We start from the raw sequence: 55,533 nt of genomic DNA, 5'->3' as shown, positions 1-55,533 counted from the left end.
GAAATGAAAAAATACTTTTAAAGAAAGATTTGATTGAACGATATAAAAAATCTATAAGACAAAAACCAACTATTTCAAGTACACTAAAAAGCGATTTCTATGCATTTACCAAAACTCTAGGTAAACTTCACCTAGCTGATGATCTTGATGATATGCTAGATGACATTAAATGGGAAAAAATTACTGAGATTTGCAATATTCTTCGCAAGATTGAGACAAGTAATGAAAAAAAAATTCGATGGGCATTATTGTTTCTACTTTCTAAAGAAAATGAAATTCTTATTGATGCTCTAAAACTATTACTTGTAAACTTCAAAATACCAAATATTGAAAGACTATTAGAAAAAATAATCAAAACCGAGGTAAATTCTGGACTAGATGTAAAATTTGAAGGTAAAAAACTTGTTATGGGTACTGAACAAAGACTTGCAGAACATTACATTGCAGATGCAATAGAGGAAAAATCTAGAAGATCCCCTGGTGAAATTGAAAAAGAAGTTTTGGAATTACTTGACGAGGGTTCATACTCTAATCAAGAGATTTCTCAAATTATTGATGTTGATGAGGCTGTAGTTTCAAGAGTAATGACAAAATTAAGAAATCAAAATAAACTGGTATTATCGAGTTTTGGAAACAAAGGATTTCGATACTATACTACAAATTGTCAAAATTGTCCCTTTGGAAAGACTCTGTCTTCGTGTAGAAAAGATGCAATATCAGATATTGTAAACACATTCAAAGATGCACATGGCGTAGATCTGACTTCTCAAGACTTTGAAGGAATTGAATCCAATCAAGCTTTACTAAATATTAAAAGGACTGTTATAATGTCTAAAAAATTCACAATGACAAAACTAGAATCAAACATGTATGAAAATTTTGAAAAATTATTCCAAACAGTGGTAAAAAATTCTATAGAGATTAAACATGATAAGCATACAAAATCACGAGAGATTGTAATATCCCCTAACATGTCAAAGTTACCAAAAATCTTCCAAATTGGATTAAAGATAGGTATACAATATGAAATTCAATTAATGAAAAACTTGGTAAACGAAACTAAAAAAGACCAATCTTTTGACATTCTATCAAAAATGATCAAAGACAGTAACAAAATTTTACAATCTATTGGAAACTGAAATCAGAATTTTGTATAATCGCTGATTGGTGATATTAAGACTGGATTGTATGTAGAAATTTGTTATTGTATTAACTTGCAACAACTTTTTTCTGTGCCCATACCTGTTCATTGATAACATGGCATTTACAATCCGCGGATTTTCCTTTACAGTTTTTTTGATGTAGTGGTTTGTTACATTTATGACAGTTTGGATCTCTCCAGCTTGCTTGATTTCCACAACTAGTGCATCTCATTATTTGTTAGACCTTGAACAAATAGTTGTAAACAAAATATTAAACAAAATGATAATTGACTTAAACTATCAGGAAATCAACTGGTTACCATAGTTTAGTTTATACTCATTTTTCTTGTGGTTAAAATTATTTTAGAATAATGATTTTTTTTGACAAGCATGCCTGATGAATCATGTAGATATTGTGGAAATTTGTCCAAACTATGATATCCAAGATTCCACATCTCATTTAGCATCCAGAATGATTTGTGAATTTCTTGCTTCTTCAAAAATACAACATAATATTCCGCCCATTTAATAATAAAAATAAAAAAAATCTTATGTTTTAATTAGTTAAAAAAATCATTATTATTTTTTCTTTTTATCCAAATATTGTCACTTCCGCCATCTGTTTTATCTAATATGATAAAACATGATTAGATTATGATCTAGAATGGATTTTCAATAACTAGTTGTTCTTACATGGTTTAAAAATCAATTACTTTTCTTTGCATGAAGATATATCATTTTCAAGTATGTTTATTACAAAAATTTCTGGTGATTTTTTATGGATTTAGATAAAGTTAGAACAGTAGATACTGATGATGATTATTATGATGATGATTTTGGTGACGATGATGATTATGACTATTCTGATTAGTAATGATTAGAGAATTCTTTGGTTTTATCTGGGATTTAATTACAGGTAACTAACAATTAAATAATTTTTACAAATCAAACTTTTCAAACTTGTATTAAAACCATCAGTACGATTTGATCTAGGAATTTCTACGAATTACTCTTAAACGATTTTTAGATTTTGTGTTCAATGACTAAACTACTGTATGCCTCAATAATTGCGTCTGTAATTATAATGTCTGTTTTTAGTACCAACGCCTTTGCAGAATCAGATTTTAAAAAAATAGAAGGTAAGGAAATACTAAACAATCCAATTTCACAAGATATTCTTGCAAAAATTGAACTCTCAAAAAAACAGTTCCTACAAGCAAAAGAGATTGAAAAGACTAGTAATGCAAAACAACAATTCATTGATAAACAACGAGCCATGGCACAAGATTCCCTAAACCAAGAACTACAAAGAATGGAAAAATCACATGAAGAATTCACGCCTAGAAATGCATTTGCAAAATACGTTTCAAATCTTAACGCAACAAACACAGAGATATTCTGGGATCAGTTTGATTACCTTCATGCAAAAATCTCTCTAGCAAGAGACGCAAGGGATTCTGTCCTCAAACAGGGTGGAACATTCTCTGATGCCATGCAACAATATGTGCTATATGCAAAGATGCCAAAAATTGAAATGCAAAATATTGTGCGAGAACTCAACATAAAACACAATCTTGCACAAGAAGACATTCAAGCAAATTTTGACATTAACGGGAAATTATCTAGATACGAAAACGATATTGAAGCCCCATGTTATGGATGTACTGAGAAAATCTCCAAAGTCAAACTTGATTCAAGTCAATCTGTTCCTATAACAAGAGTTGTACTTGAGCCAAAGTCTACACAGATAACTGATCTTAAAGACTCTCTTTCAGACCTCCAAAACCAATTCTTAAAGTCAAAGAATATCATTGAACAGAAAAAAATGGTATTTGAGATGAATGAAATTATTAAACGCATTCAAGAACTCAAATAACTTTTTTATTTTTTTATTTTATGGCATGCCACAAACAATAAGGTATAGTCAAATAATTTTCTCACATTGAGATATCATGCAAACTGTTGTCCAGCGCAAAACCAGATCAAGACATTCACAAACTCTAACTAGAAGAGAGATCGTCCACTCTCTTCTAGCTAGAGAACAAAAGAATTTTGATGAGGCATTTAGATTCTCAAGTATTACTAATAATTCTTTGAGAAATTTTACTTATCAAATTAAGAGGAGGTGTATTTGATAATAATGAAAACAATATTGGCAATATCTACCATGACAATCTTGGCAATGGGAATGATTGCTCCTGCATTACAAGATTCATATGCATTTCCAACTAAAGCAGACTATTCAGATAAACTCAAGGCAAAGTCCTATGGATTAAAAACACAAGACAAAATGTCATCCCAAAATTCAAAATCCATCAATCATGGTGAGTTTGGATCTATAAAAAAAGAAGAAGTAAAGACATACAAGAAGATTGTTGCAGAATACAATGCAAAACAAATTCTTAAAAATATCTACAAACTAGGATAATTTTTTCTTCTAGCTTGTGCTTATTTTTACTAAGTTTACTTGCTGAGTAAACCTAACTTTCAATTTATTTAGTAAATTACTCTGTATAGAAAATTAATCCGCTTGTCTGAAAAATCATACCAATGATTATTTCATTATGAAATTATATAACGACTCATGCCATTAAGGTATGTTATAGTTTTTGCAATTATTGGAGTAATTCTGCTCCCAGTAATGGAGAATTCTTTTGCAGAAGAAACAATCAAAATAAGTATTCCAAAAAATACGTCTGTTCCAGGATGTGAGATTAAATCACTATGTTACATTCCAGATCCAATATCTGTTAATGTAGGTGATGTGATTCAATGGACAAACCGTGACTCTGTCTCTCATACTGTTTCAAGTGGTTCCCCAAAAACTGGAGCAGATGGAATGCTCTATAGCGGTTTAATGCAACCTGACAAAGTGTTTGCTTTTAGTTTTGATGAATCAGGCTCATTTCCATACTTTTGTACAATTCATCCTTGGATGGAAGGATTGATAATTGTAAATCCTCCTCTTCTCAAATCTGTTAAATCTACTGACATAACAGAGATGAGACTTTCCAAATCAGGTTCTATCATAGTTACCATTCAAACAGATATACCAAAAGCTAGAGTAGCACTTCCCATAGATCTGACTTTTACTGATGAAAACTCTATTCTATTATCTCACATTAATTATGATATTAGAGTCATTCAAGACAATGAAGATGTGTTGTTAATAGAAAATGCTCACTCTGTTGATGGTGCTGTAGAATTACCAGCAAAAATACTGGAATCTGACAACCCTGTTGAAATTATTGTCGGACTAAGAGGAATTTATCTTGCTTCACAACCTGTAAAACCTGTTTACGAAACAATAGAAATTTTAATTTCAGATGAAATGCTTGTTACAAAAGGAGTATCTCCTAAAGCACAAACTCAACGTGGTGTCCATTCACAAGATGTTACATGTCGCCAAGGCTTTGAACTAATCAAGAAAAATTCTGATAGTTCGCCTGCATGTGTGAGTTCTGAATCTATGGAAAAACTACTTGCAAGGGGTTGGGGAAGTCCTTTCAAAATGAAATAGCCTAAATTTCAATTTAATTAGAAATTTTTTACCACTTAGATTTCTTTAATTTCTGTAATTGTTCCTAACACAGAATCCATCTGAATTATGGCTTTTTTCTCTTCCCAACCTAGTGCAACATACCAATCACCTGCATCATCGTGGTATTTTGTCTCTAGTGTTTTGATATCTTCAGGTTTGGCATTGTATTTTTTTGCAATACCTGAAACTGCAAGTGCTATTGCGTCTTTTTCCTTTTCTAGACGTCTCTTCATTAATCCTATTCCTGGACTCATATATCTTCTCTACATTGATTCATCTAATATAGTTAATTCACAAAATTACTCATAATGTTGAATATTTCTAATTGATAGTTTTACAATATTTCAAATAACCCAATTATGTATAGAAATAAAATGAAATTAATCACAAGACTTTCAAATTCAACACTTGCAAAATCTACCACACTTGTTTCATTTGTATCAATTTTAGCAGTAATTGGACCAATCATTGTAGTCTCAGCAGGATTTTGGGATGCAATATCTCACCTACAAAAAGAACCAGAGTTTTTCTGGAGTCCATCTCACATGGTAGTATATTTTGGAGTATCACTAACTAGCTGTGCTGCAATCATGGGTTGCATGCTAATATTTAGAAAATCAATTCACGGTTCTCTAAAAACTGGAGTCAAACTAGTCATTGCTGGTTCTATAATTCAAATCATCTCTGGTTTTGGAGATTCAATATCCCATGATGTTTTTGGCCTTGATGGATTGATCTCATGGTCTCATCAGCCCTTAGAATTTGGATTGGTACTTGCATCATTAGGAGCAGTTTTGATATTAAAGAATAGAGAACACACAAAACTCAAAACATTTCTACCTTTTTCAATTATGGCATTTTTGTTTTTTGCAACTTGGTTAATTTTTAATCTGGTTTTAGTTTTCGGACACACAATCCAATGTATTCAAATCTATGAAATATTTTCTTCAGGCTGTTCTATATTGTAATTTCTTATCTTCATATATGATATAATCATCAATGCAACTGCTCCTACCAATATCATAATACCTGGAGGAAACATTTTTTGAGAATTTGTATTGCCAAATTCTACCTGTAAATTAATTATCTTCCCTGAAATGTTTGTAATTTTTACTGTGTGTAATCCGTTTTCACTAAAATCAAAATACCCAACTGACATTTTCGTCTTAACTTTTTGTTCTTGTATTACATTCTGGTTCACATCTATTATCTGCACAAACACTTCTTCTCCTGAAAATTCTGGCATGTACAACTTGTAATATCCAATACCTGTACCTGAGAAATCTGATTCAACTTCAAAAGAACTTGATTGCTCTAATAGAACTGAATCATGTATTTTTTCAGTCTCATTAAATATAATTGACACCCAAATCATTCCTATGATTATCAATGCTAATGAAATCTTAAATGGTGATATCTTCATTTCATCATGCAGAGTGATTATTTACTTTATAAGATAATCTAAAGGGCTCGGAGGGCTTCGATCCCTCGACCTAGCGGTTCGAAGCCGCTCGCACTATCCAGACTGTGCAACGAGTCCAGAATTGAAATATTGTTATGATTCTATAAACCCTACACCTAAGTTAAACAATTATTCATGAATCAATATTCTAAACCAAATCTAATTTTGTTATAAAATCTATGATGGTTATTTCAAAATAACCTGAATGCTATTTAACAAAGTCTGTATGATTGAACATTGTATAACTTCAAGTTCAGATTTTATTCAAATCACTGTACTACATCTCTATTTATTCAAAAAAGAATTCTGTCAAGTTGATGGCTAATGACTTCAATAATACAAGATCTAAATCGATTAAAAGTGAAAGTGATTAAATGAAACAGACAAAATGTGTTTGGCAGTTCCATGATAAAAGTGATGCACTCAAAGAAGTGTTTGATTATTTTAGATTTTGTACTAATGAAATGATTCGTGTATCAGAACAAAAAAATCTAACATCTAGGGGTGCAATGCATAAAGAATTTTACAAAAACCTAAGAGAAGATTTTATTGCAAAATACATACAATCTTCCACATCAGTAGCAAAAGCAAGATTGAAATTATATCGTACAACAAAAAAGAAAAAACCTGATGCAAAAATTCCATATGTTAAAAGAAATATGATCACTCTTGATAATCAATCATTTAAAATTCAGGATGAAATATTACGAATTCCAATCAAACCACATGAATACATTTTCATAAAATTACATTCTTATGTAATAAAAAAACTTGAAGATACCAAAGTTGGTTCCATCACATTAACTCCAGAGAAACTAATAATCAGTTACTCAAAAGAGGTATTTCAAATCAATCCTAAACATCATGTTGGAATTGATAGAAATTTTGATAATGCTACTTCTTTTGATACTACAGGAAAATTTATGGTGTACAATCTTAAAAAAACAAATCAGATCAAAGCAACATACAAAGTAGTAAAATCAAAATTCAAAAGAAATGATGCTAGAATTAGAAAGAAACTATACTCAAAATATGGTAAAAAAGAGAAAAACAGAGTACATCAATTGATTCATGAAGTATCTAAAAAAATAGTATCACAGAATCAAGGGATTGTTTTAGAAGATCTAAAAGGAATTAGAAAATTATATAGAAAAGGAAATGGTCAAGGTAAAAAAACTCGTGGCAAAATGAACTCCTGGAGTTTCTACGAGTTACAAAGACAAATAGAATACAAGGCATTATGGTCTGGATTACCAGTTCAATATGTCAAAGCAAATGGTACATCATCAAAGTGTTCGGAATGTGGGTCAAAACTAGTGCCCGAAGAGAATCGAATGATGATATGTAATAGTTGCAAAACAATTGTTGATAGAGATATCAACGCTTCAAGAAATATCTTGAATAGAGGTATGAGGTTCGTGCCACACGCAGTACAAAGTGAAGTGATGAAGCAGTTCAAAGATACAGAGCAGATTGTACCGAGTCTAATAGATGGTTTAAAATAAACCATCAATCTGACAGAACCCTGTCTAGATACTTTGAAAGTTTCAAAAAAAGTAATTGGTGTTGAATACGCAATTAGAGATATTGTTCTAGCTGCAAGAAAAGTTGAACAAAAAGGAATGAAAGTTGATTATCTTAACATAGGTGATCCTGTGCAATTTGGTTTTCAACCACCTGATAATGTCAAACAAGCTTTGATTGATGCAATCAACAAAGGTGAAAATTTCTATTCATCATCTGAAGGTATTTTGGAATTAAGGCAAGAAATTGCAAAGAAAGAAAATCTCAAGGGACTCTCAATTGGAGCTGATGACATTCTAATCACAAATGGTGTGTCTGAAGGACTAGACATGGTAATATCATCTATTGTAGAAGAAGGTGACGAAGTACTTTTACCTGGACCGTACTATCCACCATATGCTTCATACGTTAGATTGCATGGCGGCATTCCTGTAGAATTTGCAGTTGATTTGAATAATTCTACTCCTGACATTGATGATATTAAATCTAAAATTACTCCAAAGACTGTCGCTATTTGTCTAATCAGTCCAAATAACCCAACTGGAGTTGTGTTTAATGAAAAAGCACTCAAAGAACTAGTAAACATTGCAAATCAGCACAATCTCTACATCATATGTGATGAAATCTATGATCAAATTATTTTTGATGAAAAATTTGTAGGAATTGGTAAAGTTACAGGTGACTCGCCAGTTATAGTTCTAAATGGATTCTCCAAAGTCCATCTAATGTCTGGCTGGAGAATTGGTTACATTGCGTTTAATCAATCATCAAAACTTGATGCATTACGTGAACATCTTCCAAAATTGGCTAGAGTAAGAATTGCTACTAGTCTTCCTGTACAACATGCAGCTCTGGAATCTTTACGTGGTCCACAAGATTACATTGGCAAGTTTGTATCTGAAATAAAAAAACACAGAGACTTGGTTGTTAAACGACTCAATGAAATGCCTGGTCTTTCTTGTCCAAATCCAAAAGGTGCATTTTATGCATTTCCAAAAATTGAAGACAAAAAATTTGGAACTGATAAAGAATTTGTAACAAAATTACTTGAAACAAAAGGTGTACTTACTGTTCATGGTTCTGGATTTGGTGAGCAATATGGTAGTGGACATTTCAGACTAGTCTATCTTCCTAAGCTAGATGTGTTGGATTCTGCAATGAACAAGATTGAAGAATTTGTCAGTAATTCCAAACTGTAAATTTTTCAGGAACAATCTCTATTATACAGTCAGTATCGTCTAGTAATTCTTTTGCAGATTTATTCTCTAGCGTGTTAAAATATCTGGAGAGAATTTTTTTTGCAATTGTTTTTACTTTGGTATGCTCTAAAATTAGATTGGCGTTACCTTGTGTCATGACTCCGTAAATGTTTGGTGCATTAATTCCTACATCAACACAGCAAGAAACTCGTTTGTTTTTCTTTACATTTTTTGCCTTTTGTGTTTTGGTGTTTGTTCCAATGTAGAATTTTTTAGCACTATACATATACCACACAGGCACGATATGCGGAGTTTTGTTTTTATCAATTGTTGATAATCGTAATATTTTTTGTGCCTTTAGAAATTCATCTCGTTTGTTCATACTTTCTAAATCCTAACACTATCATAAAAATCCCAAAGCCTAGCATTGCAACTGAAACTTTCTCATTTGTAAATTCTGCATTAAACAAAAACTCTTCAACAAAATCAATTCCCCATATGAGTAATTGTTGAATGAGAACTATTCCGCCCATCACACAAAAAAGTACACCAATTGCAGTAAACCAATTTTTACCACGTCTATAGTACTCGTGACTCATGATAAATTATAAAATAAACTTAGATAATTTTGATACCTGGATTCTTTATCTTGTTTCGTATCATGGCATTAAGCAATAATGGTGTTGACATTTCTGCAAGATATGATAATTCTATTGGTCCCAAGTAGATTGATCTTAGTCCCTTTATCTCATCAATCAAGCGATTAACTGCTTGTACTGATTCATCATCATCTCCACAAACAAATATGTCATAATCTAATTCCAGTGTAGGATTGACTAGCTTTTTTTCAGATATTACATGAAATGCTGAAACAAGTTTTGATTTATTTTTCATATGTTTTAAAACAAGTTTGTATGAAAATGGTTTATTTTCTTTAATTGCAACACATTCGAACCCTACATCCGTTTTAGTCATTGGAACAATTGGAGATACGACCACACAAGTGTCTTTGACTTGCGATAATATTCCAGAACACACTGAATCAATATTTTCATATGGGATTGACAAAATCAAGATATCACTTTCTTTTGCAACTGAGACATTATCATTTCCTGAAATTGAACCTTTGATTTCTCCAAACGCTTCTTTTGCAAGATTGGTATATTCTACTGCTGCTTCTGATGCTCTTGCAGCGTCTCTGGATCCAATAATGATATCATTGTTTTGTGACCATCTAAGTGCAAATCCTTTTCCCATTCCACCAGTTCCACCAATAATGCCAACTTTCATGATGTCTCTCTGATAATGTTATTATTATCTCTATTTAAAAAGCGATTAAATTGGGACAGATAATTTTTCTCAGACACGGTCAGGCAAAAAATAATGTTGAACGAGTTTTAGCTGGGCGAACATCAGGTATACCATTAACTGAAATTGGTATTCAACAAGCACAACATACTGCTGAATTACTTGAACACATGAATGTCTCTGCAATTTATTCTAGTCCAATTCAAAGAGCAAAACATACTGCAGAAATTGTTGGAGAACATAATTCCATTGATGTCAAAATTGATGATCGTTTAATTGAACTTGATATGGGAAAATTTACTGGAGTTCCATATGATGAAATTTTTACCAATCATGGTAATGTCTTTATGAAATTCTACAATGGTGAATTAGAAATTGCGCATAATGGTGTAGAAACTTTTTCTGAAGTTAAAAAACGAGTATTGGGAATCGTTGATCATATCATTGAGAATCATCCTGATGAAAATGTTGTACTGGTAACTCATATGGATCCAATCAAAGCAATGCTTTCAACTATAGTTGATCTTTCTCCTACCAATCTCTTTGAGCTAATTATTGCAAATGCATCGCTGAATATCTTTAGAGAAAAAGAACGCAAATTTTCTCTTTCAGGACTTAATGTAATGCATCCATCCCGTTTCGATCAGGGCTGGTAGATAATAATCTTGAAAACCCTTAAATAGAAATTATAGACCACGTCATTCAATCGCTAATGAAGAAATTGGTCGGATTATTCTTAGTATTGGCAGTTACTGTATTGATTCCAGCTATAGACTTAGCATTTGCTGCTGGTGATGAACCTGGAGAGTATCTTGATCGTAGAGTGGTTATTTGGAATTTATTTTATAGATTGATGACTGTTGGATTTACTGTTGGAGCAGTAGTTTCTGGAACTATTATTTGGCAATGCTGGAGATTTAGAGAATCTCATCCTAAAGCAAAACCAACTCCATATGAGGGCACGGACTGGTAAAAATGAGTGGGCACTCTAACTGGCCTGAATGGGTTTACATTGGTGTTGTAGTTGCATTGATGGTTTGGGTAGGTGCAGAAGCATGGGAAGCAGAAAGGCTTGTTGAACATGTTCCAGCAGGTGCGGAAACAATCAAAGTAACTGGCCAACAATGGTTCTGGTCTTTTGAACATGAAGACGGTACAAAAGAAATTGGCGAACTACATGTTGAAGTCGGCAAGGCTTACAAGTTTGAGATAATGTCAAAAGATGTTAATCATTCTTTTAACATTCATGATTATGTTGTATTAATGGATGCAATACCTGGTAGAGTTAACACAGTGTGGTTTGCTCCAACTGAAGCTGGAACTCATGATATTCAATGCAGAGAATATTGCGGATTAATTCACTATAACATGCGTGGAACATTGATTGTGGAGGATCCATCATCTTGATAACGCTTTTATCACAACTTTCAATTGTTTTCAGTGAGGAGATTAACTAATGGTTCTAGAATTACAAAAACCACGTCCAATTTGGCAAATTATGTTCTCAACACATCATACTGATGTAGGTTTATTGTATCTAATTTCATCACTAGCATTTTTGTTCTTGGGTGGAACCTTGGCTCTTGCAATCAGAGCAGAGCTGTTCTTACCAGGTGCACAAATTATTGGCGATGCGATGACCTTTAACAGAATATTCACTGTTCACGGTACAACGTTAATCTTTTTGTTTATCATTCCATTTGCATCTGCAGTTGGTAACTATTACGTTCCAATCATGGTAAGATACAAGGATATGGCATATCCAAAACTTAATGCAATAGCATTCTGGATGATTCCACCTGCAGGAGCACTAATTTGGTTAGGCTTTGCAGATTTTACTTGGTATGCAACACCACCATACTCTATTATCAGTGCACCAGGTCCTGCAGCAGACATGTGGATTTTTGGACTGAAAATTTTGGGTATATCATCAGTGTTAGGCGCAATCAACTTTGTCGTTACCATTCTCAAATGCAAACATCCTGACATGTCAATTGGACAAGTTCCATTATTAGCATGGTCTTTTCTCTCATCATCTTTGATTATTCTTGTTGCAATTCCAACATTTGCCGCAGCACTCTTGATGTTACTCACTGACAGACTAGGTGTAAGTGGATTTTTCAATCCAGCAATGGGTGGAGATCCAATTGCATATGCACACTTGTTTTGGTTTACATTCCATCCTGAAGTGTATGTACTAGTAATTCCTGCCATCGGCATGATGTATGAAATTATTCCAAGATTCTCAAGAAAACCAATTTACAGCTACAACTCTGGAGTCTTTGCATTTGTGTTATTATCGATTGTAGGTTTCTCATCATGGGCTCACCACATGTATGCAACTGGAATGTCATTTACTGAGAAAACAGTATTCATGGTTGGAACTCTTGCAGCAGTACCAGCATCTGCAATGCACGTATTCAACTTTATTGCAACAATGTGGAATGGTAGAATCAAATTTGCAACCCCTATGATGTGGTCTGTTGGAGGAATTGCCTTGTTCTTCTCTGCAGGTGCAGGCGGTGTAGCAAATGCTGCAATGCCATTAGACTTTACAACACACGACACTTATTGGGTGGTAGGCCACTTTCATCTCTTCGTGATGGGTACAATTGCATTTGGATCAATTGGATTCCTCTACTACATGTTCCCATATGTTACAGGCAGAATGTACAATGAGACGATGGGCAAGATTCACTTTGTAATGTCATTTATTGGAACCGTTCTAGTATTCTTTACACAACACTTACTTGGTTTGTATGGTATGCCAAGAAGAATTTTCGATTACCCACCAATCCCTGAATGGATTGCTATGAACCAAATCGCAACAGTTGGTGCAATGATTATTGGTGTTAGCATGGCAATATTCTTGGCAAACATGATTTACAGTTCAGGAAAAGGAAAACTTGCAAATACTAATGATCCATTCGGTCTTGGTGGCAAGTACTACTACCCATTTGAGGCAAAGAACCCATCACACTAGGAGATATATGAAATGAGTCACGATAATTCCCAAGTTTACAGAACAACTCCAGCTAGAACTGGAAAGATGATGATCATCATGTTGGGTATCTGCATAGTTGGAGGAGTGATCTTCTTTTCAATGTGGGACTATTGGATTTCAGAACCTGCCCCAGTTGTGGCAATGATGGCAGGTGGTGATGATCATGGTGCAGCAGCTGTACACACTGGCGCTACTATCACATCTATTCTTTCATTTATCGAATCACCTGACTTTAGGACTTTGGCATTTAATGCACTGCCAGGGGAACCCGATAACAATCCAACAATCAATATGCAAGTTGGAGACAAAGTTGTCTTTGATGTAGTTAACAACGGAAAATCATTTCATTCCTTTGGTGTAACAGCTGATGATGAAGGATTTGGAGGAATTATTCCCGGCAGTGAAGTTGCAACTGCATCAAATCCACTAAAACCAGGTCAAAGTGGATCATCAGAATTTATTGCAGGTGAAGAAGGAATTTATTACTATATCTGTACTGTTCCAGGTCACAGAGAACAAGGAATGGTTGGTACAATTGTTGTAGGTGATGTTGCAGCACCAGAACCAGTTGTTGAAGCAGCACCAGAACCAGTTGTTGAAGCAGCACCAGAACCAGTTGTTGAAGCAGCACCAGAACCAGTTGAATTTAACGGTGTAATTTCACTTCCAGAAGGATCTGGCGTACCTGGATGTGAGGAAACACATTCATGCTATATTCCATTTAGCGTCTCAGTTTCTGTAGGTGAAGAAATTACTTGGTCAAATGATGACTCTGCAGCTCATACTGTAACAAGTGGATTGCCAGGAGCTCCTGATGGAATCTTTGATAGTAGTTTGTTTATGGCAGGTGGTACTTTCTCTGTAACTCTTGATGAACCTGGTGAATATCCATATTATTGCATGGTTCATCCTTGGATGACTGGTATCATTATAGTAAACTAGAATCGAGAAGTTTTGGCAATTCAATATCTTGCATTAACATCGTTGATTGTTCTGTATTCTCTAATGTTTATTGGAGGATATATTTCAGCTGCTGGACTTGGATTAACTTGTCCTGAGTGGCCATTATGTCCAAATGGTGTAATGCCTTCTGAAGAATATTTTATTGAATGGACTCATAGATTAATTGCAGCAACAACTGGAGTGTTAATAATTGCAACAATGGTTGCCAGTCTAATTAACAAAAATGCTGATTTAAAAATAAAAATTACAAGTTCAATTGCATCTGCATTAGTAGTTACACAAATTACACTTGGCGCACTAGTAATTGATACAAAACTTCATGCAGTACTAGTTGCAATTCACTTGGGAATTGGAATATTGTTATTTGCTATGGTGTTATTGACTGTATTATTTGCATTTAGAATTTCAAAATCTTCTAAACCAATAACTACTTAGATTTTTTAGAAATTCTAGGTACATAGATGTACAACATGACACCTAAAAATACAAAAGCACCTGTTGTAATTGCACCAATGAATACCACTCCAAATGGACTTTGTGTTCCCATGTTAAACGTATAAGTTAGAATTCCATCGGTACCTGGCATGTCATACAAATCAATCTTTACAATATGATTTCCTGTATTTCTCCAAACATAATCAAAATCCCAGTGTCCGCTCTCTACAGATGTGGGAATAATTGCATCTACTTGCTGATCATTATAATACACTCTGATCCCCATAGTGAATCTATCTACTTCTAGATACTCCTCATCAGTGACTCTTAACAAAAATTGGGACGGTTCATCAATTTGTGGAAATTCCGGCGTTGTGGCTACTTGAACTCTATATCCTCCGTAAACTTGCTCAGCAGAATTGAACATAGAATGCGCATATGCTGAATCAAATCCTGAATAAAATGAAAGAACAAAAATGAAGATCAGGAAAAATGATCGCATCTTCATCAAAATATAATTAAGATTCGATGAATATATTGTAAGTTAATTTTATGAGGAAAATCTTCAAAACCTTTAAATCCTTATTGGCAAGAAACTCAATCGTTGACCCTCGTTACAAAATCAATCGATATCAAAACACCTGTAGAGAATGTTTTTACCTACTTTGCAAGACCCGAACACGTTTCTGACCAAATCAAAAACGATACAGTAGGCATGACAGTTGTTCCTATGGATATTAAAGAAGGAATGGGTGTTGGTACAACCTTTAGAATTATCGGTGACTTTAGCGGTAAACGTTTAGAATGGGATTGTGAGACAACTGAATTCATTAAAAATGAGAAGATCAGCGCAAAACAGATTGAAGGTCCATTCAAAAAATGGCAAATCACAAATGAATTCAAAGCACTAGGTAATAACCTCACTAGAGTAACAATGTCAGTAGACTATGAAATGCCATTTGGTCCACTAGGTGCAATCTTGGACAAAGCAAAGTTTGCAAAGTCTGCTGAGAAAGGAATGGAAACTGCTCTATACAACGTTAGAGGATTACTTGAAGGAAATGGTTCAATTCCAGTATACATCACACTAGATGCATACCAAAAACTTTTAGCCGAAAAGAAAAAGATGAATGACGTTCCAGTTTCAACTGCACTTACTGCAATTATTGAAAAGTACAATGAAATTGAAGCTAAAGCACAAAACTAAATTTTCATTTATTTTAAAATCTCAAGATTAATAATAACTCTAGGCTTATCCTGTGTGGTGGGTCTATGGCGCAGCCAGGTAGCGCACCGGACTCTTAATCCGGTTGTCGTGGGTCCGAATCCCACTAGACCCGCTTCTTTAGTAGATCTTTCACATGTGTAAGAGAAGTAAAAAATATCAATCCTATCTGACAAATTTTTGATAAATAATCTAATACTATACGTTGATCTCAGAATATTTTTTTGCTAAAGCAAGTAATTCATCAACACCTAATGGTTTTGAAATTACTTTGATCAATCCATGTTTAATAGCCTCAATATTTTTTGGCTCAAACTCTGAGAATCCTGTAACAATTACAACGTTTGCATCTTTATCTATCCCTTTGATTTGTTTGAATGCTTGATAGCCATCAAGTATAGGCATATCTCCATCCATGATTACCAAAGATGGATTGCATTCTATAAATTTCTCAATTCCTTCTTTACCATTTAGTGCAGTTTGAACATCAAATTCGTGTAATTCTAAAATTTCTTTATAGATTCCAATTAAATCTACATCATCTTCTACTACTAGTACTGTTTTACCCATGCCCAGTGTATTATGCTCATACTTTACTATTAAAGTCTCCGTAAGTTCTAATTATTACAGATGATCAATTAATTATTAATTTTGTCAATGCTTTTTAAGATAAAATGCAGTTATCATTACCTGAAAACGTATATCTGTCAAAACTTATGAAATTAAGAGGATCAAAACATGGCTGAACCTAACTTGATTAATCAACAACTACAAGACAATAAACGCATTTTGATTATTCTCATTGGAGTTTTAATTGGATTTACTGTACTTTACCAACTAAGACCATTTCTTGATGATGAGCAGTTCATGTGGATATCAATTCCTACATACGTAATTGTTCCTGGTGTCTTAACTGCATATGCTGCCATTCTCACAATAAAATTGCGCAAACAAAAACACTTCCAAGCAAAAGCATTTTTTCTTTTTTCCATTGGTGCAGCGTTTTGGTTTATAGCTGAGCAAATTTGGCAAATGTATGATCATATCTGGGAAGGTGAACCATTTCCATCAGAAGCTGACATTTTCTATATGGGTGCATCTCCACTCATGATTGCATTTCTGTTAATTTCACTTCAACCAGTCCTCAAATCAATTAATAAAAAAGTCTGGTTGTTTGCAATCGGCTTATCGTTTTCATTTTTGATACCATCTATTTTAGCAGCATACGATGACATGGAAGGTGAAGAGGCATTTGCAACATCAATTGCTGTTGCATATCCTATATTGGCATCAATTCAAGTTGTTCCTGCTATAGTTGGAATATTATATCTCACAAAAAGAGCTGCGACTTTTTCTTGGATGTTAATTTTATTTGGATTTATTATTTACAATATTTCAGACACGTTTTTCTTATTTGTAGAATTAGATAGCTCGTACTATGATGGACATCCAGTTGACTTGCTGTATGTCTATGGCTATGTCCTGCTAATCTTTGCTTTTCATCTTCGTTTGAATATTGCAAACATACCATCTCCTGAAAATAAGGCAATGTTCTTCTCTGAACGCGTACAATTTGAGACTATTAGTAAATTTGGAATTCCACTCACATTGGCAATTGTATGTATGGTCATTTTGATCTCATTAGTTGATGCTGTATTTGTGGAAGAAGATGAAAATTTGTCTGCTCAAAGTCTTATGCTGGGAGTTGTTGCCATGATGGCAGTTTTTGCAGCTATTGTAATTACAATCAACAAGAATCTTTCACGTCTTGTTAAAGTGAGAACTGATGAACTAATTGAACAAAGAGACAATCTTGAAAGCCTTGTCGAAGAAAAAACTCAAGCAATCCTAAAATCTGAAAGACTTTCTGCAATCGGGGAATTATCAGGACGTCTTGCACACGACTTGAGAAATCCATTATCTGTGATGAAAATGTCTATAGATTTAATCAAACAAACTCCTCAAGAAACAAAACTTTCTGATTCTAATGTGGTTAAACGTATAGATTTGATTGAAAAGAGCATTGATAGAATTTCTCATCAAATTGATGATGTATTAGATTATGTGAGAAACTCTCCACTGAACTTAACAAATGTCTCACTCAAAGAACTAGTTCAAAGTTCAATAGGTAAAATAAGCATTCCAGACGATGTTAAAATCACTGTTTCTGAACAAGATGTCACAGTTGACTGTGACGCAATCAAACTTGATGCTGTATTTATCAATCTAATCATAAATTCAATTCAAGCAATGCACAAGGGAGGGAAAATTGAAATCAAAATATCTGAAAAAGACAACTTGGTAATCATACAATTCATTGATTCTGGAGAAGGAATTTCAGAGGAAAACATGACTAAAATATTCGAGCCTCTTTTTACTACTAAACAAAAGGGTACTGGTTTGGGTTTAGCAAGCTGTAAAAACATTGTCGAACAACATCAAGGAGAAATTAATGTAACTAACAATCCGACAACATTTACAATAATTTTGCCTAAAATACTATCTATTGAAAGTAAACTTCGATCAAAATAAAATTATACTTTTTTTAATAATGTAAATCTCGGTTTATCTGGCTCTATGTCCTCATGCATATTGACATTACTTACAAATCTAACATTATAGTTTTGCCATCTATTTTGCATGTTACGAAATTTTTGGTTTTTATCTATTTGTTTTTCTGTCTCTTCAAACTTTTCACAATTCATAATGTATTTTCCAGCAACTCTATACATCTCTGAAATTCCTTTTTCTAACGTTATGTCGTCTAGATAATTCATTAATCCATGTGTAAATACAAAATCTATTGAAGAATCCCCAAACGGCAATTCCGTAATTGATGCTTTTTTGAAATTTACTACAGATAGTTTCTTTTTTGCAATATCTAAAGCATGACCATTAAGATCAACGCCATAAATCTGAAATGATTCTGAAAACATTCTCAAATCAATTCCTGTCCCACAACCAATCTCTAGAACACTTGTACAACGCAACGAAGTAGCTAAATCTTTTGTAAAATTTGCAAATTCCTCATTGTATTTTTCTTCATTTTCATCTGCATATTTATCCCAAAATTCCTCATTGTAATTCATAGAATTTTTCACTCAAAAGCTGTATTTGATATTAATTGTTTAATGCTGACATTTGCATGGAATGAGTTTTGTATCAAAAGTGCAGTCATGTGGTCCGTCTGATTTTCCCTGCGTGGGAATCTCTTTCATACAATCATCATGGCGTCCTTTTCTGCAAAACCAGCAAATCTCTTGTGTGTCTCCAGTAGAGCATGAGTCCATAATTTCTAGTCCTTTTTGTGGGTAAAAAACTTCTTGTAATCTAGATAAATGTCAACCATGGCAAAAATCTTTCATCTTTGCCCATGACCACATCATTAAATGATTTTTGTAGTGTTTTTGTAATATTTCCCATATTGCCGTTTCCAATCTTTACTTTATCTACATAAGATACTGATTTTACTTCTGCTGCAGTACCTGTCATGAAAATCTCATCAGCTGTATAGAGATCATCTCGCTCTAGATCTCGCTCAATCACAACTCCACCATTTTCTTCAATGATTTGAATAACACTATCTCTAGTGATCCCTTCTAAACCCCCTGCTGAAAGCGGAGGAGTTTGAATTACATCGTCTTTAACAATAAAGATATTTTCTGCACTGCCTTCTGCAATTTTACCATGTAAGTTTAACATTATTGCCTCATCGTATCCATTATCTAATGCCTCCATTCTTGCAAGTGCTGCATTTGCATAGTTTGATGCAGCTTTTGCTTGCATTGGTTGTGATCTTGAATCAATTTTAATCCAACTTGACACTTTACATTTAGCTCCTGAAAACTTACCAGCTTTTGATTCTCCCATCTTCCATTCCCAACATGCTATTGAAACATCTACATTATTTCCAGTTGGAGTTAATCCCATTGTTCCGTAACCATAATACGCCAATGGTCTGATGTATGCTTCTTTTAGTCCACTAGTTTTTACAGTCTTTGTAATTGCTTCTGAAATTGCTTGTTTTGAGAATTGCATCTTCATTGAATATAGTTTTGCAGATTTGAAAAATCTATCAACATGTTCTGGCAATCTAAAAATTGCTGAACCATTTGGTGTGTTATAACATCTGATCCCTTCAAAAATTGATGTCGAATAATGTAATGCATGAGTAAGTACATGAACCTTGGCGTCTTTGAATGGCACCAATTTTCCATTCATCCATATTTTACCAACCTCTTGCATAGGAGACGAAAAAAACTATGCTAATTTAAAGAATTATCTTTTACGCTCAGTTTGGCATCTGAAACTACATATCTGATTAATCACAAGTTCTTGTATGCAATGGATTTTGGGTTTTATAGGAATTGCCTTTTTAGTAATAGGTTTGGTTGGTCAGGCATTTGAAATGAGAAAGATTCGTCTTCACACATTCAAAGATGAGGAATTAGGCTCAGTCAATATTTTCATGAACAAGAACAACTTCAAATGGTATGCAATTATTGGAATTGGCATTGTTTGCTGGTATGCCGCTGAGCGTATCTAAGATCTCTATATAGATCATATCTAAATACTAGAAATTCCAATGTATATTATCGCGTGTTTTGGGTAACGCCGGACTAAATCTAGATAATGGTCCAAGAACAAACCCATGTTGGCGATTTACAGGTGAAAGCCCGTAACGCCATTTTTACACTAAATAAAATTAATCTTTGAAATCTCTTGATGTATTGCTTTGATAGCTTTTCTAATGTTGTCTTGAGTGTCTTCTATTACAATAATTATTCGTGATGTTTCTTCTTGTGCATCCATGTTTAAGATATTTAATCCTGATTCGCCAATCTTTGCACTCGTTCTTGATGCAACTTGTTGAACCCTCCACATTTCATCTCCAATTAATGTGATGACTCCTCTGTTGTATGTAATTGTGGCAAGTGCATCAAATCCTAACAGGTATTTTTCATTTCTTTTTACATATTCTCCATCCAAGAATAAAATTCTGGAAAACTCTATTCCATCTTTTGTAAATGGTGATAAGATTACAAATTCACTGTAATGCTTGTCTTTTTCCAAAGATGTTAGCAATCTCTGAATAGCATTTGTTTCAGTTCTAAAAATAGCACAGTTTTCTTTTCCTGTAACTATCTTTATTGGATGTCCTTTTTGTTCCTCTAGCATTCTCTTTATTGTAGTTATTTTTTCTGGATTTTGCATGTTTGTAATTGTAATTGGTATGTCCACTCCATTTTCTACAATCTCTTTAATTGCAATTGGATCTAGGATCTTCATTCCAAACATTCCAGCTAGCCTTGCTTCATTGTATGATAACTGAACTATTTCTCTCAAGTCTGACTCTATAATTTTGGGATCTGCTGAAACTACTGCACTGTCTTTTTCAAAGTCTATACTAGTTTCATATTTTTTATGAAACAATATTCCAAGGTCTGCAGCTGTTCTATCTGAGCCTCCGCGCTCGTACGTGGTAGTTACACCATCTACTGTTTTTCCAATAAATCCACCAATTGTAACTATGTCATTATTTTCAACTAATTCTGCAGTCTTGTCCATCTTTCCTCTGGATTCAATTGCCAAGAAATTTGTAAACTCGATATTGTTATCAGTGATGATTGGCCAATTCTCAAATCCTATTGCGTCTGCCTTCATACCATTGCTTCTTAGGATATGATTCATTACATGTGACATCAAAACTTCTCCTGAGAATGCCAATGCTTGCGATCTTGTCTCATCTGCAAATTCTTTTTTCTTAAATGCTTCGTCTAATGCTTTTTGAGCTATTTGAAGATGGGAATTGATGACCTTTTCACAATTTTCCTTGTTTTTAGAATCTACCAACTCTAGAATTTTTTGATATGTTGACTTTACAATATCTAGTGATGGTTTTATTCCATTTATTGCATTGTTTCCTTGTTCTAAAACAACATCTGTTAGCGAACGCTTTTTTCCATTAACATTTGTTAATGGTGCTGAAAAAACTGCAATCACTTTGGAATCCTTTTTTAAATCTGTAATTCGTTTAATAATTTTAGAAATGGTCTCGCCATCTGAACCTATTGCACTGCCGCCAAATTTAGCAACTACTAGTTTAGTCATAGTACCTTAACAAAACCAAATGGCCTTCTATTAAGCATTTGATTAATGATTCATGAATTTTTTTATAATGTCTGATGCAATCTTGGCACCATCTGTGTTTTCTGGAGTTCTTTTCTCTTCTAGTTTTTTTACAATTAGTTTATCTAGTTTATTAATATCCTCAAACACAAATCCTTGTTCTTTTGCATTATCTTCTTGCTCAAAGTGACCTTTAATTGGTATGAATATTGCAGGAGTTCCATAAGCATTAGCCTCATCTATGGTTGATTTTCCTGCCAAAGAAATTACCAAATCTGCTGCAAAAATTATTTCATGCAAATTATCAACAAAACCTAAATTTCTAACATTTTCAAATTTTCTATCTACTGCTGGGCCTACTACTAGAACTGTTTCTACATCTTGATTCATTTTTGAAATAACTTCCAGTGCCTTTTCAATTAAAAATATACCTGCACTTGTTCCTCCTATGGAAATAACTATGGTTTTTCTCTCAAATGAAAATCTCTTACGTAGTTCTTCTCTTGTAAATGTTGTTTGTCTTACTATTGGATCAATTCTTTTAATATTCCCTGTATCATCTCCGTTTTTAGGAAAAATCACGATATCACATTTTTGTATGATCTCTTGCATTGATTTATTCATCTTTTTTTCAATAAATGATGCCAGTCCCTTTGTAAAACGAGTCTCAAACACATCTGTAATTAGCACAGTTGGAATCTTCATGCTTTGTGCAACAGTTAGTGACGCAAAGTCTTCATCACTAATTACTAATACTGGATTGTCTTTTTGAATAATTTTCTCTGAGATGTTTTTACAATCTTTATAGTATTGATAATAACTCCACAACCACTTTGCTGGATTCTTTAATGTACCATTTTCAATAATAAAAGATGGAGGATTATATACATCTTGAACTTTGAAATTTATTTTTTTAAGAATTTGTGCAGCACCACTTCCAGTTACAAAATTTGTTGAAATATCTTCAAAATAATTTGCAATTGCAATATCTCTAGTCACATGACCTAATCCGATAGGACTGGAAAAAAAATTAAAAACATCCATGATTTTCTTTGTTTTCTATCAAATTTCTAGATTCTCTCTTGTCTCAAAGTTTAAATGGTTTTTAACAAGGTAGATTTCTGGGCTCATGGTCCAGATCGGTTATGACGTCGCCCTTACACGGCGAAAATCCAGGGTTCAAATCCCTGTGGGCCCATATGAATTTTTTATGTTCTTGTTTTTGGTTCAAGATCATCAAATTGAATCAAAACTCTTCACTTTATCTCAAACCATACATAATAGACATTTTTTGGAATTTCTTGTAGGTTATTTCATTTTTTATGTTGAATACATTCGATTCCCTTAAATTTGATATTTACATTATAATTTCATGAACAAAATACTAATTCCAACTTTACTATTATCTATGATAGCAGTTGTAATGGTTTTTGGTTCTGTAACTTCAGCTTTTGCAGACTCTGATGGCGAAGCAAAGTCACACAAAAGACATTGGGTTATGCCAATTGGGGATTCCGTAGGAACAATAGAGATTTCTGAAGATACCCATATTGATGATGTCAAAGATAAAGCCATATCACAAGAACAAGCAACTCAGGGATATGATGTTGACAAAGCTAAATTAAAAAAAGCAATTAATAATTCTGGCCAATATTTCCTTGTATGGAAACTAGTTGACTATACAGAATCTAACACAAAGATATACTATGTTCTTGATGCAGGAACAGGCGAACAACTAACTGAACCAATCACTAAAGAGAAAGGTTCATGCGGTGACAAAAAATCCTATAGTGAAAAAAACGCATAAGCAAATTTTTAATTAAAAATGACTAAGTTAAATTATCTATTTTATGCAGCAGCTGCAACCACTGCATTTGCAGGAATAATTCATGTTGTTTTAGGAATTTCCTCAAATAATCTCAATAATCAAATATTGTTTGTTGTAGGCGGTGCAGTGCAGATTTTCTGGGTTATACCAATGGTTAGAAAATGGGGAAATGTTTGGTATGGAATAGGACTTGGTGGAACAGTTGTCTTTATTGCAATATGGATGATTACTAGAATTCCAGATAATTTCATTACTGGAAGAGGAGGAAGGATAAGTGATAATGGAATTTTAACTGAAGTATTTCAGATTGCTTTTGTTGGAATTGTAATTGCTATTCTTATTTTGGTAAATAGAAAAACTCATTGATTGAGTTAAACATTATAACCTACAAAATCAAATAGTTGTTATGAATTTTCAACTGTTCTTTTTTGTATTAATTGCTACTTTATCGCTTGGAATGTCTGAGGTATTTTCAGAAGAATTAAACATAACTGAATGGGATATTCCAACTTCAAATTCTTCTCCTCATGATATAGTTGTAGGAAAGGATGGGATTGTCTGGTTTACTGAGATTGCTACAAATAAAATTGGCAAGTTTGATCCAGTAACTGAGACTTTTTCTGAATATCAAATTCCAACTAATTCATCACGTCCACATGGATTAGTAGTAGATGATGTAGGAAATGTGTGGTTTACAGAGGTAGGAGCAGGTAAAATTGGCAAGTTTGATCCAAAAACAGAGAGTTTTGAAGAATTTGAAACTCCAACCCTCAACTCTGGACCTCATACTCCTATCTTTGCAGATTCAATAACACTGTGGTTTACAGAACAACGTGCGTCACAAATTGGAAAGCTTGATGTCAATACAGGAACGATGCAAGAGTTTCCAACAATAACTCCATCTGCAAATCCTTATGGAATAATTACAGATAATAGTGGTAATGCTTGGTTTGCCGAACTACGTGGACATCATATTGGTAAAGTTGATGCAAAGACAGGTAAGGTTTCAGAATATGCACCACCTACTGAAAACAGTGGTCCAAGACGAATTGCAATAGATAGCAATGGAATTTTATGGTTTACACAGTATAATGCAGGAAATATTGCAAAGTTTGATCCTATTACAGAGCAAATGACCGAATATAATACAAGCTCTGAATCCTCAGGACCATATGCGATATGGGTAGATCCGTTTGACAATGTCTGGTTTAGCATGACAGACATTTATCGAATAGGAAAGTTTGATCAAAATACTCAAACATTACATGAATATGATCTTCCCACTCCACAAACTCACATCAAATTCATACACTCTGATAATGATGGAAATATTTGGTTTCCCAATTATAACAACAACAAAATTGGCGTAATCCTTGCTAGTCAAACTGCAATGAAGAGTATTGCATATTTTCCTCCACCACTAAAACAGATTCGTGATGGAGTTCCACCAACAAGTGTAACATGTACCGAAGGATTGGAACTAGTATTGAAACTCTCAAACGGTAATCCTGCATGCATAAAACCTACATCTGTTGAAAAACTTATCGAACGTGGATGGGCGATTCATGTTTTGCCAGATTATGAAAAAAGTGAAAACAACAACTCTGAGATATTTACAATGGGAGACTATGATGTCATAACAGAAAATGTAAATTATTTTGAAAATTCTCAAGGATATATAGCAAAACCTGTTCTAGATGGAGACTATCCAAGTATAATTATGATTCATGAATTTTGGGGCCTAAATGACAACATAAAACAAATGGCTGAAAAATTAGCATCGCATGGTTATGTTGTTTTTGCAGTTGATCTGTATGATGGTAATGTAGGTAAAACTGCCGATGAAGCACGACAACTAAGAAGTTCATTTGAACAATCTCAATGGACTGATAACATGAATACAGCAGTGACATATTTGGAAGAAAATTATTCTTCATTAAGCATTGGCTCAATTGGATGGTGTTTTGGAGGTGGCCAATCACTACATTTGGCACTAAATAATCAAGACATGGATGCTACAGTAATCTATTATGGTCAGTTAATAACAGACACTGAAGAATTATCAAAAATCAATTGGCCCATACTTGGAATATTTGCAGGACTTGATACTGGAATTACACCAGAAACTGTCAAAGAATTTGAAACATCTTTGAATGAAATCGGTGTGGAAAATGATATTACAATATACCCTGATGTGAATCATGCATTTGCAAATCCTTCTGGTGACCGATATGCACCAGATGAAGCAATGAATGCATGGCAAAAAACTATCGAGTTTTTTGAAATGAATCTAAAATAACATAATTACTTTCTAGACTCTAGTTGTTTAATTGTGAATCCTTTCCATACTAGAATCTGTTTTCTTTTTTTCAAAAAATATCTATTTTGCGTCTATTTCTATCCCCGAAACGGCGGTAGAATCCATGTGGCCAAGTATTGTTCCTAGAAACGGTTCAATCTTGTATGACTTTAGTTATACAAAATTTAGATGAATGAGACTAGGCGATAATATTTTTTACAACTTCTTTCTGTAAATACTGTGCATTGTAATGGGATGTGTAAAAAATACACTGTCAAGTGTAACAGTCTTGAAGGAGGAAGATATGAACAAGGTCAAAAACGATGTCCAGAATGTGAAATTTTTATTGAATGGGAAGGTTTGTGGTGTCCATGTTGTGGACGTTTGTTAAGATCAAAACCTCGGGCTAAAAAATTAAAACGCAAATTATCTTTGAGTCGTGTTAGATAGGAAAATTGGAATTTAAGACCAGCAACGATTAGTTACCTGGTGAGAATTCCAATTGTATTGTATTTTTCAAAATAGTATTTAGGGGATACTGATGATTTGTATGAATGATTTGTTCATTAATGTTTTAAGTAAATTTTGTAATTACAAATCATGTCAACAATAATTCAATACAAATATGATAAAAACACTGATCAATCATTTTCTCTAGAACCTAAAGTCAAAAATCCCTCTTCAACTTATGTTTCTGCATTGGATATGGTTGGATTGACATGGATCTTTCAAGATGATGAATTGTTTTAGGTATTGTTTATTTTATAATTTGTATTAGATGGAAATTTTACATTATGCCTATATGCATAAATTTCATTCCCAAAATGATAGATTAATCCATGTGGTTATTCCCTATTGATCAAAACGATACATTTCTTATAGAATGGAATGTACGCTATTCTAATGGTAAATGTAACTATTCGAGAAGCATTTGATAATGATATTCCTATGATTCTTGGATTACTATATGATCTTGGGCGCCCAAAACCACAAACAAATTCTGATGCTGACATCTTTAGAAAACTAGTAAAAAAATACGTTAAAGATTCAGACAAAACAATCTTTGTTGCAGAAATAGATGACACAAAAATTCTTGGCATGGTTAGTGTGATGTTTTTACCACGACTTAATCATCACACTTTGGAAATGTATATTCCAGAACTATCTGTTCTTGAATTATATCAAAATCAAGGAATAGGAAAAAAACTCATCACTTTTTGTATTGCTTTTGCCAAAGAGAACAAATGCCATAGAATTAGATTAGAATCTGGAAATCAACGAATAGCCTCTCATAAATTCTACAAGCATTTGGGATTTGAACAAACTGCTTACTCATTTTCAAAGAATTTAGTTTAAACCAAAAAAATATTTTTAACACAATTAACTAAATGAAATTAGTCAGTCTCTATTATCCTATTTTACAACAACTTTTACTTTGTAAACCTCTTGTAATCCACCAAATGGAGAAAACCAAAACTCCTACTGAAATAAATTTCAATTCCAATCCTTGCATGGGGAACAATGACAACCCTCCAACTGCACCCAAAATCACTGCTAATGGTGCAGTACATGCTGGACATCCTGGAGTAAATGCCGCAAATGCTCCGCCTAATACTGTTGACGAATTTGACTTTACAGAATTCATCATCTTCATTCGTTTCATCTTAAATGCTATCATGGCAAAATTTATTCCTGCCAGTGCTGATATTGTTATTGTTAATCCAACTGATGTGATGATATAATATGGCATTATCTCCATTGTAGTACTTAGGTGTACAGGAAACATTGACATTGTCAAAAAATAATAGATTATTCCCAATCCAACACCGCTAATTATTGCAATAGATGCATATCTTTTTGTTGTTAGTACATTTGAAATTAATTGTAACTTACTTGCCAACTGGTTCCGTTTACACTTTATCATATTTTAACTATCTTTGATCAACTAAAGGTTATTAGCCATAAATGACTCATCACAATCATGACAGAGTTTTCATCTGAAGAAAAAACTATTCTTGTTCAATATGGGATAAAAAAATATGAAAACGAAGCAACTGTAACTGAAAAACTAAAGGCCATCTTATCTGAGAAGGATATTCAGAGAAATATTGATACTCTAATTGGAACTCAACGTGTTAGACGCATTGGACCTGAAATTCTTCAAAACAACGAGAGCCATACTGAACTGCCAGATCTACCAGATAATCTAAAATCTATAATTGATACTCTTTGAATAATTCTTAAATTACTCCTCTTTCTTAATTTTGATGTGAACCCGGTTCTTTTGTTTTCAAGTATTTTGACTTTGACTGTCCTCTTATCGTTTTCTACTGGATCTGTATTTGCATATACTCATTCTGATCAAGTAATGATTGATCGTCCTACACATTCACCACACACTGAAACAATTCCACTAAATGGAAAAATCGCACTTGAAAAAACAACTGTATTTTTCCATTCATCTGCAGATAATAAATTACCATGGGCATATGTTGAAGGTAACATTGCAAATCATGTTGAAGGCTATCCAGTAATAATTCAAATTTTCAAAGATAACGGTGCAGTTCATTTTGCTCAGACAAACGTAGAATCAGATGGTGACTATGAATACAAATTCCGAGTTTTAAATTCACACAACGGTATAATCACTAAAATCTTTGAGGGAGATTATTCTGTTAAAATTTTCAAAGTTGTTTATGTGACTAGCACAAATCTAATTTAGAATCCTCGTAATCCCTGTGGGCGTACAATTTCTGGATGCTGTTTCATCCATGATACCTTCTCTAACATCTCTTGTTTGTCTTGAGGAAAAGTACCTTTCACTGTATATGCATTAGATCCGTGATTTACTCTAAACACAATCTCTTCTTTAGTATTAATCTGATTAATCAAATCGTATAGCTCTTCTAGTGATTCATCATCATTAATTCTAGTAAATTCTCCTTCATACTTGTCGATAAATTCCTGTTTGATTCCATTTTCCAAATAGAGAGTTAAAGCACCAACATAATGAGGTGAACAAGCACTAATCACTTCAGCAGTTCCTTTGATGTGGTCTTTAGAATATTTCTTTCCACCCAATCCCAAAATTACCATGCATGACATTACGTATCCGGCCTCTTTTGCTTTGTTGACTGATTTGATGATTGTTTTTGCAACTGCACCCTTTGTTACTTTTTTTAAAACAATGTCTGAACCACTCTCAATTCCCAAATAAAACATGTTCAGACCTGCCTCATTCATCTTTTTTAGTTCCTCTGATGTTTTCTTTAGAATATTCATAGGCATCGCATAACATGAAACTCTTTCAATGTTTGCAAATTTTTCTCTAATGTATTTTACAATTTTTATCATATACTCTGAATCAAGATTTAATGCATCTCCGTCTGCAAGAAACACTCTTTTTGTATCGGGCAAATAGTTTGCCATCATGTCAATTTCTACTTTGATATCCTCCCATGGTCTTTCAGAATATTCTTTTGATCTATACATATCACAAAAAGAACATTCGTTAAATGAGCAACCTAAAGTAACTTGAAAGATTAATGACCTAGCTTCTGATGGTGGTCTGTATAATGGTGCATCATAGTTTAACATCATTTCTTAGTTCATTGAAATTTGTCTGATTATGTTTTTTATACTTTCTACTATGACTATGTCTCAAAATACCTTTTAGTGGTAAAATAGATGAAAATTGTATAACTTATGGCCAATGATCCTTATGCAAAGAGATTGCTTTGGTTTGTATTTGCGGGTTCACGTGGTGGGTTAAATCGCCTAAAAATTATTTCAAAATTAAAAGAAAGACCGTTTAACACTAATCAATTGGCAAACGAATTAGGTCTTGATTACAAGGCTATACAGCATCACATTAGAGTACTTGAAAAAAATAACATGATAAGCAAAGTTGGAGAAAAATATGCCGTATCCTATTTTATCTCTACTTTCCTTGAAGTCAATATGGAGACATTTGAAGAAATTGAAGGGAAACTGGATAAAAGTAAATAAAAGCTTCAGAGGTGCATTACACTAAATGGAATCAACTTCTCTAGTTTTATCTATTGTATCTATTGCAAATATGGGAATACTCGGAATTCTAATATGCATGTTTGCAAAGATGTATGGAAAAACTCGAGCACAGCTTCCATTAGGCATGATAGTAGTTGCAGCAATGCTCTTCTTGCACAATGTGATTGGCGCATTAGCATATTTTTCCATGGAAGAAATTTTCTCTCATGAAATATTTCCATACATGTTAGGAGTAGGTATTGCAGAACTTGCAGGATTGATAATCTTTTTGAAAATTACTTTGGACTAATCTTAGTTTATTTGTAACAAACAACCATCAAAGATGTGTTGCAAGAATATCTAAAACTAAACAAAAATGTTCTTGTAGCATTTGCAGCATCTATAACTCTCTCTGCAGTAATTGCTCAAATTCTCTCTGATCAAGCACACTATCTTAATACAACATATACTTCAATTGCAGACTATGTGATTTATTTTTCAGTATTTAGTAGTCTATTTTATTTTGATAACAGAAAGAAATATCGTTTAGCTTCTGGAAAAACAGATACCGCAAAACTAAAGTCTGATCTAAAAAAACTAATTATGTCATTAGGTATTGCCGAAATAGTTTACACTGTTCTTAGATGGGTATTACAATACTATTTTCTAACAATAAACTATGATCCGTATCTGGCATCAATTGTATCACAAGGGATATCTACAATTATTTACATGATAGTGCTAAATCTAAGTGTAAAAATAACAAGGTTGTACAAAGATGGGAATTAGTGTTTATGTTGATGGTTCTGGTGGAACTGATAGCGGTTATGGCTATTTTGTAAAAGAAACTGGTGAATCATTTTATGAAAAAAAACCAGAAATTACTAACAATCAGGCTGAATACTTGGCAATCATCTCTGCATTAAACAAGTTTGTTGACTCAGATCAAGAAATTATAATTTACAGTGATTCAAAAAATACTGTAAACCAACTAAATCATGAATTTGCAATAAACAATGAGCATCTAAGAGCATTAGCACAAGAAGCTTGGGGTATTATTGCAAAATTTTCTAATCTCTCTATAGTATGGATTCCTAGAAAAGAGAATTTGGCAGGCAAAATGCTAGGAAGCTAAAACCAAGAGATCAGAAATTTCCAAGAATAACTTATTATACAAAAATCTCAGATTCAACTTAACATGGCAGAGTCTGTGATTTTATCTCCTAAATCAATTGCAGTTATCGGAGCATCTGACAAAAGAGGAAGTGTTGGTGCTACCATTACATCAAATATCATGAATGGTTTCAAAGGAATAGTTTATCCAATTAGTCCTTCAAGGGATACAGTATTTTACAAAAAAGCATACAAGTCTGTTTTAGATGTTCCAAAACCAATTGATCTTGCAGTAATTGTAATTAAAAATACATTGGTTGCAGATGTGTTAGAAGAATGTGGAAAGAAAAAAATTAAAGGAGTTATCATCATCACTGCTGGTTTCAAAGAAGTTGATGAAGAAGGAGCTAGACGCGAACAACAAGTAAAAGATATAGCTAAAAAATACAAAATCCACATCATTGGACCAAATTGCCTTGGTGTCATGAATCTTGATCCAAAGACAATGATGAACTCTACTTTTCTTAAAGTCACACCAAAGTCTGGAAAAATTGCACTAGTATCACAAAGTGGTGCAATATGTGCAGCACTAGTTGAAGATGCCAGTGCTCAAGGAATTGGCTTCTCTGCAGTTGTGAGTCTTGGAAACAAAGCTGTAATGAGTGAAGTTGATATTCTCAAAATTCTTGCAAATCACAAACAAACTGAAGTCATTGTAATGTATCTTGAAGACATGGGTGATGGTCAGGAATTCCTCAAAGTTTGTAAAAATATTACCAAAAATCTCAAAAAACCTGTTCTTGTTCTCAAGTCAGGTCGAAGTCCAGAGGGTGCAAAAGCAGCAATGTCTCATACTGGAGCCTTGATGGGCTCAGATGAAATCTATGATGCTTTGCTCAAACAATCCGGTGCAATTAGAGTTGATACCATGGAGGAACTATTTGATTATGCTACTGCATTTTCAAAACAACCATTACCATCAGCAGGTGATCTTGTAATTGTTTCAAATGCAGGTGGTCCTGCAATCATATCTACTGATGCATGCTCCAAGATGAAAATAAAAATGGCAGACATTACTAGTGTCAGAAAGAAAATTGATGCCGTAATTCCACCTTGGGGTAGCTCTAGAAATCCAGTTGATATTGTAGGCGATGCTGATTTTAATCGATTTCACAATGTGCTAGATCGAGTTTTGGCACATCCTAAAGTCGGCTCTGTAATCTCAATGTGTACACCATCTGGAACTTTGGATTATGATAAACTAGCTGAAGTCATAGTTGCAATGTCAAAGAAATACAAAAAAACAATGCTTGCTAGTTTGATGGGATTAGATGAGGGAATAACTAACAGAGAAATTCTAGCTGAAGGAAATGTTCCTTACTATAACTATGCAGAAGGTGCAATCAGAACTTTATCTGCCATGATTAGATTTTCAAACTGGATAAAATCTCCAAATGGCAAAGTTACAAAATTCACAGTAAACAAAGCAAAAGCAAAAGCAATCTTTGACAAGGTAAAAAAAGAAAAGAGACCAAATCTTTTGGAAGAAGAAGGACAAGAAGTTCTCAAAGCATATGGTTTACCTTTACCTCAAAGTGCACTAGCTAAAAATGAAACAGAAGCAGTGAAAATTGCAAAGAAGATTGGCTATCCTGTTGTAATGAAGATTGCATCTCCACAAATTATTCACAAGTCTGATGCAGGTGGTGTTAAAGTAAACTTGACAAATGATTCTGAAATCAAAGATGCATACAAAACAATTATTCAAAATGCCAAAAAATACAACAGCAAAGCTGAGATCAAGGGAGTATTGATTGTAGAGATGGTCAAAGGTGGTAAAGAACTAATCATAGGCTCAAAACTTGAACCTGGATTTGGTCCAGTAATTATGCTAGGAATGGGAGGAATCTATGTCGAAGTTCTCAAAGATGTTACATTCAAGCTAGCACCTGTAACTGACATGGAAGCAGATGACATGATTGCATCAATTAAGACTCAAAAATTACTTCAAGGAGTTAGAGGTGAAAAACCATCAGACATTGCAAAACTATCTGAATGCATTCAGAGATTGTCTCAACTAGTTTCTGACTTTACAGAGATCAAAGAATTAGACATGAATCCTGTACTTGTAATGGAAAAAGGAAAAGGATGTCGTATTCTAGATGTACGAATAGGTCTCTGATCGCAATCTATTCCTAAAATTCATCTTTCACAAATCTAGAATATTTATACAACTAAATGAATAATGTTGCATGGCTAATGTCTTAAAGACAATTAGAACTGGTAATGATTACATCGAAAGTCTTAGAGGACGTGATCTCAAAATTTACCTCTTTGGTGAACTAATACAAGAACCCGTAGATCATCCAATGATTAGACCCTCAATTAATGCAGTTGCAGAGACATATGATCTTGCTGTACGTGAAGAAGAACTAGCTTCGGCTGATTCGTCACTTACTGGATTGAAAGTTAATCGATTTTTACATATTGCAGAAAGTGCACAAGATTTAGTTTTACAAAATAAAATGCAGAGAAAACTAGGACAAAACACTGGAACATGTTTCCAGAGATGTGTCGGAATGGATGCATTAAATGCATTACACTCTACCACATTTGAGATTGATGAGAAACATGGGACTGAATATCATAAACGATTCTTAGAATTTGTAAAGATGATGCAAAAAGAAAATCTTGTAATTGGTGGTGCCATGACTGATCCTAAGGGAGACAGAAGCAAGGGACCTGCAGAACAAGATGATCCTGATTTGTTTACAAGAATTGTAAAAACAGATGATAAAGGAGTCTATGTTTCAGGTGCTAAAGCACACCAAACCGGATGTATCAACTCACACTGGATAATTTTGATGCCAACAGTTAGACTAACTGAAAATGATAAAAAGTGGGCAATCGTTGGTGCAGTTCCAGCAGATGTAAAAGGAATTACTTACATTTACGGCAGACAGTCTTGTGACACTAGAAGTATGGAAGAAGGTGACATTGATGATGGCAATGCAAAGTTTGGTGGACAAGAAGCTTTGATGATTTTAGACAATGTGTTTATCCCATGGGACAAGGTTTTCATGAACGGAGAATATGAATTTGCATCAATGCTCATAGAGCGTTTTACTTGTTATCATAGACGTAGTTACGTATGCAAAACAGGATTAGGTGATGTACTAATTGGAGCAGCAGCAACAATTGCTGATTACAACGGAGTTCCAAATGTATCTCATATTAAAGACAAAATTATTGAGATGACACATCTTAACGAAACAATTTTTGCTGCGGGAATCGCATCATCTCACCAAGGGCACAAGATGAAATCAGGTGTTTATCTAAATGAAGACATGCTTGCCCAGGTTTGCAAACATAACGTTACACGATTCCCATATGAGATTAGCCGACTAGCGCAAGATATTGCAGGTGGACTAGTAGTAACGTTGCCTTCTGAGAAAGACTTTAGACATCCTGTTGCAGGACCGCTACTCAAAAAATATCTTGTAGGAAGAAAGGGTGCTGATGTTGAAAACAGAATGAGAATTCTTCGATTAATTGAAAACATGACACTTGGCAGAAATGCAGTAGGATATCTTACAGAATCAATGCACGGTGCAGGCTCACCACAAGCACAAAGAATTCAGATGCAAAGACAAATGCAAATAGGTTACAAAAAGAACTTGGCCAAAAACTTGGCAGGAATCACCAATGATGTGGAAGAACCAAAAGAACAATCTGACTACTTTAATCGAGTATTCAAAACTAAAGACTCTGTTCTTTAAACTTGGGAATTATTCTTAATTCTTTTATTTTTTATTTGATAGATTACACTAGCTGGTGCCACAACATACATTCCCAAATTCATCAAGATAACTCCAATTCCATATGACACTACTTCAGAGTCACTATCTGCATATGACATGATGGATAGTGATGATAATAGCGGTGTGATTGCAATCTTTACAATCTCTTTGAATATTGGATTGTCTCTTTCCATATCTGCTACATATGGCGAGAATGAATAGTAGAATTGGTTAAATCCACTCATAAATGATACACCAGAATCAGTACTCATCAGTTGATTGTCCCTTATTTCTCTGAGCATTTGGACCTGTGGTGCCATCTCTGTTCCATAAGTTGCTGTTGCAATGAGGCATCCTCCTTCTTCTGAATCGTTCATCTCTACTTTCTCAGTTACTTGGGTGTTAATGTCCATTTCATTTGGTTCTGATTCTAACTCTACATCTAATTTTGTTTCATTTGATTTTGTTAATTCTTTTTGTTGTTGAGCAATCTCTTGAGGAATTTCTTTAATGTTAACAGATTTTGTATCGACTATTCCTTTTTTTGCTTCTTCTAAACTTTCTTGAATTTCTAAATGGTAATACATTCTACTTTGCTCAATTAGTTTTTGATATCTATCTGAACCCAAATAAAGCCACAAATCATCATTGTATAGATTTCCACACAATCTTGATTCGATTGAATGTTTGTGGTGTTTAAAAAAATCATTTCCAATAAACGTATACAATTGATAATTTTCTTCACACCACTCTATCCCATTTAATGTCAAGCCTGAAGTATCTCTAAACGGAGTTTGTGCGTATGCAAAACTGACTAGAAACAATAATGAAAAAACAAGTAAAAATTTCAATCAGGCATTTTATTTTGTGCTACTTGATAAATGATTCTACTCTTGAAACTAATAATTTCTCAGGATCCTTTTTTAGTAAATTTCACATAATTATACCACCAAGCAAACAGGACGATCTATTGCCTTGTTATTTGGATATGTGAACCTGTTTGCCTGAATATTTGTAAATACATTACTCTTTTTCTTTTTTCTTTGGGTTTTCATCTGATTCTGTTTTATTGTCTTCTATGGCATCTTCAATATCTTCAAACTTATTTTCTATCTCTTTTGATTTTGTCTTATCTTTTATCTCATCTGTATCATCTAATTCATCATCTTCTGTTTTTTCAGTATGCTCTGAATATTCTGAATCCTTTTGAATTTTGTTGATATTTGAAAATTCTTTAACAACATCAGGATCTTCTAAATCTTCAGCAAGTTCTTTCTCGTTTTTCTTCTTTATCATCTGCTTTGCAACCATGACTCCAATCACAACTGCAATTATGATGTAGTTGATTGGCGGTTTTAGTAGCTGTGTTATGTATCCTACTTGTGGAAGCGTATATGCTACTTTTCCAATATATTCTTCTTTTGTAATTGGAAAGTCTGTTCCTGGGATTGATGCAGGATTTGCATCGCCTTTTGTTCTAATTGTTTTAGGATCGTCTTCTAGTATTGATGCAACCCTGTGTACAATTACTCTATTATGATCAGATGGTCGGTTAAACACAATGATGTCTCCTACTTCAATATCCTCAAAAGGCTCGTGCCCTTGAACAATTAAAACGTCATATACTTCTAGAACTGGAATCATGCTTCCACTTGCAACAACATAAAATGGATTTTGTGTTCCAAACGCTACTTGAAGACCTATCCAGATAACTAAAACACCGACACCTACAATTATGATGTCTTTGATTATTCCTTTTGATATAGATTTTTTTGCCAATTACATTTTCGCCTATAGTATCATTGATTAAATTTAACTATCAAATCTTAGTTCCACATTCTTCACAGAACTTGGAACCTGTTTTGTTTACAAATCCACAACTGGAGCATTTTCCTGGTTGTGCTGTCTCTGGTTTTCCTAAAAGAATTGCGTCTCCTATTTTTTTAATATTACTCCATGGTATACTGCCTTCCGTACCATCGTTTTTGGTAATTACTAAGACCATAGATTGTGTTGAATCAATTCCTACTTGTTTTGCAGTTCCAATCTTGTTTGCATTCTCATCAAATACTGTCCTTCCTTCAATTGATGCAACTGAAGTTGCTGGTCCTGGCTGTGTAGTCACTTGTGGATCTTGTTGTACAGGTTCTGTTCTTTGTGGTGCAGACTGTGTAACTTGCGGTGAACTCATTTGAGATTCTAATGGTTTTGCAACTCCGACTTCTCCTGCTTCATTTTGCTTTTTGAACTCTCTATACTCTGCAATTGAAGAATTACATGAATTGCAAATGTATTGACCTTTTTCTGCTAGTATTAGATTCTCTGCAACTTCTTCATTTGGATTTTCAAATTCAATTTTTGGAGGACCTTCAAATTCTTTTTCACAAGTATTGCAAAAATGTTTAGTAATTTTTTGAGCATCTAATCTTCCGATTGGTGCTAAAAACAGATCAGGACCGCCTAAATTCCCCTTCATCTGTTGCTCATCAGTCACTGTAGCCATAACATAGCCACCAGATCCTCTTAATTTTTTAAGTCTAAGTTCTGAACTCATATCTAAATTTTGTCAAAACGTCATTTAAGTATATATCAAAATTAATTTTACAACAAAAAATACGGTGCTAATTCTGGTGAACATTTTTAGGTACGTTGTATGAAATGATGTTAGAATGGGTATTACACAAATTTCAGATGCAAAATCATGGGAAGTCGATGTGATAAACTCTGACATTCCTGTTTTTGTAGACTTTTGGGCTGAATGGTGCGGTCCATGTAGAATGGTAGGTCCAGTGGTTGAAGAACTGGCATCTGACTATGCTGGTAAAGTAAAATTTGTCAAGGTTAATGTTGATGAAGCCAACGAGTTGGCATCAAAATACAATGTATTTAGTATTCCAACCTTGATCCTTCTTAACAAAGGTGAAATTGTTAGCCAACAAGTAGGTGCAGCTTCTAAAGAATCATACAAAAATATGATTGATAGAGCACTAGGGTAAACATCAAACTCGTTTTTCTTCTTTTTTGATCCATAATATTGTACAATTTTTGCAGTATATGTTATATTAATAAAAATTATTGAACACACTGATACTAGGAATTTTTAAATTTCAATTCCATCAATTTAATTTTTACTGTTTTTTAGATTTTTTGAATTTCTGAAATATCTTAAAACCTGTTTTAGATATTTTAATTTGTTTTACTAATTTCAATGAGATCTTCATAGCTTTGAATCCCACAAATACAGGCATCAATACAAGTAGGGTTATCTCAAGCCAATATTTTCTTACAAATTTTCTTGGATTTTTAATCTCAATATATGCTACAACCAATTCCAGAATCAAAAGGATGACAATAATCCAAAAAATAATGTCAATTATGACCTTTATTTCTTCTGTAATTGGGAATAACGGTTCAGAAATTCCTAATGCAGTATGCTCAATATTGATTAATCCAAAAAAGAATATCAGAATTAATGCAAATGTAGAAAAGCTTAATCCTTTCTTGAATGCTGGCGATAAAATGAAACTAGACAAAATACAACAAAATTAACACAATGCTCTTTTTTTAGGTTCCTGAATAATTCTGGTTTATTTACTGGAATAATTTATGAATGCAGTGGAATTAATTTTTAACTTTTTACTTGTTGGAGCTGGTCTTGCAATGCTTTATTTCGGTGCAGAATGGCTAATCAGAGGTTCAATATCAATATCAAATAAGTTCGGTGTAAGTCAACTAGTAATTGGTTTAACTGTTGTAGCATTTGGAACATCTGCGCCAGAACTTGCTGTGAGTGTTTCTTCTGCAATACAAGGTCTATCTGATGTAGCTTTAGGAAACGTGGTTGGCAGTAACATTGTAAACATTGGTGCAATTCTTGGTATTTCTGCGATAATTAGCCCCATTGTTGTTTCAAAGTCAACAATAAAAAAGGAAATTCCAATCATGGTTGGGGTTTCCTTTCTTTTACTTGCAATAATACTAGATGGTAAGATTGATTTTGTTGATGGGGCATTACTGGTTATTGGAATTATAGTTTTTACTGGGTATAGTTATCATAGTTCAAAAAAAGATACTGATATTGAAACGATTCAAACTTCTCAAATATTACATAAAAACATCATTTCTAAGTCCATCGTCTTTATTGCAGCCGGATTATCCCTCTTAACTATAGGATCTTTTCTTACTGTAGATAATGCAGTAATCATAGGAAATAATTTTGGAATATCTGAATTGTTCATGGGATTAACTGTAGTTGCAATAGGTACTTCACTTCCAGAATTAATCACATCAATAGTTGCTGCCAAAAAAGGACATACTGATCTTAGTGTAGGAAACATTGTTGGAAGTAACATCTTCAATATTATGGCAATACTAGGAATCTCTTCTTTGATTTCAGGTATCACTGTTAGTGAACAAGTCCTAATTGATGTTGGAATCATGTTAGCATTTAGTTTGGTATTGATCCCAATCATGCGTAGTGGTTTTACCATTTCAAGAAAGGAAGGAATGTTACTCATTGCAGGCTATGTTGGCTATGTCATATTTTTACTCTACAGACAATAATAGAAAAATTGAAAATACTGATCATTTTAAGAACGGTCTTAACATTTAACCTGAATTAAAATGGATTGAGAATTAGTTTTACCTAAGAATTTTTGTGCATGAAAAATCAATAAAAGCAAAGCATCATCAACAAAATGATCCTAAAGTAATTAATATTCCAAAAATCAAGTGTGGTTATGTCATTTGGTGAAGTAGATACACTCAACATGCTCTTTGACAAACTGCAAAGTTTGTTTGATGAATCTCAAGGATACTATGAATCATTTCTAGATACTAACAACATGTACAAGAAAGGTTTACTCAGTGACAAAGAATTCTTTGAAAAACTAGGTGATTATACTGTAGCATATTCTGCCTTAGAGTTTCTAGCTATCAAAGTAATATTTGAATTAAAAAAATCAGTCAAAAGCGGTTCTGGAAATACACAATCACCTGGTTTGATGCCAGGGATGGGAAATCCTGGAATGATGGCAGGCGGAATGGGTGCACCACCAAGATCTGGTACTGCACAAAATCCAGTAGGTGGAGGACCACCTGGAATTGTTTCTGCAAAAGAAGCATTTGGAGATGTTGGAACCTTACCGTCACCTGATCCATCTTTGATGCCAAGACGAACTGTACAACAAAGTGGAAATGGATGTTCTTCATGTGGAGTAGAACTTAGACCAAATGCAAAGTTTTGTACAAAGTGTGGCTCTAAAGCATAAAATAATAATTAAAAAATAATTTTTCTTACTGTGTTGTACCGCATTCGGGACAGAATTTTGCAGTAGCTGAAATACTTGCACCACATTCAGAACAAAAGTTTCCATCCACTCTTTGTTCTTTGTATGCATTTCCAATATTTGCTGAGCTTTTTACTGCACCCGATGGTTCGTATTTATCATCATCGATCAAAACAGGTTCAAAATCTTGCTCTGTCAAGAATGTCATCATTCTTGGAATTCCATTCCCCTCATTTTTTGGATCTGGAACTGAATCTCCTAACCAAAATGCAAATCTCATTAGAGTTAACTCTGGAGTGGAGAATGCTAGAGTATGCTTTGACATGTAATCTTGTGCAGCTTTTTTTCCGTCAAAGACTTCCATGTTAATTGTATTTTTTATTTATGTATAATAGTTTCTGGAATCACTTTTTTGGTGTCTTGTAGGCACAAAACTAAATTCAATACTTTTACTCTTTTGTATTCCTGACACTCAAATAATTGGTATCTGAATATGAATTTCTGAACCTTTGCTACTTCCATTTGATTCTGCCCAAATTTTTCCATTATGATTTTCTATGATGATCTTAGATAGTGACAAACCTATGCCTGATCCTCCATGTTCTCTAGTTGATGTGGTATCTACTTGGTAATACTTTACAAAAATTTTATCTATGTTTTCTTTTGAAATACCTATCCCATTATCTTTGATAACAATATGAGCAGTGTTTTTAATTCTGTTTGTAATGATGTCTATTTTACCTTCTTGTGTTGGACAAAAATCAATTGCGTTACTCAGTATGTTTATCATTACTTGATTTATTCTTCCTTTATCGCAATTACACCTTAGATTTTTTTCAAGTGATTCTGCAATTGTAATGTTCTTCTTATTAAACTCATCTTGTAATTGTTCTATACTCTCCTTGACAATTAGTGATATGTCATTTATTTCCATGTTAAATTTCAATTGCTTCATCTCTATTCTGTTGATATCTAGAATGTCTGTGACTATGTTTTGCATTTTTAGACAGCTATTTTTTATCCTCAATAATCGTTCCATTTGATTTTCATTCAAGGATCCAAAGTTTTTTGATAAAAGTAAATCCACATATCCGATTATTGGAACAAGTGGTGTTTTTAGCTCATGTGTGATCATAGCTGAAAAATCCTTCTTCATGTTGTCTATTTTGTTTATCTCTGACACCATCATCTTAAAATCCTGTATCAATTCCTTGATTTCATCTGGTCCCTTTACTGTAATGTTTACATCAAAATCTCCTTTGGCAATTTGTTTTGCTGATCTTCTTAAATCGTTGATTGGCGTTGCTAGTCTTTTTGAAAAGAATATTCCTAGAAAAATAGATAAAGCTACTAAAATTGGAAAAATAATCTCTAATACTATCGTACCTTCTTTTGTCACTCTATCTATGTTTGAAGACAATAACAATGATGTGCTCTCTAATGATTTGATATCGTTATCATACTCTAAATTATTGTTCTCTGCGTGATGTTTTAAAGACTCTGTGTATAGTAATTTTTGTTCAGTATACGCATCACTTTCCAAAATTGATATGGCTTGCTCATATAGTCCCTCATCTGTAAGCCTTATCGCATCATTTTCCATGTTGACAAGTTGAATGTTTATTTTGTCTAATTCAGAAAAAATACTGTTATTTGCATTACTGTATGGCTCTTTGATTAATTTATCTAAAATTGGTTCAGTCTGAAGATACCTTGTTTTCCATTTCTCATCCTGAGTAAAAACATAATTCCTTGCTGATTGTGTCAAAATTTCATCATAATATATTATCAATCTATCACTTTCTAAAATGGATGCTTTTGTTTTAAAATCTTCAATTGATTCTGGAACTGCGGTTTTAAGTGAATCTATAATTGTAATAAACTGGTATAGCGAAACTATTCCAATAACCCCAGATATTGCAGTGATTATGAGAAATCCTATAATGAGACTGTGTGAAAATTGCATATATTATTAATTTCATATTCATTGATGACACTATCAATGTAAAATTATGATTTAATTGGTGAATGATAGTGTACTTCTAAAATCATGTATGTGTACAAACAATTATGATATTGTTATAACCACATTTTTTTAGATTTTATATTGTCTGACATATTTTTCAAAATATTTCACAAAAATTATGTCCGAAAACAGAAAAATGGACCGGGAGGGAATTGAACCCTCGACATCCTCGTTGCGAACGAGGCATTATACCACTAAACCACCGGCCCGTAAACTACCTCTTTGCGTTGTTCTTTTATTCATTTTCTCAAAAACTGCCTAAATTCTATCTTCATTATGGAACTACGCTTTAGGTAGTTCTATAGTGAAAGTTGTTGGGTTATTTGTAACAGAAATTTTCCCATTATGTTGTTCGATAATATTTTTACAAATACCTAATCCTAAACCTGTACCTGTTGGTTTTGATGTAAATAATGGTTCAAATACGTGAGGCAAAATATCTCTTGGAATTCCAGAGCCTGAATCAGTAACAGAAATTTTTACCCCAGTATTTGTTTCATCTATTTTAACTGATATTTCTCCATTGTTCTCCATAGCGTACAATGCATTAGTGAATAAATTTACAAAAATTGATTGTAATTTCATATTGTCACATTCTATCACAACATCATTTTGTGGTAGTTTTATTGTTACAGTTTCAGGAAAACTAATACTGGAAACAGATTGATTAAGAATCTGCAACACTGATGATTTAGATACATTCAATTCTTTTGTTCGTGCATATTCTAATACATCATCTATAATATGCGTTATATTTTTGATAGATTTTTTCATTCTATCAAGTACTGTTTGTGTAAATTCATTTTTCTCAACATATTTTACTTCTAACATGTCAAGACTAGATTTGATTACTGTAAGAGGATTTTTCAAGTCGTGAGCTAGTCTTGATGCCATCTGACCGATTGTATAGAGTTTTTCCAATCTTTGTATCTGTCTATTCTCTCGTTTCAGCGTTTGAAATATTGTATAAATTGTTACAACATACACTATTGCATTAATTATAGGTAAAATCAATCCCAAGTTCTCTTTTTGTTTTATTGTTTCATTGGATTTGATTGTGAGTTTTTCTGTTAATGTTTGAGACGCATCAAATAATTCAGCTTCGACTTGTTCTAGTTTGATGATGTATTCACTGGTCATCTTCACACCTGGTTCTTTTAGATTATTAGTAAGAGTTTGTAATTCTAAAAATTTTTTTTCAACAACTAATAAATCTGGCATATCTCTTTCTGGGACTGGTTTTATAGAATCATCTAAAAAAATTCCACCGTATTTTAAAAGTAGAATGTTTTGAGAATATTCATCAAAAATCCTATCAATCTGAATTTTAGATGTGATACCTGCATTATATCTGTCAATTTCATGGAATGTTAGTGCAGCATACATTTCATTTTTACCTGCAATGTTTACATGATTTGTAGAATTTGCTTCTTGAACTTCTATTATGTATAGCGACCCGAAACTAACAGAAATAGTGACAATTTGAGCTACTACTAATAGAGCGATAATCTGTGTTGATCTCACAACAATAATCGATTCTTAACATGCTTTAATCTTATTATTCCAATAACATTTCATTCAAACATGATTATCTTAACGCATAATAGCCTGCAGCGCATAAACTTTCCAGATGACATATGATACTGTAATTGTTGATTCACATGTTATCCTTCCTCAAGGAATGGTGGATAAGAATATCTTAATTGATGAAGGAAAAATTGTAGGATTTACAAATGATACTCCTGCGTGTGACAATAAAATTAATGGCAACGGACTAGTCTCAATACCTGGACCAATTGACACTCATGTTCACTATGGTGTTTATTCTCCAATTAACCAAGCAGCAAAAACTGAATCACATGCTGCAGCAATTGGTGGAATAACTACAATGATGAGAATGCTTCGATTAGGTAATCCATTTTCACAATCATTACAATCTCAACTTGATGCTGCATCTCACAATCATTATATCGATTATACAATACATGCTTCTATTTTTACTCAACAACAAATCAACGAGATGAATTTTTGTATTGAAAAAGGCATCACATCTTTTAAAATTTACATGAATCTTGGGGGAGAAGTCGGTCATGTGTATATGGACATGCCACCTGACTCTACAAGTCTTGTTGCAGCACAAGTAAATGTAACTGATGAGCTAGTCAAACAAACTGTAAAGGCAGCAGCTGAACTTGGTTGTCCTGTTCTAGTTCATGCTGAAGATTATGAATCATGTGGATGTGGAATTAAAACCGCAAAAGAAAAAAATCAAGATGGATTATCTGCATGGTCTTTTAGCCGTTCTCCTGAATTTGAAGCTAAAGCAATTAAAACTGTTTCAAAGTTTGGACGAGATTATGACTGTGTGATTTATTTTGTCCACATTGGCTCTGCCAGAGCACTAGAACAAATTGAAGAAGAGAAAAAACTTGGAACAAAAATTTTTGTCGAGACATGTCCTCACTACCTTACACTCTCTTATGAAAAGCAATCAGGATATCTTGCAAAGGTAATGCCTCCAATTAGAACAGAAGATGATCAAAAGGTAGTTTGGAATGCATTATCTAACAACCATATTGATACAATAGGGACGGATCATGTTGCAAATCAGCTCAAACTAAAGCTTGGCGGTGATAATGTTTGGAGCGCTCTAGCCGGATTTCCAGGCATTGGAACTGTGATTCCTATTCTGCTCAATGATGGAGTTAAGAAAAATAGAATTACTTTGGAGCAGTTTGTTCGATTTACTAGTCAAAATGCTGCTCAAATCTTTGGAATGTATCCACAAAAAGGAACTCTTGAGAAAAATTCTGATGCAGACATTACAATGTTGGATTTGAAAAAAGAGAAAAAAGTCACATCTGATCTGTTTGGAGGATTCTCTGACTATATTGTATACGAGGGAAGAAATCTTACAGGATGGCCTGTTAAAACAATTGTCAGAGGCGAGATTGTTGCTGATAACTTTGAAGTGATTGGAAAACTAGGACATGGCAAACTAGTAGATAGAAAAATTAACCTGTTTTCAAAATAAACTGATTCTTAGATTGGCAAATTTGATTATTTGCGATTACTTTTTATGAGAAAAATATCAAATTGTATTATTGAATTTTCATTTCATGTTTCTATTTATGATGGTTATTACAATTACTTTGAGTCCCACATTTACTAACTCATTTGCTCAAGAGATGACTCCACTTCAACAATGGAAGAAATTTGCTGATCCTGATATGTTAACTTGCAAATCTGGACATTTATTATTACAAAAAAGCAATGGTAACCCTGCATGTGTAATGCCAACTACATATTTGAAATTAGTTGAGAGAGGATATGCCCCTCATAATCAATCAATCATGGACAAAAATCCAGAGATGATGAACAGTCTGATGAATAGCATGGTAACAAATGAGAATCTAATGTATCACTGGCATGAAATGATGCAAAAAAATCCTATAATTATGAAGAGTACAATTAATGATTGGGTTTCTCAAATGAAAAAAAACCCTGAATTATTAAAAAATATGTTAGCTCCAATGACTAGTGATCCTCAATTACGTGAGAAAATGATTCATACAATGAAGAATCATCCTAACATGGAAACTCATCTGAAAATGAATTCACAATGGATGGATTCTATTCATCAACCAATGAATGTAAGCATGAATCATGACTCATCAACATGTGATAGTAAAAATGATTCAATGGATAATCACACTAGCTCAATGAGTTGTGGAATGGATCATGATAACTCAAGCATGGGCCATGATAAAGGTATGAGCCACGGTGACTCTGAGATGGGATGTCCAATGTGTGAGAAAATGCAAGAAAAAATGAGATTGGATAACTGCCCATGGTGTCCTAATTACACTTCACACTCAATGAACTCTCATACTATGTCTAGTTCTGATAAAATGATGGACATGATTCATTATGTGTGGATAAATTCCAAGATGGCTAAAGACATGCATACAATGATGATGGAGGATCCTTCTCACATAGCTATAATGTCTCATCAAATGATGGAACCTATGCTTAATGGAGTAATGGATGATGCTGATTTGAGAGATCAAATGATCGAATTGCTGTTACAGCATAAAGATTTCATGAACTCCATTAGACATGATAATCCTGATGCAGGACACTAATCTAAAGAATATCGAATTTACCCTTGTCTTTGGCTTTGTAAATTACATCAGGCTTTCTCAAGAATATTCCTGACTCTAAAACACCGGCTGTCTGTTTAATTTTTTGACTAAGTGTTTTTGGATCTTTTATTATTCCAAAATCACAATCCAAAATTATGTTTCCATTTTCTGTAAAGAATGGATATCCTCTATCTAGTGTTCGTATGTGTACTTTACCACCTAACTTTTTAATTGAATTAGTAGCTGAACTTCTTGCTAGTGGATGAACTTCTACTGGCACGGTTCTTGTGAAATTTTTTACAAATTTTGTCTTGTCTGCCATCACAACAACTTTCTTTGCAAGACTAAATAGAATATTCTCTCGTAATAATGCGCCACCACCACCTTTGATTACAAATTTTTGTGAATCAACCTGGTCTGCACCATCAAATACCACATCAATGTATTCTACTTGATCAGCATTCACTAGTGGAATTCCTCCTTTCTCTGCAATTAATTTAATTTGTAATGATGTTGGAATGCCTTGAATGTTATAGTTTTTTAGTTTGATTAATTTTGAAAGTGATTTTACAAGTTCTGTTGCAGCTCGTCCACTGCCTAACCCTATAATGTAATTGTCTTTAACAAACTTTAATGCATCATTTGACAATGCCTTTATGGCATCATCATACGTCAATTATTCTACCTCTGCTTGATCAAGCTTTGATAGAACTCGCATGATGTCGCCTTTGATTTTATCTAAATCATCTGCATCTTCATCAAAGTCATCATCTAATGTAGTTAGTTTTTGTACTGTTGGTTCTGGAAGTGCTTTGTGCTCTGTAATTTTTGTAACTTCTTTGTTTATGTCTGGTTTAGTCTCAAATGTAATCTCTGGTTTTTGTGTAACTGATTGAATGATCTCAATTTTGTCCTCCACTTTTGGTTTTGGTTGTATGATTTCTTGCACAATTTCCTCTTTTGGTTTGATTAACTCTGTTTGAACTACTCTTGGTTGTGGCATTGGTTTTATGACTTGTTTTGCTGCTTCAAACATTGGGAACTTTGGTTCTGTTTTTGAAATGTTTGTTAATGTCGTTATCTCAAATGACTGTCTTGATTTTGTAGGAACTTCAATTGATTCTACTTTGTTTTCTTTTGGTTTAGAAAAGTCAAATATGTTTGAGGTTTTTTGTTTTGACTCTTGCTCTACTTTTTGTTCTTTTACTGGTGTTTCAACTTTAGTAATTATCTTTGATGATAATTCGTATAATCTATCATCTAGTTTTGATAATTTCTGATCCATCAATGTAATCAAACCATCACCAATTGGACCCAGGTCTGGGTGATGACTTGCTTGCTCTAATTTTTCCAGTCTAGCTAAAATAACTCCCAACTGATGTTGGTATTTTAGCAATAACTTGTCTTTTTGAATTTTAGAAAATTCTGAGTCTGTTTGGTATAATCTTGAAATAGTTTTAGTTAGAATGTCTTTTTCAATTTTCAATGAATTGATTTGATTTTTGATGTGTGAGCTGGCACCAAGGCTGAGTAATTGATTTTTGTCTCTAGGCATTTTTCGTACAGCAGCTGCTGTAGCAACACCTGCTAATGAACTAAGAATAAGAACAATTTCTTGCATCTATGTATACCATTTAATCCAGGAATACTTTCTGCGTTTAGCCTCTGGAAATCCACAACTTGCACATTGGTGGTGACGTTTGTGAAGTGAGTTTTTACCACATCGTCTACATCTAATGTGAACTTTCTTCTTTGTAAAACCACCCATAGAAGTTGTGCCTCGAGTCATTACAAATCACCTAATGTGCTGGTGGAGGAGATATCATTACGACATTGTCTCCTCTGACTACGATGCTTCCAAGGCTCTTAGAATCGCCTTCAGATGGGATTTCCTCTGAAGAATCGAGTAGCAGGTTCATGTGTTGGTCAAAACCAAGAAGAGTACCTCTAATGGTCTTGTTTCCTTTGAGTTTTATCAATACTACTTGATTGATACTCTCATCCAATACTTTTACTGCCATATCAACGGACATCTATTTCACTTATTGACCATGCTATCAAGGGATTATATTAAATTTCCATTGGTGTAACTAAGAGCTATGCCCAGTAAGGCAAGTTTGACACTTTTTTCCGAGATTTCTGATGATTTCAGATAAAATCATCTCTCCGTGATTTTTTGTAGCTTTTCTTGGATCTCCCCAAATGCCATTTTTCGTAGCTTTGGGAAATGATTGGTTAGCTAATTTGCCAAGTTTTACTATTTCCTGCTTTGTCATTCCATCAGTTGTTATTCCTTTTTTTGCTAATTTCATTTTCACATTTTTTGAAATTGCCAGCATTAGTGATGTCTCTACAAATCCGGCATGATCAAACTCTCTTTGCATAAAATGCCAATATGATAATGGAAATACATGCAGCTTGTTATTTGAGATTTCTTTTAGTTTCACATCTAGATTCTTTATTGGTTTTAAATTTCCATGATGGCCATTAATTATGAAAACTGATTTGATATTATTTGATAATAATGATACACACAAGTCAGTAAGAACAGTACGTAGAGTTGATTCTCTTATACTCAAATTAAAAAATGGTGCATGCTCAAATGAGACTCCGTAGTTGAGTGTAGGTAACAATAGGTATCCATTTTTTTCGGCAATTCTTTTTGCCACCTCAGTTACAATATCAGAGTCAGTTGACACAGGCAAGTGTGGACCGTGTTGTTCAATTGAGCCTACTGGGATCACTGCAGCTTGTTTTTTCTTTGTGATTAATTTTCTAATCTCAGGATCGAATTGAGTTTTGATATTTGCCATCTAATTCACTTTGATTTTATGTGAACTTTTCTCCAACGAACTTCAAGCTTGTTTTCCAAATGCATCTTTATTGCTTTGAGTAATGTATCTGCCTCTAACTTTTGACCATTTGTTTTAATTTTATCCAATGTATCATCTGGGTTTACCTTGAAAGAATCTTGGAAAATAATTGGTCCTTGATCCAAGTTCTCTGTTACATAGTGCGCTGTAACACCAATAATCTTAGTACCTCTCTCATAGGCTTGTGCATAAGCCAAAGCTCCTGGAAATGCAGGTAACAATGATGGATGAATGTTAATTATCCTGTTTGGATATCTCCAAACAAAATTAGGACTAAGTATTCTCATGTATCTTGCAAGTGAGATCAAATCTATGTCGTATTTTTTGCATACTATAATGATTTTCTCTTCTGCTTTTTGTTGATCTTTGTCATCTATTGTAACAAATGGGATCTTTGCTTTTTTTGCTAGTGGTTCTAGCGTTTTTTCTGTACCGATTATAACTGAAATTTTTCCTTTGAGGAATTTCTGACTAGCAAGAATTGTTTGCAGACAAAGTGGTTCTTTTGTTACTAGTACTGCAATATTTTTCTCTGAATTAGTCTCGTGATGTGTACTTACATCCATTTTTTCTTTCTTGGCTAAGCTTTGAATCTCTACATCAAATTTTTTTACATCGACTGTTTTTGAAAAAGATACTTCTAGATACATTCCGAAAAGACCCTTGATTACATTTTGATTCACTTTCTCAATGTTTCCACCTTTAGAGAATGCAAAATTTGTAAACGTAGCTACAATTCCTTCTCTATCCTTACCTACAACTGTAATTCCTACCACTGTTTTTTTCATGACTTGTTTGCTGAAGATTTTCTCATTATTAATCATTAAGTGAAATCATAATGGTGCGGGAGGTGGGATTTGAACCCACGAAATCCTAAGATATAGGGTCCTAAGCCCTACGCCTTTGACCAGGCTGGGCGACTCCCGCAACGGAGTTGCCATTAAACACAAATTTATCTATTATTGCACAGTATTGTGGCGAAATTTTTCGGAACAAATGGAATTCGTGGAGTGTTCTCTGAAGATCTCACATTAGAATTTGTTCATGATATGACTTTGGCAATTGGAACTTATTTTGAAAAAGGACCAATATTGATTGGATATGATGGAAGAGAATCAAGTCCTGTTATTTGTAAAGTTGTAAGTGCTGCTCTTAATTCAATAGGAATTGATTGCAATGTTGCAGGAATTGTTCCTACCCCTTGTCTTGAATTTGCAGTAAAGAGTTTGGGATATTCTGGTGGACTGATGATCACCGCATCTCACAATCCACCACAATACAATGGAATCAAACCTGCTGCAAAAGATGGAGTTGAGATCTCACGCGGAGATGAATTAATCATTGAAGACATCTATATGCAAAAAAGATGGATAACAAATCCTGAGAAATGGGGAATTACAGGAACAGAAGATAGAGCAATTCAAACATATGTGAATGGAATTGTTTCACATGTTGATTCTAAACTAATAGAATCAAAACACTTCAAAGTTGTTTTAGATTTAGGTAATGGTGCACAGGCAGTATCTGCTCCTGATTTTTGTAGGATGCTACAGTGTGAAACATTTCTTGTAAATCAAAATATTGACGGTAAATTTCCAGGACGTGGATCAGAGCCTACACCGCAAAATCTTTCTGAACTATCAAAGATTGTAATAGATAACAATGCAGATGTAGGAATTGCATTTGATGGAGACGGTGATCGAAGTATATTCTGTGATAATAATGGTGGTATACTAACTGGTGACAAGTCTGCACTAATTCTTACACAACACATACTAAAGAAAAATCCAAACTCTCTTGTTGTTACTTGCTTGAATTCAGGATCTAACATTGAAGTGTTGGCTGAGAAATTTAATTCCAAAGTAATTCGTACAAAAGTTGGAAGTGTTGAAGTATCACGCAAAATGGTTCCAACTAATGCACTAATTGGATTTGAAGAAAATGGCGGATTTATGTATGGAAAACATAATCAAGTTAGGGATGGATGTATGACTTTGGCATTAATGCTTGATATGTTGGCAAGTACTGAAAAATCTCTTAGTGAAGAGATTGCTAGTTTACCACCATCATTTACAACAAAGGACAAAGTTTCTTGTCCTTCAAAAAAAGTTCCAGAACTAATTTCTTTATTAAAAACCGAGTTTCCAAACTCTGATACTAGTGATGGAATAAAGATTAACTTTGATCCTAAAAACTGGGTAATGGTTAGACCCAGTGGTACTGAACCAATTGTTAGAATCTATGCCGAAGCTGAAAGTCAGGACAAATTGGATACTTTAATGTCAGAATATGTCGCAAAAGTTAGTTCTATCATTTCCAGATAACACTTTTAAAACCAACCGCATCGATGGATAGAATGGAGAATGAACCCTTAGGGTGACGAAGTATGGGAAAATCATATTATGTTAAATTTGAGACGCCAGAAGACCTCGTCGGTCCAATCTTAGAGGCCGTTAGAGTTGCATCTACTAGCGGTAAAGTCAAGAAAGGAACCAACGAAGCAACCAAGGCAATTGAACGTGGAACTAGTAAATTAATTGTAATCGCTGAAGATGTAGAGCCAGCAGAGGTAGTAGCACATCTTCCAATTCTATGTGAGGAACAAGGCGCAGCATATGCCTTTGTACCAAGTAAACAAGAATTAGGCAAATCATTAGGTATTGATATCACTTCTGCCGCTGCAGCAATTTTGGATGCTGGTGATGCACAACACATTGTAGACCAAGTTGTATCAACCATTGCTAAAATTAAAGGCGGTAAGACCGACCAATGAGTACAGTTGAAGAAGTAGTTCAATCTGAAATTATTCAAATTGTTGGAAGAACCGGCATTGCTGGTGAAGTGATTCAAGTTAGAGTTAAAGTTCTTACTGGAAAAGATAGAGGAAGAATTCTTACCAGAAACGTCAAGGGTTCTGTTAGATTAGGAGAAATTCTAATGCTAAGAGAAACAGAGAGAGAAGCAAAGAAAATTCATTAGGTGTTAAGATGAGTCTTTTAGTTAAACCGTGTAGTTTCTGTGACCGACCTGTTGCAAAAGGATCTGGTACTATGCTTGCTAAAAATGATGGAACTGTTCTATGGTTCTGTTCTGCAAAATGCAAAAAAAATATGCTAGATCTTAAACGTGATCCAAGAAAATTAAAGTGGACCAAGAAATACGTCAAAGGCGGAATTCGTAAAAAGTAGAATTGACTGAAAAATCTTTATTCATTGTAAAACCTGACGCTGTAGCTAGAAATCTAGTTGGCGAAGTAGTATCTCGATTTGAAAGAAAGGGATTCAAGCTTTTGAAACTAAAGATGTTTACATTTACTCAAGCACAAGCTGAAAATTTTTACGGTGTACACAAGGACAAACCATTCTTTGGTGAACTAACATCATTTATCACATCAGGACCTGTAGTTGCTGCAATCATTGAAGGCAATAATGCAATTGCTACTACAAGAATAATGATTGGTGCAACAAAATCATTTGAAGCAGATCCTGGCTCTATTAGAGGGGACTTTGGATTAGGATTCAGTGAAAATATTATTCATGCATCTGATTCACAAGAAAGTTTTGATCACGAATCGAGGGTAGCGTTTGAGTGATCTGGTTTGCAAATACGTCAGCCCATAGTGGCAGTTCTTGGTCACGTAGACTCTGGAAAAACATCTCTTTTAGATAGAATACGTGGTACTGGTGTTCAAGGTAGAGAAGCAGGTGGTATCACACAGCATATTGGTGCAAGTTTTCTTCCAACTGAAACAATCAAAGAAACATGTGGTCCATTATACAAAAAACTTGAACAATCAGAAACACAAGTTCCTGGACTTTTAGTAATTGATACTCCAGGACACGAAGTCTTTACAAATCTTCGTACTAGAGGCGGATCAGCTGCTGATATTGCAATTTTGGTAGTTGATGTTAATCGTGGGTTTCAACCACAGACAAATGAGAGCCTAAAAATTCTTCAGAGCAGAAAAGTACCATTTGTTGTTGCATTAAACAAATGTGATCAAATATCTGGATGGCGAAAATCTGAAACTAAATTCATCTCACAGGCAATTAAAGAACAAGATGCATCAATCCAAACTGATCTTGATCAAAAGATCTACGATGTAGTTGGAACTCTATCTATATTGGGATATCAGTCTGAAGCATTTTATCGAGTAAAGGACTTTAAATCAGAAATTGCGATAGTTCCAATCTCTGCAAGATCTGGTGTGGGAATTCCTGAATTGCTAGGCGTTTTGGTGGGTCTAACTCAGCAATATCTTCAAAAAAGACTCAACCAAGAAGAAAAAGAGCCACGTGGTATAGTACTTGAAGTAAAAGATGAAGTGGGCCTAGGACAGACTGCAAATATTATTCTCATTGATGGAATAATCAAAAAAGAAAACAGCATTGTTGTTGCAAAACGAGATGGTGTGATAGTTACAAAACCCAAAGCTCTACTCTTACCAAAACCGCTTGATGAGATGCGTGACCCTCGAGATAAATTCAAACCAGTATCTCAAGTGCAAGCAGCAGCTGGACTGAAAATTGCATCACCTGATCTTGAAGGCGTTTTACCTGGTAGTACTCTTTATGTTGCATCAAATGACGAAGAGATTGCAAGATTTACCAAACTCATTGAATCTGAAATGAAATCTGTTTTTGTCGATACAGAGACTGACGGTATTGTACTCAAATGTGATACTATAGGCTCACTTGAGGCCATAGTTGAAATGCTTAAACGCTCTCAAGTCCCTGTTGCAAAAGCTGACATTGGTCCTGTAAACAGACGAGATGTAATAGAGGCAAAAGCAATCAAAGAAAAAGACAGACATCTTGGTATTGTTTTGGCATTTAATGTCAAAGTATTACCTGATGCAAAAGATGAATCAGAAGCAAGTCACATCAAAATTTTTGAGGACAAAGTAATTTACAGCCTCATTGATAACTACAATGCATGGGTAGAAGAAGACTCTGCACATGCAGAGGACTCTATGTTTGCAGAACTAACACCAATTGCAAAATTTAGTTTTCTTAAGGGAATGGTTTTCCGAAATAACAATCCTGCAGTATTTGGTGTTCGTGTAGATGTGGGAACTCTAAAACATAAAATTCCATTTATGAATATGTCTGGACGCAAAGTAGGTGAGATACATCAACTACAACTAGATAAAAAAACAGTTACAACTGCAAAAACAGGAGATGAGGTTGCATGTTCTGTCAACAATGTAACAATTGGACGACAAATATTTGAAGAAGAAGTATACTATACATTTCCTCCATCACATGAAGCAAAACTACTTCTCAACAAATTCATGCATAAACTTAGTACTGAAGAACAAGAAGTACTAAATGATATTGTAAGAATCCAGCGAGAAAAAGAACCGATATACGGTTACTAACTTGAATGTTTTTTACAAATCATATGAATTCCAGGTGCACCAACTGCTCCCATCATTTTATCTACAATTTGTCCAGATTTGAACATGATAAACGTAGGAATTGATTGCACTGCAAATCTCATCGATATGTTTTGGTTTTGATCCACATTTACTCTTGCAAATTTTACATTGGGGTATTTCTTTGAGAGACTCTCAAAGATTGGATGCATGGATTTACATGGACCGCACCATTCTGCCCAAAAATCTACTAGTGTTGGATTTTCAGCAGATATTACTCTATCAAAATTTGACTCATTCAAGTCAATTATTCCAGGCTCGATTTTAGGCTCGTTTTTTTGTTTTAGCATCTCCTCGAGTTTTTTTTGCATTATTTTTGCAATTTCCGGATCTTCAGACAATACATATCAAAAATTTACTCTACTAAAAAATCTATGTTGAAAAATTAATCTTCTTTTATTTTTGATGTTGTAAAAACTTCAAATCTTCTAGAGTTACAAATAGGACACTGATCAATGTATTTTGTAAAGCTAACAGAAGTATATGCAATTCCACACTCCCCACAAATTCTGAGATTTCTACTTAGTTTGCCCATGTTGATATTCACAAAACATTATGATTAAAACTTAACTTTGTATATTACCAAAATTTCCACCAAGGCTTTGCAGCTGGTTTTACAATCGATTTTTCTATAATCGTACATACTCCATCAATTAATTTTGTTCCTTGTCCACAAATTCCATATTTCTTCTCTTTTTTTGGCTCTTCTGTAATCACTGGTGGTGTAGTTTTTGGCTCTTCTAATCCCACTGCTTGGTAAATAGAATCATACTCTGAGTAATTA

The 55,533-nt window shown here is 33.8% G+C and carries 70 protein-coding genes, 5 tRNA genes and 1 pseudogene (1 of these 76 only partly in view); 43 read left to right on the top strand and 33 right to left on the bottom strand.

The annotated features are described in order from the left end of the window. From WDZ98_RS02865 to WDZ98_RS02850, 4 genes are all read left to right on the top strand, one after another. On the top strand, window positions 1–1,139 hold the 3' portion of the coding sequence (locus WDZ98_RS02865) for a hypothetical protein (protein ID WP_368056935.1). 112 nt of this gene lie to the left of the window's left edge; the window shows 1,139 of its 1,251 coding nt (coding positions 113–1,251); its start codon lies beyond the left edge, outside the window; its stop codon occupies window positions 1,137–1,139. Between the two features lie 1,042 nt (window positions 1,140–2,181). Next, window positions 2,182–3,018 carry a hypothetical protein gene (locus tag WDZ98_RS02860; RefSeq protein ID WP_368056934.1) on the top strand — a complete coding sequence of 279 codons (837 nt, stop codon included), beginning with the start codon at window positions 2,182–2,184 and terminating at the stop codon, window positions 3,016–3,018. 264 nt (window positions 3,019–3,282) lie between these two features. Next, complete coding sequence (locus tag WDZ98_RS02855) at window positions 3,283–3,570, top strand: hypothetical protein (protein ID WP_368056933.1); 288 nt, start codon at window positions 3,283–3,285, stop codon at window positions 3,568–3,570. A gap of 156 nt (window positions 3,571–3,726) precedes the next feature. Next, window positions 3,727–4,662 carry a plastocyanin/azurin family copper-binding protein gene (locus WDZ98_RS02850; RefSeq protein ID WP_368056932.1) on the top strand — a complete coding sequence of 312 codons (936 nt, stop codon included), beginning with the start codon at window positions 3,727–3,729 and terminating at the stop codon, window positions 4,660–4,662. Window positions 4,663–4,697: 35 nt separating this feature from the next. Here the strand turns inward: WDZ98_RS02850 and WDZ98_RS02845 are convergent, their stop codons facing one another. Beyond that, the gene (locus WDZ98_RS02845; RefSeq protein ID WP_368056931.1) at window positions 4,698–4,937 is read right to left on the bottom strand and encodes a hypothetical protein; all 240 of its coding nucleotides are present in this window, start codon (window positions 4,935–4,937) and stop codon (window positions 4,698–4,700) included. A 120-nt stretch (window positions 4,938–5,057) separates the two neighbouring features. On the opposite strand from WDZ98_RS02845, the gene WDZ98_RS02840 reads away from it, so the two are divergent. Next, complete coding sequence (locus WDZ98_RS02840) at window positions 5,058–5,651, top strand: hypothetical protein (protein WP_368056930.1); 594 nt, start codon at window positions 5,058–5,060, stop codon at window positions 5,649–5,651. Here WDZ98_RS02840 and WDZ98_RS02835 read toward each other — a convergent pair. Both WDZ98_RS02835 and WDZ98_RS02830 read right to left on the bottom strand, forming a co-directional pair. Then, on the bottom strand, window positions 5,615–6,106 hold the full coding sequence (locus tag WDZ98_RS02835) for a hypothetical protein (RefSeq protein ID WP_368056929.1): 492 nt from the start codon (window positions 6,104–6,106) through the stop codon (window positions 5,615–5,617). The genes WDZ98_RS02840 and WDZ98_RS02835 overlap by 37 nt on opposite strands. Window positions 6,107–6,148: 42 nt before the next feature. Next, window positions 6,149–6,223, bottom strand: a tRNA-Arg gene (locus WDZ98_RS02830). A 296-nt stretch (window positions 6,224–6,519) separates the two neighbouring features. Here WDZ98_RS02830 and WDZ98_RS02825 point away from each other — a divergent pair. Both WDZ98_RS02825 and WDZ98_RS02820 read left to right on the top strand, forming a co-directional pair. Then, window positions 6,520–7,650: an RNA-guided endonuclease InsQ/TnpB family protein gene (locus tag WDZ98_RS02825; protein ID WP_368056928.1), complete on the top strand. Its 1,131-nt coding sequence runs from the start codon at window positions 6,520–6,522 to the stop codon at window positions 7,648–7,650. Window positions 7,651–7,683: 33 nt separating this feature from the next. Beyond that, a complete protein-coding gene (locus WDZ98_RS02820) occupies window positions 7,684–8,868 on the top strand; it encodes an aminotransferase class I/II-fold pyridoxal phosphate-dependent enzyme (protein WP_368056927.1) in 1,185 nt (394 codons plus the stop codon). Here WDZ98_RS02820 and WDZ98_RS02815 read toward each other — a convergent pair. The 3 genes from WDZ98_RS02815 to npdG are packed head-to-tail and all read right to left on the bottom strand — an operon-like array spanning window position 8,849 to window position 10,158. Continuing rightward, entirely contained in the window at window positions 8,849–9,250 is a 402-nt protein-coding gene (locus WDZ98_RS02815) for a pyridoxamine 5'-phosphate oxidase family protein (protein ID WP_368056926.1), read from the bottom strand. The two genes, WDZ98_RS02820 and WDZ98_RS02815, sit on opposite strands and share 20 nt — an antisense overlap. Then, window positions 9,234–9,467 carry a hypothetical protein gene (locus tag WDZ98_RS02810; protein ID WP_368056925.1) on the bottom strand — a complete coding sequence of 78 codons (234 nt, stop codon included), beginning with the start codon at window positions 9,465–9,467 and terminating at the stop codon, window positions 9,234–9,236. Before WDZ98_RS02810 ends, WDZ98_RS02815 begins: the two co-directional genes overlap by 17 nt. 19 nt (window positions 9,468–9,486) lie before the next feature. Next, entirely contained in the window at window positions 9,487–10,158 is a 672-nt protein-coding gene (npdG, locus tag WDZ98_RS02805; protein WP_368056924.1) for an NADPH-dependent F420 reductase, read from the bottom strand. A 50-nt stretch (window positions 10,159–10,208) separates the two neighbouring features. Here npdG and WDZ98_RS02800 point away from each other — a divergent pair, with 50 nt between their 5' ends. The 6 genes from WDZ98_RS02800 to WDZ98_RS02775 are packed head-to-tail and all read left to right on the top strand — an operon-like array spanning window position 10,209 to window position 14,578. Continuing rightward, window positions 10,209–10,832 carry a histidine phosphatase family protein gene (locus WDZ98_RS02800; protein ID WP_368056923.1) on the top strand — a complete coding sequence of 208 codons (624 nt, stop codon included), beginning with the start codon at window positions 10,209–10,211 and terminating at the stop codon, window positions 10,830–10,832. 56 nt (window positions 10,833–10,888) lie between these two features. Further along, window positions 10,889–11,149: a heme transporter CcmC gene (locus WDZ98_RS02795; RefSeq protein WP_368056922.1), complete on the top strand. Its 261-nt coding sequence runs from the start codon at window positions 10,889–10,891 to the stop codon at window positions 11,147–11,149. Window positions 11,150–11,151: 2 nt separating this feature from the next. Beyond that, on the top strand, window positions 11,152–11,583 hold the full coding sequence (locus WDZ98_RS02790; protein WP_368056921.1) for a hypothetical protein: 432 nt from the start codon (window positions 11,152–11,154) through the stop codon (window positions 11,581–11,583). A 49-nt stretch (window positions 11,584–11,632) separates the two neighbouring features. Then, window positions 11,633–13,159, top strand: coding sequence for a cbb3-type cytochrome c oxidase subunit I (locus WDZ98_RS02785; protein ID WP_368056920.1), 1,527 nt, complete (start codon window positions 11,633–11,635; stop codon window positions 13,157–13,159). A 12-nt stretch (window positions 13,160–13,171) separates the two neighbouring features. Then, the gene (locus tag WDZ98_RS02780) at window positions 13,172–14,122 is read left to right on the top strand and encodes a plastocyanin/azurin family copper-binding protein (protein ID WP_368056919.1); all 951 of its coding nucleotides are present in this window, start codon (window positions 13,172–13,174) and stop codon (window positions 14,120–14,122) included. 12 nt (window positions 14,123–14,134) lie between these two features. After that, the gene (locus tag WDZ98_RS02775) at window positions 14,135–14,578 is read left to right on the top strand and encodes a heme A synthase (RefSeq protein WP_368056918.1); all 444 of its coding nucleotides are present in this window, start codon (window positions 14,135–14,137) and stop codon (window positions 14,576–14,578) included. On the opposite strand, the gene WDZ98_RS02770 is transcribed toward WDZ98_RS02775, so the two are convergent. After that, entirely contained in the window at window positions 14,571–15,086 is a 516-nt protein-coding gene (locus tag WDZ98_RS02770) for a hypothetical protein (protein ID WP_368056917.1), read from the bottom strand. The two genes, WDZ98_RS02775 and WDZ98_RS02770, sit on opposite strands and share 8 nt — an antisense overlap. Before the next feature lie 96 nt (window positions 15,087–15,182). Here WDZ98_RS02770 and WDZ98_RS02765 point away from each other — a divergent pair, with 96 nt between their 5' ends. Together WDZ98_RS02765 and WDZ98_RS02760 are read left to right on the top strand one after the other, a co-directional pair. Beyond that, window positions 15,183–15,785 carry an SRPBCC family protein gene (locus tag WDZ98_RS02765; protein WP_368056916.1) on the top strand — a complete coding sequence of 201 codons (603 nt, stop codon included), beginning with the start codon at window positions 15,183–15,185 and terminating at the stop codon, window positions 15,783–15,785. Between the two features lie 59 nt (window positions 15,786–15,844). Continuing rightward, window positions 15,845–15,918 (top strand) — tRNA-Lys (locus WDZ98_RS02760). A gap of 83 nt (window positions 15,919–16,001) precedes the next feature. Here WDZ98_RS02760 and WDZ98_RS02755 read toward each other — a convergent pair. Beyond that, complete coding sequence (locus tag WDZ98_RS02755) at window positions 16,002–16,373, bottom strand: response regulator (RefSeq protein ID WP_368056915.1); 372 nt, start codon at window positions 16,371–16,373, stop codon at window positions 16,002–16,004. A 168-nt stretch (window positions 16,374–16,541) separates the two neighbouring features. Here WDZ98_RS02755 and WDZ98_RS02750 point away from each other — a divergent pair, with 168 nt between their 5' ends. Continuing rightward, the gene (locus WDZ98_RS02750) at window positions 16,542–18,335 is read left to right on the top strand and encodes a PAS domain-containing sensor histidine kinase (RefSeq protein WP_368056914.1); all 1,794 of its coding nucleotides are present in this window, start codon (window positions 16,542–16,544) and stop codon (window positions 18,333–18,335) included. A 2-nt stretch (window positions 18,336–18,337) separates the two neighbouring features. Here WDZ98_RS02750 and WDZ98_RS02745 read toward each other — a convergent pair whose 3' ends face one another. The 3 genes from WDZ98_RS02745 to WDZ98_RS02735 are packed head-to-tail and all read right to left on the bottom strand — an operon-like array spanning window position 18,338 to window position 20,048. Continuing rightward, window positions 18,338–18,892 carry a class I SAM-dependent methyltransferase gene (locus tag WDZ98_RS02745; RefSeq protein WP_368056913.1) on the bottom strand — a complete coding sequence of 185 codons (555 nt, stop codon included), beginning with the start codon at window positions 18,890–18,892 and terminating at the stop codon, window positions 18,338–18,340. Window positions 18,893–18,931: 39 nt separating this feature from the next. Then, window positions 18,932–19,093, bottom strand: coding sequence for a hypothetical protein (locus tag WDZ98_RS02740; RefSeq protein WP_368056912.1), 162 nt, complete (start codon window positions 19,091–19,093; stop codon window positions 18,932–18,934). 40 nt (window positions 19,094–19,133) lie between these two features. Continuing rightward, the gene (locus WDZ98_RS02735) at window positions 19,134–20,048 is read right to left on the bottom strand and encodes a branched-chain amino acid transaminase (protein WP_368056911.1); all 915 of its coding nucleotides are present in this window, start codon (window positions 20,046–20,048) and stop codon (window positions 19,134–19,136) included. Window positions 20,049–20,142: 94 nt separating this feature from the next. Here WDZ98_RS02735 and WDZ98_RS02730 point away from each other — a divergent pair, with 94 nt between their 5' ends. Continuing rightward, complete coding sequence (locus WDZ98_RS02730) at window positions 20,143–20,349, top strand: hypothetical protein (protein ID WP_368056910.1); 207 nt, start codon at window positions 20,143–20,145, stop codon at window positions 20,347–20,349. Between the two features lie 149 nt (window positions 20,350–20,498). Here WDZ98_RS02730 and WDZ98_RS02725 read toward each other — a convergent pair whose 3' ends face one another. Both WDZ98_RS02725 and WDZ98_RS02720 read right to left on the bottom strand, forming a co-directional pair. Then, window positions 20,499–21,914 carry an aspartate kinase gene (locus WDZ98_RS02725; protein WP_368056909.1) on the bottom strand — a complete coding sequence of 472 codons (1,416 nt, stop codon included), beginning with the start codon at window positions 21,912–21,914 and terminating at the stop codon, window positions 20,499–20,501. Between the two features lie 42 nt (window positions 21,915–21,956). Beyond that, window positions 21,957–22,976, bottom strand: coding sequence for a glycosyltransferase (locus tag WDZ98_RS02720; RefSeq protein WP_368056908.1), 1,020 nt, complete (start codon window positions 22,974–22,976; stop codon window positions 21,957–21,959). A gap of 79 nt (window positions 22,977–23,055) precedes the next feature. On the opposite strand from WDZ98_RS02720, the gene WDZ98_RS02715 reads away from it, so the two are divergent. From WDZ98_RS02715 to WDZ98_RS02685, 7 genes are all read left to right on the top strand, one after another. Beyond that, window positions 23,056–23,130, top strand: a tRNA-Val gene (locus WDZ98_RS02715). Between the two features lie 174 nt (window positions 23,131–23,304). After that, window positions 23,305–23,739 (top strand): hypothetical protein, encoded by a 435-nt coding sequence (locus WDZ98_RS02710; RefSeq protein ID WP_368056907.1) that lies wholly within the window; start codon window positions 23,305–23,307, stop codon window positions 23,737–23,739. A gap of 18 nt (window positions 23,740–23,757) precedes the next feature. After that, window positions 23,758–24,126, top strand: coding sequence for a hypothetical protein (locus WDZ98_RS02705; RefSeq protein WP_368056906.1), 369 nt, complete (start codon window positions 23,758–23,760; stop codon window positions 24,124–24,126). 40 nt (window positions 24,127–24,166) lie between these two features. Beyond that, window positions 24,167–26,059: a dienelactone hydrolase family protein gene (locus WDZ98_RS02700; protein ID WP_368056905.1), complete on the top strand. Its 1,893-nt coding sequence runs from the start codon at window positions 24,167–24,169 to the stop codon at window positions 26,057–26,059. A 240-nt stretch (window positions 26,060–26,299) separates the two neighbouring features. After that, window positions 26,300–26,509 (top strand): hypothetical protein, encoded by a 210-nt coding sequence (locus WDZ98_RS02695; protein WP_368056904.1) that lies wholly within the window; start codon window positions 26,300–26,302, stop codon window positions 26,507–26,509. A 150-nt stretch (window positions 26,510–26,659) separates the two neighbouring features. Then, window positions 26,660–26,809 carry a hypothetical protein gene (locus WDZ98_RS02690; RefSeq protein ID WP_368056903.1) on the top strand — a complete coding sequence of 50 codons (150 nt, stop codon included), beginning with the start codon at window positions 26,660–26,662 and terminating at the stop codon, window positions 26,807–26,809. Between the two features lie 153 nt (window positions 26,810–26,962). Further along, a complete protein-coding gene (locus WDZ98_RS02685; RefSeq protein WP_368056902.1) occupies window positions 26,963–27,415 on the top strand; it encodes a GNAT family N-acetyltransferase in 453 nt (150 codons plus the stop codon). A gap of 52 nt (window positions 27,416–27,467) precedes the next feature. Here WDZ98_RS02685 and WDZ98_RS02680 read toward each other — a convergent pair whose 3' ends face one another. Next, window positions 27,468–27,959 carry a hypothetical protein gene (locus WDZ98_RS02680; protein WP_368056901.1) on the bottom strand — a complete coding sequence of 164 codons (492 nt, stop codon included), beginning with the start codon at window positions 27,957–27,959 and terminating at the stop codon, window positions 27,468–27,470. 81 nt (window positions 27,960–28,040) lie between these two features. On the opposite strand from WDZ98_RS02680, the gene WDZ98_RS02675 reads away from it, so the two are divergent. Then, window positions 28,041–28,292: a hypothetical protein gene (locus WDZ98_RS02675; RefSeq protein WP_368056900.1), complete on the top strand. Its 252-nt coding sequence runs from the start codon at window positions 28,041–28,043 to the stop codon at window positions 28,290–28,292. Between the two features lie 36 nt (window positions 28,293–28,328). Beyond that, a complete protein-coding gene (locus tag WDZ98_RS02670) occupies window positions 28,329–28,781 on the top strand; it encodes a hypothetical protein (RefSeq protein ID WP_368056899.1) in 453 nt (150 codons plus the stop codon). Here the strand turns inward: WDZ98_RS02670 and WDZ98_RS02665 are convergent. Next, the gene (locus WDZ98_RS02665; RefSeq protein WP_368056898.1) at window positions 28,778–29,659 is read right to left on the bottom strand and encodes a radical SAM protein; all 882 of its coding nucleotides are present in this window, start codon (window positions 29,657–29,659) and stop codon (window positions 28,778–28,780) included. The two genes, WDZ98_RS02670 and WDZ98_RS02665, sit on opposite strands and share 4 nt — an antisense overlap. 105 nt (window positions 29,660–29,764) lie before the next feature. Between WDZ98_RS02665 and WDZ98_RS02660 the strand changes: the two genes are divergently transcribed. From WDZ98_RS02660 to WDZ98_RS02635, 6 genes are all read left to right on the top strand, one after another. After that, window positions 29,765–30,067 carry an ArsR/SmtB family transcription factor gene (locus tag WDZ98_RS02660; RefSeq protein ID WP_368056897.1) on the top strand — a complete coding sequence of 101 codons (303 nt, stop codon included), beginning with the start codon at window positions 29,765–29,767 and terminating at the stop codon, window positions 30,065–30,067. A 25-nt stretch (window positions 30,068–30,092) separates the two neighbouring features. Beyond that, complete coding sequence (locus WDZ98_RS02655; protein WP_368056896.1) at window positions 30,093–30,377, top strand: hypothetical protein; 285 nt, start codon at window positions 30,093–30,095, stop codon at window positions 30,375–30,377. 35 nt (window positions 30,378–30,412) lie between these two features. Beyond that, entirely contained in the window at window positions 30,413–30,856 is a 444-nt protein-coding gene (locus WDZ98_RS02650) for a hypothetical protein (protein WP_368056895.1), read from the top strand. Beyond that, window positions 30,846–31,202: a reverse transcriptase-like protein gene (locus WDZ98_RS02645; protein ID WP_368056894.1), complete on the top strand. Its 357-nt coding sequence runs from the start codon at window positions 30,846–30,848 to the stop codon at window positions 31,200–31,202. The genes WDZ98_RS02650 and WDZ98_RS02645 overlap by 11 nt, the downstream gene beginning before the upstream one ends. Window positions 31,203–31,265: 63 nt before the next feature. Further along, on the top strand, window positions 31,266–33,362 hold the full coding sequence (locus WDZ98_RS02640) for a 4-hydroxybutyrate--CoA ligase (protein WP_368056893.1): 2,097 nt from the start codon (window positions 31,266–31,268) through the stop codon (window positions 33,360–33,362). A 70-nt stretch (window positions 33,363–33,432) separates the two neighbouring features. Then, entirely contained in the window at window positions 33,433–34,959 is a 1,527-nt protein-coding gene (locus WDZ98_RS02635; RefSeq protein ID WP_368056892.1) for a 4-hydroxyphenylacetate 3-hydroxylase family protein, read from the top strand. On the opposite strand, the gene WDZ98_RS02630 is transcribed toward WDZ98_RS02635, so the two are convergent. The 3 genes from WDZ98_RS02630 to WDZ98_RS02620 form a co-directional block, all read right to left on the bottom strand. Continuing rightward, entirely contained in the window at window positions 34,956–35,831 is an 876-nt protein-coding gene (locus tag WDZ98_RS02630; RefSeq protein WP_368060919.1) for a CFI-box-CTERM domain-containing protein, read from the bottom strand. The two genes, WDZ98_RS02635 and WDZ98_RS02630, sit on opposite strands and share 4 nt — an antisense overlap. A 172-nt stretch (window positions 35,832–36,003) precedes the next feature. Continuing rightward, window positions 36,004–36,759: a signal peptidase I gene (locus WDZ98_RS02625; protein WP_368056890.1), complete on the bottom strand. Its 756-nt coding sequence runs from the start codon at window positions 36,757–36,759 to the stop codon at window positions 36,004–36,006. Between the two features lie 40 nt (window positions 36,760–36,799). After that, entirely contained in the window at window positions 36,800–37,534 is a 735-nt protein-coding gene (locus tag WDZ98_RS02620) for a PRC-barrel domain-containing protein (protein ID WP_368056889.1), read from the bottom strand. Between the two features lie 115 nt (window positions 37,535–37,649). On the opposite strand from WDZ98_RS02620, the gene trxA (WDZ98_RS02615) reads away from it, so the two are divergent. Beyond that, window positions 37,650–37,976 carry a thioredoxin gene (gene trxA, locus WDZ98_RS02615; RefSeq protein WP_368056888.1) on the top strand — a complete coding sequence of 109 codons (327 nt, stop codon included), beginning with the start codon at window positions 37,650–37,652 and terminating at the stop codon, window positions 37,974–37,976. A gap of 132 nt (window positions 37,977–38,108) precedes the next feature. Here the strand turns inward: trxA (WDZ98_RS02615) and WDZ98_RS02610 are convergent, their stop codons facing one another. Continuing rightward, on the bottom strand, window positions 38,109–38,513 hold the full coding sequence (locus tag WDZ98_RS02610) for a hypothetical protein (protein WP_368056887.1): 405 nt from the start codon (window positions 38,511–38,513) through the stop codon (window positions 38,109–38,111). Between the two features lie 82 nt (window positions 38,514–38,595). Between WDZ98_RS02610 and WDZ98_RS02605 the strand changes: the two genes are divergently transcribed. Both WDZ98_RS02605 and WDZ98_RS02600 read left to right on the top strand, forming a co-directional pair. Then, window positions 38,596–39,543: a calcium/sodium antiporter gene (locus tag WDZ98_RS02605; protein ID WP_368056886.1), complete on the top strand. Its 948-nt coding sequence runs from the start codon at window positions 38,596–38,598 to the stop codon at window positions 39,541–39,543. A gap of 176 nt (window positions 39,544–39,719) precedes the next feature. Then, window positions 39,720–40,250 carry a zinc-ribbon domain-containing protein gene (locus WDZ98_RS02600; RefSeq protein WP_368056885.1) on the top strand — a complete coding sequence of 177 codons (531 nt, stop codon included), beginning with the start codon at window positions 39,720–39,722 and terminating at the stop codon, window positions 40,248–40,250. Window positions 40,251–40,275: 25 nt separating this feature from the next. On the opposite strand, the gene WDZ98_RS02595 is transcribed toward WDZ98_RS02600, so the two are convergent. The 4 genes from WDZ98_RS02595 to WDZ98_RS02580 form a co-directional block, all read right to left on the bottom strand. After that, a complete protein-coding gene (locus WDZ98_RS02595) occupies window positions 40,276–40,632 on the bottom strand; it encodes a zinc ribbon domain-containing protein (RefSeq protein WP_368056884.1) in 357 nt (118 codons plus the stop codon). A 108-nt stretch (window positions 40,633–40,740) separates the two neighbouring features. Beyond that, window positions 40,741–42,234: an ATP-binding protein gene (locus WDZ98_RS02590; protein ID WP_368056883.1), complete on the bottom strand. Its 1,494-nt coding sequence runs from the start codon at window positions 42,232–42,234 to the stop codon at window positions 40,741–40,743. A 197-nt stretch (window positions 42,235–42,431) separates the two neighbouring features. Then, window positions 42,432–42,503: transfer RNA gene (locus tag WDZ98_RS02585), tRNA-Ala, on the bottom strand. Between the two features lie 73 nt (window positions 42,504–42,576). Beyond that, a complete protein-coding gene (locus tag WDZ98_RS02580) occupies window positions 42,577–43,818 on the bottom strand; it encodes a sensor histidine kinase (protein ID WP_368056882.1) in 1,242 nt (413 codons plus the stop codon). Window positions 43,819–43,924: 106 nt separating this feature from the next. On the opposite strand from WDZ98_RS02580, the gene WDZ98_RS02575 reads away from it, so the two are divergent. Both WDZ98_RS02575 and WDZ98_RS02570 read left to right on the top strand, forming a co-directional pair. Next, the gene (locus WDZ98_RS02575; protein ID WP_368056881.1) at window positions 43,925–45,328 is read left to right on the top strand and encodes a dihydroorotase family protein; all 1,404 of its coding nucleotides are present in this window, start codon (window positions 43,925–43,927) and stop codon (window positions 45,326–45,328) included. Window positions 45,329–45,413: 85 nt separating this feature from the next. Continuing rightward, window positions 45,414–46,439, top strand: a complete 1,026-nt coding sequence (locus tag WDZ98_RS02570; RefSeq protein ID WP_368056880.1) for a hypothetical protein — start codon at window positions 45,414–45,416, stop codon at window positions 46,437–46,439. A 1-nt stretch (window position 46,440) separates the two neighbouring features. Here WDZ98_RS02570 and rpiA read toward each other — a convergent pair whose 3' ends face one another. The 7 genes from rpiA to WDZ98_RS02535 all read right to left on the bottom strand — a co-directional run bounded on the left by rpiA (window position 46,441) and on the right by WDZ98_RS02535 (window position 50,239). Beyond that, window positions 46,441–47,115: a ribose-5-phosphate isomerase RpiA gene (gene rpiA / locus WDZ98_RS02565; protein ID WP_368056879.1), complete on the bottom strand. Its 675-nt coding sequence runs from the start codon at window positions 47,113–47,115 to the stop codon at window positions 46,441–46,443. Next, the gene (locus WDZ98_RS02560; protein WP_368056878.1) at window positions 47,116–48,060 is read right to left on the bottom strand and encodes a hypothetical protein; all 945 of its coding nucleotides are present in this window, start codon (window positions 48,058–48,060) and stop codon (window positions 47,116–47,118) included. Continuing rightward, a complete protein-coding gene (locus WDZ98_RS02555; RefSeq protein ID WP_368056877.1) occupies window positions 48,061–48,228 on the bottom strand; it encodes a 50S ribosomal protein L37e in 168 nt (55 codons plus the stop codon). A 10-nt stretch (window positions 48,229–48,238) separates the two neighbouring features. Further along, window positions 48,239–48,472 carry an LSm family protein gene (locus tag WDZ98_RS02550; protein WP_368056876.1) on the bottom strand — a complete coding sequence of 78 codons (234 nt, stop codon included), beginning with the start codon at window positions 48,470–48,472 and terminating at the stop codon, window positions 48,239–48,241. A gap of 57 nt (window positions 48,473–48,529) precedes the next feature. Continuing rightward, on the bottom strand, window positions 48,530–49,252 hold the full coding sequence (locus WDZ98_RS02545) for a creatininase family protein (protein ID WP_368056875.1): 723 nt from the start codon (window positions 49,250–49,252) through the stop codon (window positions 48,530–48,532). Window positions 49,253–49,257: 5 nt separating this feature from the next. Next, the gene (locus WDZ98_RS02540) at window positions 49,258–50,100 is read right to left on the bottom strand and encodes a formyltetrahydrofolate deformylase (protein ID WP_368056874.1); all 843 of its coding nucleotides are present in this window, start codon (window positions 50,098–50,100) and stop codon (window positions 49,258–49,260) included. 51 nt (window positions 50,101–50,151) lie between these two features. Next, window positions 50,152–50,239: transfer RNA gene (locus WDZ98_RS02535), tRNA-Leu, on the bottom strand. Between the two features lie 47 nt (window positions 50,240–50,286). On the opposite strand from WDZ98_RS02535, the gene glmM reads away from it, so the two are divergent. From glmM to infB, 6 genes are all read left to right on the top strand, one after another. Next, window positions 50,287–51,636, top strand: coding sequence for a phosphoglucosamine mutase (glmM, locus tag WDZ98_RS02530; protein ID WP_368056873.1), 1,350 nt, complete (start codon window positions 50,287–50,289; stop codon window positions 51,634–51,636). Between the two features lie 62 nt (window positions 51,637–51,698). Further along, complete coding sequence (rpl7ae, locus tag WDZ98_RS02525; protein WP_368056872.1) at window positions 51,699–52,085, top strand: 50S ribosomal protein L7Ae; 387 nt, start codon at window positions 51,699–51,701, stop codon at window positions 52,083–52,085. Next, window positions 52,082–52,291 (top strand): 30S ribosomal protein S28e, encoded by a 210-nt coding sequence (locus WDZ98_RS02520; RefSeq protein ID WP_368056871.1) that lies wholly within the window; start codon window positions 52,082–52,084, stop codon window positions 52,289–52,291. Before rpl7ae ends, WDZ98_RS02520 begins: the two co-directional genes overlap by 4 nt. A gap of 8 nt (window positions 52,292–52,299) precedes the next feature. After that, complete coding sequence (locus tag WDZ98_RS02515) at window positions 52,300–52,500, top strand: 50S ribosomal protein L24e (RefSeq protein ID WP_368056870.1); 201 nt, start codon at window positions 52,300–52,302, stop codon at window positions 52,498–52,500. Between the two features lie 2 nt (window positions 52,501–52,502). Beyond that, window positions 52,503–52,904 carry a nucleoside-diphosphate kinase gene (gene ndk, locus WDZ98_RS02510; protein WP_368056869.1) on the top strand — a complete coding sequence of 134 codons (402 nt, stop codon included), beginning with the start codon at window positions 52,503–52,505 and terminating at the stop codon, window positions 52,902–52,904. Between the two features lie 6 nt (window positions 52,905–52,910). Then, window positions 52,911–54,692 (top strand): translation initiation factor IF-2, encoded by a 1,782-nt coding sequence (gene infB / locus WDZ98_RS02505; RefSeq protein ID WP_368056868.1) that lies wholly within the window; start codon window positions 52,911–52,913, stop codon window positions 54,690–54,692. Here infB and trxA (WDZ98_RS02500) read toward each other — a convergent pair. From trxA (WDZ98_RS02500) to WDZ98_RS02490, 3 genes and pseudogenes are all read right to left on the bottom strand, one after another. After that, entirely contained in the window at window positions 54,689–55,090 is a 402-nt protein-coding gene (trxA, locus tag WDZ98_RS02500) for a thioredoxin (RefSeq protein WP_368056867.1), read from the bottom strand. The two genes, infB and trxA (WDZ98_RS02500), sit on opposite strands and share 4 nt — an antisense overlap. Window positions 55,091–55,134: 44 nt before the next feature. Then, window positions 55,135–55,284 (bottom strand): hypothetical protein, encoded by a 150-nt coding sequence (locus WDZ98_RS02495; RefSeq protein ID WP_368056866.1) that lies wholly within the window; start codon window positions 55,282–55,284, stop codon window positions 55,135–55,137. 44 nt (window positions 55,285–55,328) lie between these two features. Continuing rightward, window positions 55,329–55,533: pseudogene (locus WDZ98_RS02490) on the bottom strand (hypothetical protein); the annotation flags it as partial.

Source organism: Candidatus Nitrosopumilus sp. (genome assembly GCF_040878665.1).
Taxonomy (GTDB): Archaea; Thermoproteota; Nitrososphaeria; order Nitrososphaerales; family Nitrosopumilaceae; genus Nitrosopumilus.
Note: the sequence above shows the minus strand (reverse complement) of the source record. Positions and strands in the feature narration are given on the sequence as shown.

Bases quoted from the DNA above. Each gene is read 5' to 3' on its own strand.
- WDZ98_RS02555 (WP_368056877.1), bottom strand. From the start codon at position 48,228: ATGACTCGAGGCACAACTTCTATGGGTGGTTTTACAAAGAAGAAAGTT.
- WDZ98_RS02635 (WP_368056892.1), top strand. From the start codon at position 33,433: ATGGCTAATGTCTTAAAGACAATTAGAACTGGTAATGATTACATCGAA.
- WDZ98_RS02595 (WP_368056884.1), bottom strand. From the start codon at position 40,632: ATGGAAGTCTTTGACGGAAAAAAAGCTGCACAAGATTACATGTCAAAG.
- WDZ98_RS02755 (WP_368056915.1), bottom strand. From the start codon at position 16,373: ATGGGTAAAACAGTACTAGTAGTAGAAGATGATGTAGATTTAATTGGA.
- WDZ98_RS02840 (WP_368056930.1), top strand. From the start codon at position 5,058: ATGAAATTAATCACAAGACTTTCAAATTCAACACTTGCAAAATCTACC.
- WDZ98_RS02785 (WP_368056920.1), top strand. From the start codon at position 11,633: ATGGTTCTAGAATTACAAAAACCACGTCCAATTTGGCAAATTATGTTC.
- WDZ98_RS02675 (WP_368056900.1), top strand. From the start codon at position 28,041: ATGACAGAGTTTTCATCTGAAGAAAAAACTATTCTTGTTCAATATGGG.
- WDZ98_RS02810 (WP_368056925.1), bottom strand. From the start codon at position 9,467: ATGAGTCACGAGTACTATAGACGTGGTAAAAATTGGTTTACTGCAATT.
- WDZ98_RS02665 (WP_368056898.1), bottom strand. From the start codon at position 29,659: ATGATGTTAAACTATGATGCACCATTATACAGACCACCATCAGAAGCT.
- WDZ98_RS02860 (WP_368056934.1), top strand. From the start codon at position 2,182: ATGACTAAACTACTGTATGCCTCAATAATTGCGTCTGTAATTATAATG.
- WDZ98_RS02620 (WP_368056889.1), bottom strand. From the start codon at position 37,534: ATGAGTTCAGAACTTAGACTTAAAAAATTAAGAGGATCTGGTGGCTAT.
- WDZ98_RS02685 (WP_368056902.1), top strand. From the start codon at position 26,963: ATGGTAAATGTAACTATTCGAGAAGCATTTGATAATGATATTCCTATG.
- WDZ98_RS02795 (WP_368056922.1), top strand. From the start codon at position 10,889: ATGAAGAAATTGGTCGGATTATTCTTAGTATTGGCAGTTACTGTATTG.
- WDZ98_RS02655 (WP_368056896.1), top strand. From the start codon at position 30,093: ATGGAATCAACTTCTCTAGTTTTATCTATTGTATCTATTGCAAATATG.
- WDZ98_RS02735 (WP_368056911.1), bottom strand. From the start codon at position 20,048: ATGCAAGAGGTTGGTAAAATATGGATGAATGGAAAATTGGTGCCATTC.
- WDZ98_RS02770 (WP_368056917.1), bottom strand. From the start codon at position 15,086: ATGAAGATGCGATCATTTTTCCTGATCTTCATTTTTGTTCTTTCATTT.
- WDZ98_RS02725 (WP_368056909.1), bottom strand. From the start codon at position 21,914: ATGACTAAACTAGTAGTTGCTAAATTTGGCGGCAGTGCAATAGGTTCA.
- WDZ98_RS02835 (WP_368056929.1), bottom strand. From the start codon at position 6,106: ATGAAGATATCACCATTTAAGATTTCATTAGCATTGATAATCATAGGA.
- WDZ98_RS02495 (WP_368056866.1), bottom strand. From the start codon at position 55,284: ATGGGCAAACTAAGTAGAAATCTCAGAATTTGTGGGGAGTGTGGAATT.
- WDZ98_RS02560 (WP_368056878.1), bottom strand. From the start codon at position 48,060: ATGCAAGAAATTGTTCTTATTCTTAGTTCATTAGCAGGTGTTGCTACA.
- WDZ98_RS02590 (WP_368056883.1), bottom strand. From the start codon at position 42,234: ATGCAATTTTCACACAGTCTCATTATAGGATTTCTCATAATCACTGCA.
- WDZ98_RS02790 (WP_368056921.1), top strand. From the start codon at position 11,152: ATGAGTGGGCACTCTAACTGGCCTGAATGGGTTTACATTGGTGTTGTA.
- WDZ98_RS02850 (WP_368056932.1), top strand. From the start codon at position 3,727: ATGCCATTAAGGTATGTTATAGTTTTTGCAATTATTGGAGTAATTCTG.
- WDZ98_RS02845 (WP_368056931.1), bottom strand. From the start codon at position 4,937: ATGAGTCCAGGAATAGGATTAATGAAGAGACGTCTAGAAAAGGAAAAA.
- WDZ98_RS02720 (WP_368056908.1), bottom strand. From the start codon at position 22,976: ATGGATGTTTTTAATTTTTTTTCCAGTCCTATCGGATTAGGTCATGTG.
- WDZ98_RS02540 (WP_368056874.1), bottom strand. From the start codon at position 50,100: ATGAAAAAAACAGTGGTAGGAATTACAGTTGTAGGTAAGGATAGAGAA.
- WDZ98_RS02690 (WP_368056903.1), top strand. From the start codon at position 26,660: ATGTCAACAATAATTCAATACAAATATGATAAAAACACTGATCAATCA.
- WDZ98_RS02705 (WP_368056906.1), top strand. From the start codon at position 23,758: ATGACTAAGTTAAATTATCTATTTTATGCAGCAGCTGCAACCACTGCA.
- WDZ98_RS02640 (WP_368056893.1), top strand. From the start codon at position 31,266: ATGGCAGAGTCTGTGATTTTATCTCCTAAATCAATTGCAGTTATCGGA.
- WDZ98_RS02600 (WP_368056885.1), top strand. From the start codon at position 39,720: ATGTCATTTGGTGAAGTAGATACACTCAACATGCTCTTTGACAAACTG.
- npdG (WP_368056924.1), bottom strand. From the start codon at position 10,158: ATGAAAGTTGGCATTATTGGTGGAACTGGTGGAATGGGAAAAGGATTT.
- WDZ98_RS02825 (WP_368056928.1), top strand. From the start codon at position 6,520: ATGAAACAGACAAAATGTGTTTGGCAGTTCCATGATAAAAGTGATGCA.
- WDZ98_RS02545 (WP_368056875.1), bottom strand. From the start codon at position 49,252: ATGGCAAATATCAAAACTCAATTCGATCCTGAGATTAGAAAATTAATC.
- WDZ98_RS02575 (WP_368056881.1), top strand. From the start codon at position 43,925: ATGACATATGATACTGTAATTGTTGATTCACATGTTATCCTTCCTCAA.
- WDZ98_RS02700 (WP_368056905.1), top strand. From the start codon at position 24,167: ATGAATTTTCAACTGTTCTTTTTTGTATTAATTGCTACTTTATCGCTT.
- WDZ98_RS02730 (WP_368056910.1), top strand. From the start codon at position 20,143: ATGCAATGGATTTTGGGTTTTATAGGAATTGCCTTTTTAGTAATAGGT.
- WDZ98_RS02780 (WP_368056919.1), top strand. From the start codon at position 13,172: ATGAGTCACGATAATTCCCAAGTTTACAGAACAACTCCAGCTAGAACT.
- WDZ98_RS02710 (WP_368056907.1), top strand. From the start codon at position 23,305: ATGAACAAAATACTAATTCCAACTTTACTATTATCTATGATAGCAGTT.
- WDZ98_RS02745 (WP_368056913.1), bottom strand. From the start codon at position 18,892: ATGAATTACAATGAGGAATTTTGGGATAAATATGCAGATGAAAATGAA.
- WDZ98_RS02740 (WP_368056912.1), bottom strand. From the start codon at position 19,093: ATGGACTCATGCTCTACTGGAGACACACAAGAGATTTGCTGGTTTTGC.
- rpl7ae (WP_368056872.1), top strand. From the start codon at position 51,699: ATGGGAAAATCATATTATGTTAAATTTGAGACGCCAGAAGACCTCGTC.
- trxA (WP_368056888.1), top strand. From the start codon at position 37,650: ATGGGTATTACACAAATTTCAGATGCAAAATCATGGGAAGTCGATGTG.
- WDZ98_RS02550 (WP_368056876.1), bottom strand. From the start codon at position 48,472: ATGTCCGTTGATATGGCAGTAAAAGTATTGGATGAGAGTATCAATCAA.
- WDZ98_RS02750 (WP_368056914.1), top strand. From the start codon at position 16,542: ATGGCTGAACCTAACTTGATTAATCAACAACTACAAGACAATAAACGC.
- WDZ98_RS02515 (WP_368056870.1), top strand. From the start codon at position 52,300: ATGAGTCTTTTAGTTAAACCGTGTAGTTTCTGTGACCGACCTGTTGCA.
- WDZ98_RS02570 (WP_368056880.1), top strand. From the start codon at position 45,414: ATGTTTCTATTTATGATGGTTATTACAATTACTTTGAGTCCCACATTT.
- WDZ98_RS02520 (WP_368056871.1), top strand. From the start codon at position 52,082: ATGAGTACAGTTGAAGAAGTAGTTCAATCTGAAATTATTCAAATTGTT.
- WDZ98_RS02645 (WP_368056894.1), top strand. From the start codon at position 30,846: ATGGGAATTAGTGTTTATGTTGATGGTTCTGGTGGAACTGATAGCGGT.
- WDZ98_RS02815 (WP_368056926.1), bottom strand. From the start codon at position 9,250: ATGAACAAACGAGATGAATTTCTAAAGGCACAAAAAATATTACGATTA.
- WDZ98_RS02660 (WP_368056897.1), top strand. From the start codon at position 29,765: ATGGCCAATGATCCTTATGCAAAGAGATTGCTTTGGTTTGTATTTGCG.
- WDZ98_RS02855 (WP_368056933.1), top strand. From the start codon at position 3,283: ATGAAAACAATATTGGCAATATCTACCATGACAATCTTGGCAATGGGA.